51 protein-coding genes and 6 pseudogenes (1 of these 57 only partly in view) are annotated in these 55,776 nt (G+C 69.9%); 28 read left to right on the top strand and 29 right to left on the bottom strand.

The window, feature by feature from the left end; genetic code table 11:
* A protein-coding gene (locus FB465_RS00265; RefSeq protein ID WP_425461106.1) for an FAD-binding oxidoreductase crosses the window boundary here: on the bottom strand, nt 1-1,375 show its 5' portion. 254 nt of this gene lie to the left of the window's left edge; 1,375 of the gene's 1,629 nt are visible here — the first part of the coding sequence; its start codon is at nt 1,373-1,375; its stop codon lies off the left edge, out of view.
* Between the two features lie 20 nt (nt 1,376-1,395).
* Between FB465_RS00265 and FB465_RS00260 the strand changes: the two genes are divergently transcribed.
* From FB465_RS00260 to FB465_RS00240, 5 genes are all read left to right on the top strand, one after another.
* Nucleotides 1,396-1,974 carry a TetR/AcrR family transcriptional regulator gene (locus FB465_RS00260; protein ID WP_145786561.1) on the top strand — a complete coding sequence of 193 codons (579 nt, stop codon included), beginning with the start codon at nt 1,396-1,398 and terminating at the stop codon, nt 1,972-1,974.
* Nucleotides 1,971-3,521: a glycerol-3-phosphate dehydrogenase/oxidase gene (locus FB465_RS00255; RefSeq protein WP_145786560.1), complete on the top strand. Its 1,551-nt coding sequence runs from the start codon at nt 1,971-1,973 to the stop codon at nt 3,519-3,521. The genes FB465_RS00260 and FB465_RS00255 overlap by 4 nt, the downstream gene beginning before the upstream one ends.
* A gap of 252 nt (nt 3,522-3,773) precedes the next feature.
* On the top strand, nt 3,774-4,652 hold the full coding sequence (locus tag FB465_RS00250) for an acyltransferase domain-containing protein (protein ID WP_145797042.1): 879 nt from the start codon (nt 3,774-3,776) through the stop codon (nt 4,650-4,652).
* Nucleotides 4,653-4,814: 162 nt separating this feature from the next.
* Nucleotides 4,815-6,038 (top strand): DUF4190 domain-containing protein, encoded by a 1,224-nt coding sequence (locus FB465_RS00245; protein WP_145786559.1) that lies wholly within the window; start codon nt 4,815-4,817, stop codon nt 6,036-6,038.
* A 92-nt stretch (nt 6,039-6,130) separates the two neighbouring features.
* Entirely contained in the window at nt 6,131-7,306 is a 1,176-nt protein-coding gene (locus FB465_RS00240; RefSeq protein WP_211786040.1) for a GMC family oxidoreductase N-terminal domain-containing protein, read from the top strand.
* A gap of 342 nt (nt 7,307-7,648) precedes the next feature.
* On the opposite strand, the gene sigJ is transcribed toward FB465_RS00240, so the two are convergent.
* Nucleotides 7,649-8,593, bottom strand: a complete 945-nt coding sequence (sigJ, locus tag FB465_RS00235) for an RNA polymerase sigma factor SigJ (RefSeq protein WP_145786557.1) — start codon at nt 8,591-8,593, stop codon at nt 7,649-7,651.
* A gap of 190 nt (nt 8,594-8,783) precedes the next feature.
* Between sigJ and FB465_RS00230 the strand changes: the two genes are divergently transcribed.
* Nucleotides 8,784-9,194 (top strand): hypothetical protein, encoded by a 411-nt coding sequence (locus tag FB465_RS00230; RefSeq protein WP_145786556.1) that lies wholly within the window; start codon nt 8,784-8,786, stop codon nt 9,192-9,194.
* Nucleotides 9,195-9,242: 48 nt separating this feature from the next.
* On the opposite strand, the gene pip is transcribed toward FB465_RS00230, so the two are convergent.
* A complete protein-coding gene (pip, locus tag FB465_RS00225) occupies nt 9,243-10,202 on the bottom strand; it encodes a prolyl aminopeptidase (protein ID WP_145786555.1) in 960 nt (319 codons plus the stop codon).
* A 145-nt stretch (nt 10,203-10,347) separates the two neighbouring features.
* Nucleotides 10,348-10,560 carry a helix-turn-helix domain-containing protein gene (locus FB465_RS00220; protein ID WP_425461105.1) on the bottom strand — a complete coding sequence of 71 codons (213 nt, stop codon included), beginning with the start codon at nt 10,558-10,560 and terminating at the stop codon, nt 10,348-10,350.
* On the opposite strand from FB465_RS00220, the pseudogene FB465_RS36460 reads away from it, so the two are divergent.
* Nucleotides 10,540-10,758, top strand: a pseudogene (locus tag FB465_RS36460) (alpha/beta hydrolase); the annotation flags it as partial. The gene FB465_RS00220 and the pseudogene FB465_RS36460 sit on opposite strands and share 21 nt — an antisense overlap.
* A gap of 63 nt (nt 10,759-10,821) precedes the next feature.
* Here FB465_RS36460 and FB465_RS35455 read toward each other — a convergent pair.
* The gene (locus tag FB465_RS35455; RefSeq protein WP_170290446.1) at nt 10,822-10,974 is read right to left on the bottom strand and encodes a hypothetical protein; all 153 of its coding nucleotides are present in this window, start codon (nt 10,972-10,974) and stop codon (nt 10,822-10,824) included.
* A gap of 288 nt (nt 10,975-11,262) precedes the next feature.
* On the opposite strand from FB465_RS35455, the pseudogene FB465_RS00210 reads away from it, so the two are divergent.
* Nucleotides 11,263-11,772, top strand: a pseudogene (locus FB465_RS00210) (UDP-N-acetylglucosamine--N-acetylmuramyl-(pentapeptide) pyrophosphoryl-undecaprenol N-acetylglucosamine transferase); the annotation flags it as partial.
* A gap of 93 nt (nt 11,773-11,865) precedes the next feature.
* Here FB465_RS00210 and FB465_RS00205 read toward each other — a convergent pair.
* The 3 genes from FB465_RS00205 to FB465_RS00195 form a co-directional block, all read right to left on the bottom strand.
* Nucleotides 11,866-12,327: an FAD-dependent oxidoreductase gene (locus FB465_RS00205; RefSeq protein WP_145786552.1), complete on the bottom strand. Its 462-nt coding sequence runs from the start codon at nt 12,325-12,327 to the stop codon at nt 11,866-11,868.
* A gap of 54 nt (nt 12,328-12,381) precedes the next feature.
* Complete coding sequence (locus FB465_RS00200) at nt 12,382-12,753, bottom strand: hypothetical protein (protein ID WP_145786551.1); 372 nt, start codon at nt 12,751-12,753, stop codon at nt 12,382-12,384.
* 441 nt (nt 12,754-13,194) lie between these two features.
* Nucleotides 13,195-14,124 carry an EamA family transporter gene (locus FB465_RS00195; protein WP_246192421.1) on the bottom strand — a complete coding sequence of 310 codons (930 nt, stop codon included), beginning with the start codon at nt 14,122-14,124 and terminating at the stop codon, nt 13,195-13,197.
* 83 nt (nt 14,125-14,207) lie between these two features.
* Between FB465_RS00195 and FB465_RS00190 the strand changes: the two genes are divergently transcribed.
* The 5 genes and pseudogenes from FB465_RS00190 to FB465_RS36455 all read left to right on the top strand — a co-directional run bounded on the left by FB465_RS00190 (nt 14,208) and on the right by FB465_RS36455 (nt 18,593).
* Nucleotides 14,208-15,173 carry a LysR family transcriptional regulator gene (locus FB465_RS00190; RefSeq protein ID WP_145786550.1) on the top strand — a complete coding sequence of 322 codons (966 nt, stop codon included), beginning with the start codon at nt 14,208-14,210 and terminating at the stop codon, nt 15,171-15,173.
* A gap of 443 nt (nt 15,174-15,616) precedes the next feature.
* Nucleotides 15,617-15,961 (top strand): hypothetical protein, encoded by a 345-nt coding sequence (locus FB465_RS00185; protein WP_145786549.1) that lies wholly within the window; start codon nt 15,617-15,619, stop codon nt 15,959-15,961.
* A gap of 609 nt (nt 15,962-16,570) precedes the next feature.
* The gene (locus FB465_RS37795; RefSeq protein WP_425461103.1) at nt 16,571-16,888 is read left to right on the top strand and encodes an effector-associated constant component EACC1; all 318 of its coding nucleotides are present in this window, start codon (nt 16,571-16,573) and stop codon (nt 16,886-16,888) included.
* Nucleotides 16,869-17,531: pseudogene (locus FB465_RS37790) on the top strand (caspase family protein); the annotation flags it as partial. The gene FB465_RS37795 and the pseudogene FB465_RS37790, both read left to right, overlap by 20 nt.
* A gap of 156 nt (nt 17,532-17,687) precedes the next feature.
* Entirely contained in the window at nt 17,688-18,593 is a 906-nt protein-coding gene (locus tag FB465_RS36455) for a WD40 repeat domain-containing protein (protein ID WP_246192420.1), read from the top strand.
* Between the two features lie 7 nt (nt 18,594-18,600).
* Here the strand turns inward: FB465_RS36455 and FB465_RS00175 are convergent, their stop codons facing one another.
* Nucleotides 18,601-18,912 carry a hypothetical protein gene (locus FB465_RS00175; RefSeq protein ID WP_145786547.1) on the bottom strand — a complete coding sequence of 104 codons (312 nt, stop codon included), beginning with the start codon at nt 18,910-18,912 and terminating at the stop codon, nt 18,601-18,603.
* 343 nt (nt 18,913-19,255) lie between these two features.
* Between FB465_RS00175 and FB465_RS00170 the strand changes: the two genes are divergently transcribed.
* The gene (locus FB465_RS00170; RefSeq protein ID WP_145786546.1) at nt 19,256-21,280 is read left to right on the top strand and encodes a hypothetical protein; all 2,025 of its coding nucleotides are present in this window, start codon (nt 19,256-19,258) and stop codon (nt 21,278-21,280) included.
* A 194-nt stretch (nt 21,281-21,474) separates the two neighbouring features.
* On the opposite strand, the pseudogene FB465_RS36450 reads toward FB465_RS00170, so the two are convergent.
* Nucleotides 21,475-22,310, bottom strand: a pseudogene (locus FB465_RS36450) (IS5 family transposase); the annotation flags it as partial.
* Between the two features lie 124 nt (nt 22,311-22,434).
* Between FB465_RS36450 and FB465_RS00155 the strand changes: the two are divergent.
* Nucleotides 22,435-22,854, top strand: coding sequence for a hypothetical protein (locus FB465_RS00155; protein WP_145786544.1), 420 nt, complete (start codon nt 22,435-22,437; stop codon nt 22,852-22,854).
* A gap of 144 nt (nt 22,855-22,998) precedes the next feature.
* Nucleotides 22,999-23,961 (top strand): hypothetical protein, encoded by a 963-nt coding sequence (locus FB465_RS00150; RefSeq protein ID WP_145786543.1) that lies wholly within the window; start codon nt 22,999-23,001, stop codon nt 23,959-23,961.
* A 127-nt stretch (nt 23,962-24,088) separates the two neighbouring features.
* Here FB465_RS00150 and FB465_RS00145 read toward each other — a convergent pair whose 3' ends face one another.
* The gene (locus tag FB465_RS00145) at nt 24,089-24,274 is read right to left on the bottom strand and encodes a hypothetical protein (RefSeq protein ID WP_145786542.1); all 186 of its coding nucleotides are present in this window, start codon (nt 24,272-24,274) and stop codon (nt 24,089-24,091) included.
* Between the two features lie 166 nt (nt 24,275-24,440).
* Here FB465_RS00145 and FB465_RS00140 point away from each other — a divergent pair, with 166 nt between their 5' ends.
* Complete coding sequence (locus FB465_RS00140; RefSeq protein ID WP_145786541.1) at nt 24,441-25,142, top strand: MBL fold metallo-hydrolase; 702 nt, start codon at nt 24,441-24,443, stop codon at nt 25,140-25,142.
* A gap of 279 nt (nt 25,143-25,421) precedes the next feature.
* On the opposite strand, the gene FB465_RS00135 is transcribed toward FB465_RS00140, so the two are convergent.
* Nucleotides 25,422-26,153 (bottom strand): dienelactone hydrolase family protein, encoded by a 732-nt coding sequence (locus FB465_RS00135; RefSeq protein ID WP_145786540.1) that lies wholly within the window; start codon nt 26,151-26,153, stop codon nt 25,422-25,424.
* A gap of 1,101 nt (nt 26,154-27,254) precedes the next feature.
* Nucleotides 27,255-27,989 carry an RICIN domain-containing protein gene (locus FB465_RS00130; RefSeq protein ID WP_145786539.1) on the bottom strand — a complete coding sequence of 245 codons (735 nt, stop codon included), beginning with the start codon at nt 27,987-27,989 and terminating at the stop codon, nt 27,255-27,257.
* 251 nt (nt 27,990-28,240) lie between these two features.
* Between FB465_RS00130 and FB465_RS35450 the strand changes: the two genes are divergently transcribed.
* Nucleotides 28,241-30,019 carry a tRNA 2-selenouridine(34) synthase MnmH gene (locus FB465_RS35450; protein ID WP_170290428.1) on the top strand — a complete coding sequence of 593 codons (1,779 nt, stop codon included), beginning with the start codon at nt 28,241-28,243 and terminating at the stop codon, nt 30,017-30,019.
* A 223-nt stretch (nt 30,020-30,242) separates the two neighbouring features.
* Here the strand turns inward: FB465_RS35450 and FB465_RS00125 are convergent, their stop codons facing one another.
* Nucleotides 30,243-30,860 (bottom strand): TOPRIM nucleotidyl transferase/hydrolase domain-containing protein, encoded by a 618-nt coding sequence (locus FB465_RS00125; RefSeq protein ID WP_145797039.1) that lies wholly within the window; start codon nt 30,858-30,860, stop codon nt 30,243-30,245.
* Between the two features lie 369 nt (nt 30,861-31,229).
* Here FB465_RS00125 and FB465_RS00120 point away from each other — a divergent pair, with 369 nt between their 5' ends.
* Nucleotides 31,230-31,448, top strand: a complete 219-nt coding sequence (locus FB465_RS00120) for a hypothetical protein (protein WP_145786538.1) — start codon at nt 31,230-31,232, stop codon at nt 31,446-31,448.
* Between the two features lie 222 nt (nt 31,449-31,670).
* Here the strand turns inward: FB465_RS00120 and FB465_RS00110 are convergent, their stop codons facing one another.
* On the bottom strand, nt 31,671-31,862 hold the full coding sequence (locus tag FB465_RS00110) for a hypothetical protein (protein WP_145786537.1): 192 nt from the start codon (nt 31,860-31,862) through the stop codon (nt 31,671-31,673).
* Nucleotides 31,863-31,882: 20 nt separating this feature from the next.
* Entirely contained in the window at nt 31,883-32,317 is a 435-nt protein-coding gene (locus FB465_RS00105) for a VOC family protein (protein ID WP_145786536.1), read from the bottom strand.
* A 516-nt stretch (nt 32,318-32,833) separates the two neighbouring features.
* Between FB465_RS00105 and FB465_RS00100 the strand changes: the two genes are divergently transcribed.
* Complete coding sequence (locus tag FB465_RS00100) at nt 32,834-33,385, top strand: hypothetical protein (protein ID WP_145786535.1); 552 nt, start codon at nt 32,834-32,836, stop codon at nt 33,383-33,385.
* A gap of 632 nt (nt 33,386-34,017) precedes the next feature.
* Here the strand turns inward: FB465_RS00100 and FB465_RS35445 are convergent.
* The 3 genes from FB465_RS35445 to FB465_RS00090 form a co-directional block, all read right to left on the bottom strand.
* Nucleotides 34,018-34,161 (bottom strand): hypothetical protein, encoded by a 144-nt coding sequence (locus FB465_RS35445; RefSeq protein ID WP_170290442.1) that lies wholly within the window; start codon nt 34,159-34,161, stop codon nt 34,018-34,020.
* A 369-nt stretch (nt 34,162-34,530) separates the two neighbouring features.
* Nucleotides 34,531-35,535 carry an NAD-dependent epimerase/dehydratase family protein gene (locus FB465_RS00095; protein WP_145786534.1) on the bottom strand — a complete coding sequence of 335 codons (1,005 nt, stop codon included), beginning with the start codon at nt 35,533-35,535 and terminating at the stop codon, nt 34,531-34,533.
* 596 nt (nt 35,536-36,131) lie between these two features.
* Nucleotides 36,132-36,839 carry an SDR family oxidoreductase gene (locus tag FB465_RS00090; protein WP_145797038.1) on the bottom strand — a complete coding sequence of 236 codons (708 nt, stop codon included), beginning with the start codon at nt 36,837-36,839 and terminating at the stop codon, nt 36,132-36,134.
* An 850-nt stretch (nt 36,840-37,689) separates the two neighbouring features.
* On the opposite strand from FB465_RS00090, the gene FB465_RS00085 reads away from it, so the two are divergent.
* The 3 genes and pseudogenes from FB465_RS00085 to FB465_RS00075 all read left to right on the top strand — a co-directional run bounded on the left by FB465_RS00085 (nt 37,690) and on the right by FB465_RS00075 (nt 40,880).
* Nucleotides 37,690-38,430: a class I SAM-dependent methyltransferase gene (locus FB465_RS00085; protein WP_145786533.1), complete on the top strand. Its 741-nt coding sequence runs from the start codon at nt 37,690-37,692 to the stop codon at nt 38,428-38,430.
* A gap of 636 nt (nt 38,431-39,066) precedes the next feature.
* A complete protein-coding gene (locus FB465_RS00080) occupies nt 39,067-39,369 on the top strand; it encodes a putative quinol monooxygenase (protein WP_145786532.1) in 303 nt (100 codons plus the stop codon).
* 354 nt (nt 39,370-39,723) lie between these two features.
* Nucleotides 39,724-40,880 (top strand): annotated as a pseudogene (locus FB465_RS00075) (winged helix DNA-binding domain-containing protein).
* Here FB465_RS00075 and FB465_RS00070 read toward each other — a convergent pair.
* Nucleotides 40,865-41,446 (bottom strand): CGNR zinc finger domain-containing protein, encoded by a 582-nt coding sequence (locus FB465_RS00070; protein ID WP_246192419.1) that lies wholly within the window; start codon nt 41,444-41,446, stop codon nt 40,865-40,867. The pseudogene FB465_RS00075 and the gene FB465_RS00070 sit on opposite strands and share 16 nt — an antisense overlap.
* Before the next feature lie 85 nt (nt 41,447-41,531).
* On the opposite strand from FB465_RS00070, the gene FB465_RS00065 reads away from it, so the two are divergent.
* Nucleotides 41,532-42,416, top strand: coding sequence for an alpha/beta fold hydrolase (locus tag FB465_RS00065; protein ID WP_145786531.1), 885 nt, complete (start codon nt 41,532-41,534; stop codon nt 42,414-42,416).
* Between the two features lie 732 nt (nt 42,417-43,148).
* Here the strand turns inward: FB465_RS00065 and FB465_RS00060 are convergent.
* On the bottom strand, nt 43,149-43,331 hold the full coding sequence (locus FB465_RS00060; RefSeq protein WP_145786530.1) for a hypothetical protein: 183 nt from the start codon (nt 43,329-43,331) through the stop codon (nt 43,149-43,151).
* A gap of 226 nt (nt 43,332-43,557) precedes the next feature.
* Nucleotides 43,558-44,178, bottom strand: coding sequence for an L-threonylcarbamoyladenylate synthase (locus FB465_RS00055; protein WP_145786529.1), 621 nt, complete (start codon nt 44,176-44,178; stop codon nt 43,558-43,560).
* Between the two features lie 485 nt (nt 44,179-44,663).
* On the opposite strand from FB465_RS00055, the gene FB465_RS00050 reads away from it, so the two are divergent.
* On the top strand, nt 44,664-44,852 hold the full coding sequence (locus tag FB465_RS00050) for a hypothetical protein (RefSeq protein WP_145786528.1): 189 nt from the start codon (nt 44,664-44,666) through the stop codon (nt 44,850-44,852).
* Between the two features lie 380 nt (nt 44,853-45,232).
* Here FB465_RS00050 and FB465_RS00045 read toward each other — a convergent pair whose 3' ends face one another.
* Together FB465_RS00045 and FB465_RS00040 are read right to left on the bottom strand one after the other, a co-directional pair.
* Nucleotides 45,233-45,877: a dihydrofolate reductase family protein gene (locus tag FB465_RS00045; protein ID WP_145786527.1), complete on the bottom strand. Its 645-nt coding sequence runs from the start codon at nt 45,875-45,877 to the stop codon at nt 45,233-45,235.
* 1,695 nt (nt 45,878-47,572) lie between these two features.
* A complete protein-coding gene (locus tag FB465_RS00040; RefSeq protein ID WP_145786526.1) occupies nt 47,573-47,773 on the bottom strand; it encodes a hypothetical protein in 201 nt (66 codons plus the stop codon).
* 299 nt (nt 47,774-48,072) lie between these two features.
* Here FB465_RS00040 and FB465_RS00035 point away from each other — a divergent pair, with 299 nt between their 5' ends.
* Nucleotides 48,073-48,318: a hypothetical protein gene (locus FB465_RS00035; RefSeq protein ID WP_145786525.1), complete on the top strand. Its 246-nt coding sequence runs from the start codon at nt 48,073-48,075 to the stop codon at nt 48,316-48,318.
* A 493-nt stretch (nt 48,319-48,811) separates the two neighbouring features.
* Here the strand turns inward: FB465_RS00035 and FB465_RS00030 are convergent, their stop codons facing one another.
* Nucleotides 48,812-49,450, bottom strand: a complete 639-nt coding sequence (locus FB465_RS00030; RefSeq protein ID WP_145786524.1) for a pYEATS domain-containing protein — start codon at nt 49,448-49,450, stop codon at nt 48,812-48,814.
* A gap of 250 nt (nt 49,451-49,700) precedes the next feature.
* On the opposite strand from FB465_RS00030, the gene FB465_RS36445 reads away from it, so the two are divergent.
* Complete coding sequence (locus FB465_RS36445; RefSeq protein ID WP_246192418.1) at nt 49,701-49,856, top strand: DUF1259 domain-containing protein; 156 nt, start codon at nt 49,701-49,703, stop codon at nt 49,854-49,856.
* 142 nt (nt 49,857-49,998) lie between these two features.
* Here the strand turns inward: FB465_RS36445 and FB465_RS00020 are convergent.
* A pseudogene (locus FB465_RS00020) lies at nt 49,999-51,427 on the bottom strand (IS1182 family transposase).
* 96 nt (nt 51,428-51,523) lie between these two features.
* Nucleotides 51,524-52,102: a GNAT family N-acetyltransferase gene (locus FB465_RS00015; RefSeq protein ID WP_145786522.1), complete on the bottom strand. Its 579-nt coding sequence runs from the start codon at nt 52,100-52,102 to the stop codon at nt 51,524-51,526.
* Nucleotides 52,103-52,396: 294 nt separating this feature from the next.
* Here FB465_RS00015 and FB465_RS37360 point away from each other — a divergent pair, with 294 nt between their 5' ends.
* Nucleotides 52,397-52,522, top strand: a complete 126-nt coding sequence (locus FB465_RS37360) for a hypothetical protein (protein WP_281292310.1) — start codon at nt 52,397-52,399, stop codon at nt 52,520-52,522.
* Between the two features lie 141 nt (nt 52,523-52,663).
* Here the strand turns inward: FB465_RS37360 and FB465_RS00010 are convergent, their stop codons facing one another.
* Both FB465_RS00010 and FB465_RS00005 read right to left on the bottom strand, forming a co-directional pair.
* Nucleotides 52,664-53,077: a hypothetical protein gene (locus FB465_RS00010; protein WP_145786521.1), complete on the bottom strand. Its 414-nt coding sequence runs from the start codon at nt 53,075-53,077 to the stop codon at nt 52,664-52,666.
* Between the two features lie 20 nt (nt 53,078-53,097).
* Nucleotides 53,098-55,776: DUF4365 domain-containing protein (locus FB465_RS00005; RefSeq protein ID WP_145786520.1), on the bottom strand; the 2,679-nt coding region annotated here is incomplete at its 5' end.

Raw genomic sequence — 55,776 nt, 5'->3', positions numbered from 1 at the left:
CGGTCGGGTAGACGTGCGAGATGTGGCACATCACCAGCGAGGCGCTGCCGCTCTCCTGGAGCGCGGCCGTCAGCGTCTGCGTGACCGCCGTCTTGAGTTCCTCGAGCTGCGCCCAGCCGGTCGCCGTCTCCAGCGTCTCGCACAGCGCTCCGGCGGCCAGCAGCGAGTCACGCAGGTACGGCGCGTCGAACCGGCCGTGCTCCCACGCCCGCGCCGGCTCCTCGCCGAGCGACGTGCCGCCGGCGGCCAGCAGCGCCACGCGGGTCAGCTCGTGCCGGGCGGCGACCTGCTCGGCCGTGCCCTCGAACACCGTGACGGCCAGGCAGCCGCCGGTGACCTGGGCGCCGCCGATCTTGTCCGTCATGGCGAGGTTGACGGCGGTCTCGGTCTCGTCGGACAGCCGCATCACGGTCGGTCCGGTGCCCTGCTGCTCCACCGCGCGCAGTGCGGCCGCGCCGGTGGCGAAGTCGGGGAAGCTCCACGCCTCGTAGGCCCGTACGGCGGGCAGCGGGTGGACCCGCAGCCGTACCGCAGTGATCACGCCGAACACGCCCTCGGAGCCGAGGAACAGCTCGCGCAGGTCGGGACCTGCCGCCGAGGCGGGAGCGCGGCCGAGGTCCAGGGTGCCGACGGGGGTGACCACGCGCAGCCCGCGGACCATCTCGTCGAACCGGCCGTACCCGGCGGAGTCCTGGCCGGAGGAGCGGGTGGCGGCGAAGCCGCCGATGGTCGCGTACCGGAAGCTCTGGGGGTAGTGCCCGAGCTCGTAGCCGCGGGCGGCCAGCAGCTCCTCGGCCTGAGGCCCGGTCAGGCCGGCGCCCAGCACCGCCTCGCCGGAGACCTCGTCCAGGGTGTGCAGCCGGTCGAAGCGGCGAAGGTCGAGCGAGATCACCGCGGTGAAGCCGGCGCGGATCGGGTCGACGCCGCCGACCACGCTGGTGCCGCCGCCGAACGGGACCACGGCGATCCGCCGCTCCGCGCACAGCGCGAGGACGGCCGCGACCTCCTCCTCGCCGGCCGGCAGCACGACGGCGTCCGGCGCGTCCTGCGGCTCGCGGCTCTTGCGGCGCAGCAGGTCCGGGGTCGACTTGCCGCCGGCCCGGGGGAGCCGGTCCGCGTCCGCCGTGCTCACCTGCGAGGGGCCGACGATCGCGGCGAGGGCCTTGAGGTCCTCGTCCGGCAGCGCGGAGGGGCGGAGCACCACCTGATCGGCGGTCAGCTGGGACGCGTCATCGCCCGTGACGCCGAGCGCGGCGGCCAGCAGCCCCTTGATGTCCTCGGACAGCGGCTTGGCGCGTGCCGGGTCGCCCCAGGCGTCCCACTTCATCGGCGGCAGCGGGAGGGTCGGCCGACCCGATTGCGTCTCAGGTTCCATGCGTTACAGTATTACGCATCATGTCAAGTAGTAACGATGAACCGCGAAGCGTCGACGACGCGATCCTGGACGCCGCCGCCGACCTGATCGTCCACCTCGGCGTCCAGCGCACCCAGCTGGCCGAGATCGCCCGCCGCGCCGGGGTCAGCCGACCCACGGTGTACCGGCGCTGGCCCGACGTGCGCGCGGTCATCGGAGCGCTGCTCACCCGGGAGATCGTCGCGACCCGGGAGCAGGTCGCGCCCGCCGGGGACGACCGCGAGTCCTTCGTGGCCTGGGTCGTCGAGGTCGCCGTCCGGCTGCGCGACCACCCGGTGCTCGGCGCGCTCCTGCACTCCGATTCGGACACCCTGTTCGAGTACGTGGTCGACCGGCTCGGCACCAGCCAGCGGGGGATGCTCGACGCGTTGCGCGCCGCGATCGAACGCGGACAGCGGCACGGCTCGATCCGGCCCGGCGAACCCGCGGAGCTCGCCGCCATGGTGCTGCTCATCGCCCAGTCCACCGTCCAGTCGCACCGCATGGTCGCGCAACTCCTGCCGGAGCAGGCCTGGCGCCGCGAACTGGCCACCGCACTGAACGGATACCTCGCCCCATGACCACGCACGCCGGTACGACCACGCTCGACGCGCGACGCCGTGCCGAGGAACTCGACGCGCTCGCCGACCGCGCCACCGACGTCGACGTGCTCGTCATCGGCGGCGGCGTGACGGGCGCGGGCGTCGCGCTGGACGCGGCCTCCCGGGGCCTGCGGACGGTGCTGGTCGAGTCCCGTGACCTGGCGTTCGGAACGAGCCGGTGGAGTTCCAAGCTCGTCCACGGCGGCCTGCGCTACCTCGCCTCCGGCCGGATCGGCGTGGCCCGGGAGAGCGCCGTCGAGCGCGGCATCCTGATGACCCGCACCGCCCCGCACCTGATCCGCCCGCTGCCCCAACTCGTCCCGCTGCTGCCCTCGATGGGGCGGGGGCAGACGGCGCTGGTGCACGTCGGCTTCCTGGCCGGAGACCTGCTGCGCGCCAGTGCCAGGACGCCGGCCGCCCTGCTGCCCAGAGTGCGCAGGGTCGGCGCGGCCGAGACCGTGGAGCTCGTCCCGGCGGTCCGCACCGACGGCCTCGGTGGCGCGCTGGTCGCCCACGACGGGCAGCTGGTCGACGACGCCCGCCTGGTGCTGGCCATCGCCCGTACGGCCGCCCAGCACGGGGCCGCCGTCCTCACCCGGGTCCGCGCCGAGAACGTCACCGGGACCTCCGCCCGGCTGACCGACACACTCACCGGGGAGTCCCTCACGGTGTCCGCCCGGGCCGTCGTCAATGCGACCGGCGTCTGGGCCGGCGAGGTGGACGACTCGATCCGGCTGCGGCCCAGCCGGGGCACCCACCTGGTCTTCGACGCGGCGGACTTCGGCCACCCGCGCGCCGCGCTCACCGTCCCGGTGCCCGGCTCCACCAGTCGCTTCGTCTTCGCGCTCCCGCAGCAGCTCGGGCGGGTCGTGCTCGGCCTCACCGACGAGGACGCGCCCGGCCCCGTTCCGGAGGAGCCCGTCCCCACGGACACAGAGATCGACTTCCTGCTGGCGACGGTCAACACCGCCCTGAGGACCGCCCTGACCCGGGCCGACGTGCGCGGAGCCTTCGCCGGGCTCCGGCCGCTCATCGACACCGGCGGCGGCAGCACCGCCGACCTGTCCCGCCGCCACGCCGTGCTCGCGTCGCCCTCAGGGGTGATCACCGTGGTGGGCGGCAAGCTCACCACCTACCGGCGGATGGCCGAGGACGCGGTCGACGCCGCGGTGCGCGCCCGCGGTCTCACCGCCGGGCCGTGCCGCACCGGCGTCCTGCCGCTGGTGGGTGCCCCCGGGCACCGTGACAGCGCGTCACCGTCGACCGGCCTTCCCGCCTCGCTGATCGCCCGGCACGGCGGCGCGGCGCGGGCCGTCCTCGACACGGCGACGGTCGCGCGCCCGCTCGAGCCGATCGGCGAGGGCATCGATGTCACCCGCGCGGAGGTGGAGTACGCCGTGACCCACGAGGGCGCACTCGACCCCTCGGACGTCCTCGACCGCCGCACCCGGATCGGCCTGGTCAGCGACGACGCGGACCGGGCCCGCCCGGCAGTCACGGAGATCCTCGCGGCGCACGGCCGCTGACGCCGGCCGCCCGGCCGAGGGCCCGCAGCGCACCCGGGTCACGGGCCGGGTACGTGGTGGTCCGTCGGCCGTTGGTGGGTAAGGCTGTTGGCGATGGCGATGGCGATGGCGATGGCGATGGCGATGGCGGACGCCGGAGTGCGGGGGAGGCGGTAGTGGGTGGGTGAGCTGCTGGCACTGCTGCGCAAGGACGAGGGGCTCGCCGGGTGGCTCGACGGCCTGGCTGCTCTTGACACCTCCGAGACCGACACGGTGCTTCCCTCACGGGATGAGCTCCCGGACGTGCTGCTGGATCTGGCGGTTCCGCACGAGGACGTGAACGGGCTGGTCGCGTTGCGGGAGGTGGTGCTGGACGACCCTGAGTGGCGGTGGCTGCTCGGGCACTGTACGGCCGGGATTTTCAGGCACCCGGAGTCGGTCGGCGCCGGCGGGCCGCGTATGCCCCGGCTCCCGCGGGAGCTGGGTGCGATGGCACGGTGTTTTGCCGTCTTCGTGTTCGTCGCGGCGCTGCCGCGCGCATGGGCGCTGCACCGCGAGCGCGGTGTCCCGGGGGAGGTGTCCCGGCGGACGTTCGCCGACCTGGGCCGGCAGATCGCCGTTCACCGCCTGCGGCGGGGCACGGCCGGGGTGGAGACGCCGTCCTGGCTGAGTCTGCATCTTCGCGGGGAGCTGTTTCAACTGGGTCGTCTGCAGTTCCAGCGTTCGAGGCTGGCCACTGCGTGGCTGCCGCTGGCCGGCGCGGCACCGAGTCTGTCTCTCCACATCCCTGACTTCTGCGGGCCGTTGACCCCCGCCGCCTGTGACATGTCCCTCGCTGCGGCGCGCGAGTTCTTCCCCCGCCACTTCCCCGAGGAGCGGTGCACGCTCGCCCACTGCGAGTCCTGGCTGCTCGACCAGCAGTTGGGGGACTACCTCCCGGCGACGTCCAACATCATCCGCTTCCAGTCCCGGTTCCATCTGACAGACCGGCCGGGCGGGCCGAACGACAGCGCCCCGGTCCGCTACGTCTTCGGCGACCCCGACCTCTCACCGGCCGACCTGCCCCGGCGCACTTCGCTCGAACGCGCGGTGGGAGACCATCTCCGGGCGGGGCTCCACTGGTACGGCGGCCGCGGCTGGTTCGCCCTCTGAGTCGGGCCGACAGGGTCGAAGCTGCATGGGACGTGAGCGTACGGCCCGTCATCGACAACCCGGGAGACGGGCCGAATCCCAGTGGGAGGCCGGTCGGATGATCAGCTATATTCACGCGACCGTCGAGCCCGGCGGCACCGCACCACCCGGGGGAGTCCCACCGTGTCGTCCGAGCCCGACCAGTCCAGCCCTGCCCGGGCCGACTGGATCTCCCCGTCCGCCACCAACGACCCCGCGCCCGTCCCAGACCCGTATGCGCCACCGGCCGACACCAGCCCGTACGCCCCGCCGACCAACCCGTACGCCCCGCCGACCAACGCAGCCCTGTACGCCTCGCCCTACGGTCCGTCAGGCGGCCCGTACGGCCGGCCCTCCTGGCCCGGCGCGCCCCAGCCGCCGACCGAGAGCGTGAACGGTCTCGCGATCGCCTCGCTCATCCTGGGCATCTTCGGTTTCGCCTGCATCGCCTGGGCCGTCGGCCTCGGCCTGGGTATCGCCGCCTTGGTGCAGCTCCGCCGCCGTCCCCGGCGCGGCAAGGGTCTGGCCGTCACCGGCATCGTGCTCTCCTGTCTCTGGGCCGTGCTGCTGGCCGTCTCCGTTCCGCTGGCGCACAAGGGCATGAAGGAGGCGGCGCAGAGCGAGCGGACCGTCAAGCTGCTGCCGAAGGACTGCTTCAAAGAGGGCACCGGCGCTGACGGTCGTATCCCGCGCCGGGTGACGGTCGTGCCGTGCGGCGAACCGCACCGCGGGGAGGTCTTCGGCGTCGTCCGGATCCCGGGCGGCCCCGTCTACCCCGGCGAGCAGAAGGCCGCGGAGGCCACTGTGAAGGGCTGCCGGCAGCAGCACGAGCTCTTCCTGCTCGACCCGGCGGCGATGCCCGACACCGTCGAGGTCGTCCCGTACCGCCCGAGCCAGGCCGAGTGGGCGTACATGGCCGGGTGGGGCTACTGCCTGTACCTGTCTGACGCGCCCCGTACCGGGGCCCTCCGCCGGGACATGGACTCCTACACTGCCGAGCAGGCCGCCTACCTGCGCGCCACCAAGGATCTCCGGAAGGCCATCAAGAAGAAGCCTCAGCGGTCGCTGGCGGACGCCCCCACCGACTACCAGAGTTGGGCCGGGGATCTCTCCACTGCCGCCTTCATGGCCGGGATCGGTCTCAAGAACGGCCCATGGACCGGTTCCGCCAAGGAGCTGACCGCCGCCCTCCAAGCCGATCTCGACCAGCTCGTCAAGCAGGCCTGGGCCGCGAAGAAGACCGCCGACCCGGCCCAGCTGGCGGCACCGGTCGGCGCCATCCAGGAGATTCTCGACCGCCTGCCGGACGCCAAGATCCGTGCCGCCCTTGGCCTGCCCCCGGTGGCGAAGGCCCTCGCCCCGGTGTGAGCCCGCGCTCGGCCGTAGCCGCTCACCGACAGTGTGGGCGGTGCCGTCCCATGGGCAGGCGGACGGCGACGTGCGAGGACCCCCGAAGTCGCATGAGAGCCAAGCCGAATTCCGGTTGTACCGGCTGCGGCCACCAGGACCACGCCGACGTGAACGCGGCGAAGAACATCCTCGAACGCACCCTGCAGGTCGCCACCCAAACCCTCGACGTCCTCGGCGAAAACGGCCACCTCACCCTGCGCGGCGCCAAGGCGCTCAACTGGCGGGCACAACCCCTGCGACGCAACGCCCCCGGCTGTCTGGGCTCCTGCCAGTGCGTCGTCGGCTGCCCCACGGGCGCCAAACAGAGTGTCCAGCTGTCCGTCCTCCCCGACGCCTGTACGGCCGGCGCCCGCATCATCACCGACGCCCACGTCCAGCACATCCTCACCGACCCCGACCGGCCCGGCGGCCCACGCGCCGCCGGCATCGCCGCGCGCCGACCCGACCACACCACGTTCGAGATCCTCGCCCCGCTCGTTGTCGCCGCAGCCGGTGCCCTGCAGACCCCACCACTGCTGCGCCGCTCCGGACTCGGCCGGCACCCACGACTGGGCCGCAACCTCGCCATCCACCCGGCCACCAGCGTCGCCGGACGCTTCCCCGCACCCGTTGCCCGCGGAGCCGCCGTGCTGCAGAGCGCCGGTGTCGAGGAACTGCACAGTGACGGCATCCTCATCGAGGCCACCGCCCCGCCACCCGGCATGAGCTCCTTCATCCCGCCCGGCGTCGGCCGCGAACTGCGCACCGAACTGGAGAACGCCGCCCACCTCGCCACCCTCGGCGCGATGATCGCCGACCGGCCCGGCGGCCTCGTCCTGGGCAGCCGGCACACCCTTGTGCGCTACACCCTCGGCCGGCGCGACGGCCACCGCCTGATGCGCGCCGTCAAAGCCATGGGCGAGCTGCTCCTCGCCGCAGGCGCCGAGGAGGTGCTGACCGGGATCGCCGCCGCCCCACGTGCCCGAACCGCCGCCGAACTCGCCGATCTGCTGCAGAACATCACACCCCGACAGCTCCACCTCTCCGCGTTCCACCCGACCGGGACCGCGGCGATGGGGGCCGACCCGCAGACCGCCCCCGTAGACCCGCACGGGCGCCTGCGCGGAGTACAGGGCGTCCTGGTCGCGGACGCCTCCGTCCTGCCCAGCTGCCCCGAGGTGAACCCCCAACTCACCATCATGGCAACCGCCCTGGCGATCACCGAAGCTGCCACGGCGAGTACCTGACCCGGCCGGAATCCGGGGCACCGGGATAGGCCTCGGTCCGGGGCAGGCGGCTTTCAACTCCGTCGTCGCGCGCGGTGGTCAGGTCACGGTCACCCGAGACGGCAAGCCGGCCATCATCGACGAGGTCGCGTCCCTTGAGTCCTGCCAGTCGCAGGCGTCCACACGCGGGGCTTCGGCGTAGTCGGGTGGCGTCCGATTTGTGCTCAAGCGAGGCCGACCCTCGCGTGCAACGCCGAAGGCCTCACCCTTGGACAGGCGCGGCCTTCGGCGTTGCACGGCGTGAGTGTGGCGGCTCGGTCGGTTGGTGTCGGGTCGGTCGGTCGGGCCCGCTCCAGGGTCGTGCTACACGGTCCACGGCCGGAGCTTCTCGGGGTTGCGCACCGCCCAGATGTGCGTGATCCGGTCGTCTGCGAGGCTGAACGCGGCCACCGTCACGGTGACGCCGCCGTGCTGGGCCACCAGACCGGGCCGGCCGTTGACCGAACGCTCAAGGAGCGTCAGGCCGGGTGCCCTGTCGCCGATCTCGATGATGTAGCGGGCAATCCGCTTGCCGCCTTCGATCGGCCGGAGCACCGCACCGACCCGGCCGCCGCCGTCGGCGATCATCGTGGCGTCGGGGTTGAGCAGGCCGACGAGGGCGGCGATGTCCTTGGCCTCCCATGCCTGCTTGAAGTCCCTGATCACGCCGGCCTGTCGGGTTGTCGGAGCCACGGGAGCCCGTGCCGCACGGATACGACGGCGGGCCGACGAGGCCAGCTGCCGGCACGCCGCCGGCGTGCGGCCGACGATCGCGGCCACTTCGGTGAAGGGGTACCGGAAGACGTCGTGCAGGATGAACGCGACCCGTTCGGCCGGGGTCATCGATTCGAGCACGACGAGGAAGGCCATGTCGACCGACTCGTCCAGGGTGACCCGGTCGGCCGGGTCACCCCTGCCGTCACCCGGCCGCCCGTGCATCCACTCGGTACGGTCGGGCAGCGGCTCCGGGATCCACTCGCCCACGTAGCTCTCGCGCCGCGCCCGCGCTGAGCCGAGCAGGTCGAGGCAGATGCGACTGGCCACCTTCGTCAGCCAGGCGCCGGGGGACTGGATGGCCTCCTGCTGCTGCCGGGACATGGCGTACCAGCGGGCGTAGGTTTCCTGCACGGCATCCTCGGCCTCGGCCAGGGAGCCGAGGAGCCGGTAGGCGAGATTGATCAGCTGCCGGCGCTCGCTCATGATCGCGCTCAGGCTCGGATCGGGTCGGCCGTGTCCGGGCTCTGGCTCGGGCTCGGATCGGGTGGTCATGGTGTCGACGACTCCCTTGTTCGGATCTGCGCTCACCATGTTCGACGAGGCACCACAGCGAAATGTGAGGCCGGTGCACCGTCTCACATTCCCGGTGGCTGCGTCGTCGGACTGGTGGGACGTCGGGGCGCAAGCCACGAGGAACCACTGTCGGGAAGCAGAGTTGAGCAACAGAAGGGAAGGGCTCACCATGCCCATACGGACGACGGCACAGCAGCGCAGCCTCAAGTTCTTGATGTTCCTGCGAGCCGCGATCGCCCTGCAGACCGCGGCCATCTTCTTCCAGGCGGTCACCGCCGGACTGTTGTTGTCCTCGCAGCACGGAGAGGCGCTGCACAGTGCCGGGGCGCGCGGGATGTACGCCGCGGCGATGTTGTACGTGCTCACCGCGATCCTGGCGTGGCGGCCGGGCGGCGGCTCGCCCCTGCCCATCCTGTACGCGGTCGGGTTCCTGGTCCTCGCCTCGGTGCAGGTGGTCCTGGGCATCGCGCATGTGGCGACCCTGCACGTCCCCTTGGGCGTCCTGATGTTCGGCCTGAGCGTCCTTCAGCTGGGCCAGGTGCTGGCCGGCCGCCGCACTCGCGCGGATGCCGCGGTGTGACGGCCGTGCCCGAAGGCCACGTTCGACTTCCTCCACGTGCCCTGAGGATCAGCGGTACTTGAACTCCTCGATGGCCGCCCGGACCGTCTCCCGCATCGCGTCGCTGCCGACGTGTCCTGAGTCCTCGAAAATGTGGAGCCGCGCGTCAGGCCACATCTTCGCCAGCTCCCACGCCGTCTGTACCGAGCTGCCCATATCGTGCCGGCCGTGGACCAGCACCGCCGGGATCCCGGCCAGCTTGTGGGCGTTGCGCAGCAGTTGGTCCTCCTCCAGCCACGCGCCGTTGCTGAAGAAGTGGGCGCAGATCCGTACGAACGCGATCTGCGCGTCGACCTCCCGATCGCTGTACATGCCGGGCAGGCCGTTGGGCTCGTTCGAGATGACCGCGTCCTCCCAGGCGAGCCAGTCGGCAGCGGCCTTCTCCCGGATCGCGCGGTCAGGGTTCTCCATCAGCCGCGCGTAGGCCGCGAGCAGGTCGCCGTCCCGCTCGTCCTCGGGGACGCCGTCGCGGAACCGGTCCCACGCTTCGGGGTAGAACCGCCCGGAGCCCCGGTAGAGCCAGTCGATCTCGGTACGGCGGGTCATCGTCACCGCCTGAATGACGATCTCGCTGACCCGCTCGGGGTGCTGCTGCGCATAGGCCAGGATGAGCGTCGAGCCCCAGGAAGCGCCGTCCAGCAACCACCGCTCGATGCCGAGGTGTTCGCGCAGCCGCTCCATGTCGTCGATCAGGTGCTGCGTGGTGTTCAGACTCATGTCCGCCGCCGGGTCGCTGGCGTGCGGGGTGCTGCGACCGCAGTTGCGCTGGTCGTAGCGGACGACGCGGTAGCGCTCGGGGTCCCAGGCCCTCGTCGGCCGCTGCGGCGCGCCCGCTCCTGGGCCGCCGTGGACGTACAGGACGGGCTTGCCTTCAGGGTTGCCGAGCTGTTCGTAGTAGACGCGGTTGCCGTCTCCGGTGTCGAGCATTCCACTGTCGTAGGGACTGGTCGGAGGGTAGAGATCAACCATAACCGTCGATCCTAAGGCGTGATCGTGGTTGAGCTCCGTTATTTTCTCCCAACCTGCCGCATGGACATGGGCGTTGAGCCGAGGCCCGGGGCTGGTTCCTCCGTCTCGTCCTGCTCGGGCGACCGGTCGGCGCGCCGACGGGAGGTCAGGCCCAGCCACGGCGGGCGGCCTGCCAGCCGAGTTGGATGCGGGTGTCGACGCCGGCCTTGGCCATGAGGTCGGTGAGGCGCCGTTGGACCGTGCGGTGGGAGATGCCGAGCTGGCCGGCGGCCGCCTGGTCGGTCAGGCCGGCCAGGAACAGGGAGAGGATGCGGGCGTCGAGTTCGTCGATCCGGCCGACCGGCCGCGCACGGCGCACGACGAGCAGGAGATCGCCGCGCTGTACCGGGCGAGCGCGGAGGGCGAGCCGGAAGGCCCGATCGTCGTCCGCTACAACGCCCACCTGGCGGAGCGCGCCGTGCCGGAGTGGCAGGCGACCCTGGACGCCCTCCAGGAACTTCCGGAGATCGGCGCCGGTGGGCCGGTCGGCTACTTCGGTCTGAACATGGGAACTTCGACGTGGGAAGCGGGACGGGCCGTCACCGGTGTTGTTGGTGACGGCCCGTTGTGTTCGGGGTGTTCATGCGGCCAGGTTGGTGAGGGCCTGGCGTGCGCGCTGGGTGGTGCGCTCGGCGCGGTTCTTGAGGCGGAGCGCGCGGACGAGTCGGTCCTTCTCCGCTTCCCGAAGGCGCTCGTCGATCGTCGCGCGGACCACGTCGAAGTGGTAGGTCATGGTGATTTCCCCCTGGTGGTGGGTGCCTTCGGCATCACCGTGATGCCGGTCCCGAGGTCGCCCTTGTACTTCAGATTCTACACCAAGATGCCGCGCTGCACCTTTCATTATAAGCCTTACGTGGAAAATGCCCTACTGATCGAAGGTGTCGTGCGCCGAACGCCTGGGCGGTCACTTGCGGCAGGTCTATGTGTCCCGGCTCTGGGAGTTCACGCGTGCAGGTAGAGCGTGACGTCACGGCGGGCTTCGCCGATCCGTTCGAGGATGGAGAAGTCGGCTGGGGCCATCTCGGTGCAGATCAACACCCGGGTGGCGGGGATCCTGCCGTGGCTGCTGGCCGAGGCGAACGTGATCCACCAGTGCGGCCCGGCGAACGAGGCGCGCCTGCGCGCGCAGGCGGCCTCCCTGCCACCTCACCTGACCGGGCGTTACCTGCTGACCGGGTTCGTCGGACCCGAACAGCCGGACGTGCTTGCGCTCGCGGAGCTGGTCATCTCCCGCAGCGGCGCGGGCACGATCGCCGAGCTGACCGCGCTGGGGATGGCCGCGGTGTTCATCCCGCTCGCGTCCTCCGCAGGCAACGAGCAGGCCCACAACGCCTCCCACCTGCAGCAGGCCGGCGCCGCCGTCGCTCTGTTCGGCGAGGTCACCCCGACCGCCTTGCAGCAGGCTCTCGCCCCGCTGCTCACCGACCCGGCGCGCCGCTCGGCGATGGCCGCCAAGGCCCGCGAGCAGGGCCGGCCGGACGCCGTCGAGCGCCTGGTCGACCTCCTGCTCTCGGTGGCCGACGGCCGCTGACCGGTCCGGGATGCAGGTCGGCCCCGTTCTCGCTTCTCGCGATGACGGGTCCGCGAGCCGCAGCTGACGCTGCCCGCGGCCGGGTCGGACCCGTCACCGCTCGCTGAAGCCCGGCGAGGGCCCCGGCGCGCGACCGGGGCCCTCGCGTTGTCGATCCGGGAGGGGCACCTGCTGGGCGGGCCGGGGCACGGGCGGGCCGGGCCGCTGGACGCCGCCGCGAGCGTCGTTACTGTCCCATCTGCTCGTGGCGGGTGAGCAGTTCGTCGAACTGCTGGGCGCCGTTCGGGCGATGAGGAGATCGAGGTTCTCCGCCGACACCTGGGCCATCTCGGTGGAGCGCGGGACCAGGGCCTTCTCGTACGTCGTGAGGGCGGAGGCGCAGTCCCCCTCAGCGTCGGCGACGGCGTTGGCGAGTTCGGCGGCGTCGCGCAGGGCGAGGTCGGCCCCGACAGCGACGAACGAGGATACGAGGTGGGTGGCGTCGCCGAGCAGGGTGACGCCCGGGTTGAGCAGCCAGGTCAGGCCGATGTACGAACGCCAAGGTCCACGCCGCACACAGCCAGCCCCGCTACAGGACCAGTTGACCGGCCTTGAGTACTGACCGACCGGTCAGTACTTGCAGTCCTTCCCCGCCGTCACCACCCGGTGCTCCACGGCGTCCACCACCACCCGGCCGTCCTTCTCCCGCACCGCGGACCGGTACGACCACGACGCCGGCACGCAAAGCCAGTGGACGTGGATGACGGACCGCCAGGCACCGTCCCCGTACGACTCCGTCGGCAGCGACTTCGACACCTGCTCCACCGGCTGCCCGTCATCCGGGACCACTTCCACCGTCAGCGTCCGCGCCGGCCCGCCCTTGCATGTCGCCGTCACGTCCACCGTCGTGTACCAGCCCTTTCTCGGAACGACCCCACCACCGAACCACGCCTGCCGAACCGACTCCTCCACCCGGCACAACCCGCCGCTGCGCGTGCTCACCGGCACATCAACCGCACACCCGGCAGCAGCAACCACCATGAGCAGCAGTACACGGGACAACCGGATAAGGGTCATGCCCGCCAGACTGGCACCACCAGCCCGCCGCGCCCAGAGCCCCCGCACACAGCGGCACATGCCGCAGGCCAACCCCGGCCGGCTCGCCATGCCTGTCGACTGACCCGGCCTCGAGTACGGAACCACCCGCGACGTGCGAGCGGCCTCCCGCCTGTCGGCTCTGACCGCCCGTGAGAGTGACGCCCGTTGACCTCCGCCGGTCCGCACCGCCTACGCTGTGCAGCGCGGACCGGCTGCCCGTCTTGAGTGGGTCGATCGGGGCTCGGGCCGGGGGAGGGATAACCATCCCGCAGGCGATCCTGCTGCCCCTGGACCCGGTGTCCCGGCATCAGGTGACGACAGAACCGCCAAGTGCAAAAATCTCTCTCAGCCGCGTTGCTCCCTGCGGGCTGCGCCGATGCCGGCGGCGACCACCAGGACGGTGCCGCCGGCCTGGACGGCGGTCGGGGTCTGGGAGATGAGGATGAGCCCGGCCAGCAGGCTGATGGCCGGTTCGAGGCCGACCAGGGTGCCGTAGGTGGTCTTGCCGATCCGCTGAAGGGCCGTCATCTCCAGCAGGAAGGGCAGCAGCGGCATCAGTACCGCGATGCCCGCCGCTGCGGCGACCACGCCCCAGTCGAAGTTGGCGGCGACCGCGGGCGCGCCGAACGGTGCGCTGACCAGGGCGGCGACGGTGAGCGAGATGGCCAGGCCGTGCTGGGCGGTGAAGCGGCTGCCGACGTGTGCGGTGCCGATCACGTACAGCGCCCAGCAGGCGGCCGAGGCCAGTCCGAACAGGACGCCGGCGCCGCTGATCGCGCCGGTCCACGGTGAGGTGAGCAGCAGGACGCCGGCAGCGGCGAGTGCGAGCCAGCCGAGTTCGGAGCGGCGCTTGGAGGCGGCGACGGCGACGGCGAGCGGGCCGAGGAACTCGAGCGCGGTGGCGGTGCCGAGCGGCACTCGCGCGGTCGCCTCGGAGAACAGCAGCATCAGTGCGGCGCTGACGGCGCCGAGCAGAGCGGTGGCGATCAGGTCGCGCCGGGACGCGGCGCGCAGCGCGGGCCCGAGCGAGCGGCCGGTCCAGGCGAGCAGGATGACGGCGGCGAACGCGATCCGCAGCCAGGTGGTGCCGGCCGGGCCGATGGAGTCGAAGAGTTCGGTGGCGAGCGCGCTGCCGGTGTGCAGTACGGCCATCGCGGCGAGCACGAGCACGGCGCCGGGCACCCGCCGCCGGGTGTCCGTCCGGAAGGACTTCTCAGCCGTCTGCTGGCCGCCGTCGACAGCGGTGGAGGTGGAGGTGGAGGTTGATGCGGTCACCCAGTCATTTGATCGCCAGCAGGCCGTTTCCGTCCACGGTCCATTGGTGGACCGATCGTCCACCATTGGTGGACAATATCCTCATGGAACCATTCGGCCGGCTGCCCGACCTCACCCGGTTGCGCCTGCTGGTCGAGCTGGACCGGCTCGGCACGATGGCGGCCGTGGCCGACCACACGGGGTACGGGACGTCGGCGATCTCCAAGCACCTGGCGGTGCTGGAGCAGGAGGTCGGCGTGCCGCTGCTGCGGCCGGTCGGCCGCCGGGTGCGGCTGACGCCTGCAGGTGCGCGGCTGGTGGAGCACGCGGTGGGGATCCTGGCGGCGGTGGAGGAGGCGACGGCCGAGCTGCGCGGCGGCGCGGAGCCGGCCGGCCGAGTGCGGCTGACCAGCTTCTACACGGCGGTGGAGCCGGTGGTGCTGCCGATGGCGGCCCGGCTGCGGCAGCTCCATCCGCGGGTGGAAGTGGAGATGTCCGAGCATGAGCCGGAGCGCACCGTGGAGCTGCTGCGGTCGGGCGAGGTCGATCTCGGGGTGGTGTACGACTACAGCCTGGTGCCGCATCCGTGGCCGTCGGAGCTGAGCGTCCGGAGGTTCGAGGTGCAGCCGCTGTACCTGGCCGTACCGGCCGGCCACCCGGATGCGCAGCGGCCGGTCGCGCTGTCGGAGCTCGCCGCCTTCGCAGAGAGCGGCTGGATCACCAACTCCCGTGGCACGGACGACGACGAGCTGGTGCACCGGGTGTGCGCGATGGCCGGTTTCGTCCCCCGGATCCCGCACCGGATGGACAGCCTGCACCTGGTGAACAGCCTGGTCGGCGCGGGCCTGGGGGTGGCGGTTCTGGCCGAGTCCGGCATCGAGCGCGACCGTACGGACGTAGCCTTCCGCCGCCTCGACCCGCTGGCCGGCACCCGCCGCAGCTTCCTGCTCGCCCGTGCCGGCCAGTGGACCTGGCCCCCGATCGCCGCCGTCGCCGCCCTGATCTGCACCGGCTTCGCTCAGGACAGCTGGGCCGACCACCTCGCGGCCTCCCAGGAGACCTGCGGCTGAGCATTCCGGCTGGCCCCGTCCGGCCAGGTGGGTGCTCAGTGAGGGGCCGATCAGTTCGGTGAAGCCGGCAGCCGTGGCATCCCGGGCCGACGCGCTGACTAACGAAATTGGGGACCTCGGGGCCGCCGGGAACGGTGCCGCACGCGGCTTCGCCGGGCCCGCAGCCGCGATCCGGCAGCAGTTCGCGACCCCGGGGTCGACCGCCTCCGGACAGGCGCTCACGCGCCCGTCCACACCCTCGGCAAACATGGCATGACCTGGTGTTTTCCAGAAATTCGCCTACGCTGGGGCGTTCTGCTGGCCAGCGTTGGAGGGGACATCGTGAGTGAGGAAGCCATCAGGTACGACGCAAGCCACCGTCAACACCGCACAGCGGCGATCCCCGCGTAGCTGGTCCTCACCCCGCCGCCCACCCCGAACCGGGGACGACCGGCCTGCCCGCGATGACCCAGACCGAACAGCTGCAGGCCGAACTGGAGGCAATCGGCATGGACGCCTCCCGCCACCTCATGGAGCCCTACCATCCGCTGCTTGCCGAACGCGGCGTCACCCCCGCCCACCGACTGAGGGACCATCAGACGGGCGAGACTGTGTTGGTCGCCGGTGCGAAGGTCGCGATCCAGACCCCGCCGATGAGGAGCGGCCGCCGGACGATCCTCGTGTCGTTGGACGACGGCTCCCGCGGCGACCGGGGCCAAGTCGACCTGACCTACTTCGACGACACCCACGAGCTGGTCGTTATCTATAGCTGTCAAGCCTTCCCCAGATCAGAGGCCTACGTGTCGTGATGGCACGTAGGTCACGTAGGACCCCTCTCGACGTGTGACAACGTCCTCCGAGGAGCTGGCAGGACGAGATCGCCAAACGATGCCTCAAGAAGAGAAAGGGTCATGTGTCGAGGCGACCGTGAAGATCAACACGATGTCAGATCCCCTGGTACGGCAGTTGACTCGTGGAGCGATTGGACGGCCGGCTACGGCGTCACCGCCAGGACGGCGCCGGGTAGTCGCGCGCCGGTGCTCCGGACTTGCTCCGACAGATCCGTCGTTGACGATGACACACGCCTGGCTGCACTCCTAGAATCCTCAGGGCATCAAGAGAGCCGTCACGTACGGGCGCAGTACTTGGGGACGGCAGAATTGACTGACAGGGGCGACAGGGGAGGGTTGAGGTGAGATTTCGGACCAGAGACATCCTGCACTCTGCTCCGATCAATAAGTGATCTTCGCGTCATGTTGTGCATGGAAACCTCGGGGGTCCGATGAGAGCTTCAGGGATCCCATACGGGTCAGCGCACCTCGTGCCGCTTGCCGCGAAGGGCAAGGTTGGGACGATGGCTGGTCCAGCTAGGATCAGGGATTTCGAACGTCGCCGAAAATATCAGCTGGGAGAATTGTGTGAGCGCTGACGTAATCATTCAAATCGCATCCAGCCCGGGCAGTGAAGAACTCGCGTCCCTGCGAACCTGGCTTTCACGCGATCCTGCAGTCCGCCGCGCGCGAGTGCAGGCTGCGTCAATTAATCCCGACGATCAAGGCGGCATCTTTGAGCTAATTAGCATTATACTGAGCGATATAGGAACGATCGCTGCTCTCGCCGGTACGATCCGAGCCTGGATGAGCAGTCGAAGGACTCCACCTCAGCGCGTTAATATCACGCTTCCCGACGGGTCCGTTGTCTCTGTGGATCTGGATAATGACCAGCCGGGCGAGTAGCCCTCGGCACTGGGAGCCAACGGGAGTCCGGGTTGTCCTGATTGGATTTTCAGAGTACAGCCACTATCACCCTCTGCCGGCAATAAAAAGAAATCTTGAGGACCTTGCGGAGCTTCTCGTTGACCCGATGAGCTTTGGGATCCCGAGGGAGAATATTGAAATCTTGGACGATCGGGAGGCAACTGCCGCTGATGTAATATTGGCAGTTGAGGCAGCGGCGCTATCGGCCGGGGAAACGCTGATTGTCTACTATGCGGGGCATGGCGTGATCGATGACGCCTCGTCGGGGTTCCACCTGGCACTACCCGGAACAAGGCCAGGCCTGGAGGACGTCTCCGCACTACGCTATGACTCTCTGAGAATCCGAATTCGCGAAGGCCCCATACGGCGTGTCGTGATTCTTGACTGCTGTATGAGTGGGATGGCAGTAGCCGATTTTCAGGGCGGGCGAATAGGAGACGCAACGAGGATCGAAGGCACGGGGGTCCTTACGGCTTGCCATGAGAACGAGAATGCCAAGGCCCCCTTGGGGGCAACTCATACGGCATTCACCGGAGAAATGCTAAGGATACTGCGAACTGGCATAGTCGGGGTAGGCGAGTACGTCTCACTCTCGGACCTTTACACGGCGCTCCGCAGAAACCTAGCAGAGAGTGGCTTGCCATCCCCGCAACTCGGGGGGAGGAACCAGGCTGGCGACATTATAATCGGGCGCAATCGAGCAATAAAAAAACCAAGGCCTGAGGTTAAAGCGCCGCGCGTCCTCTCTATTGCCGCATATAGGGCGCCGGTGACTCCGATGACATTCAGTCAGGATGGAAGCACTTTCGCCGGTGCTGTTCACGCCGGATTTGTGGACACCTACCGCATTGGCGGCGATCGGATATCGCGTGTACTGCACCATGCCTCCTTGAGCCGACGACTGCGTCGAGTGAGCTCGCTGGCGCTGAGTCCGGATGGTGAACTTCTGGCCACGGCTGGCAATGACGGATTAATTCGGATATGGGAATCGAAAAGCGGTCACAATATGCGCGTGATCCAGCATTCGAAGGGTGCGGAGCGGCGGGAAAGTGTTGCTGAAATCGATTTCAGCACGGATGGAAAATGGCTGGCCAGCCTTGGCGGCGACAAGGTCCGCATCTGGAAGGTTGAGACTGGCGAACCGAATCCGCAATGGGGTGTAGCCGACCACATTTCCGCCGAGGGTATTTCTTTCATTTCAAACGGAGAGCTTGTTGCCTACTATGGCGATACGGTGGAGTACTGGGAGGTAGAGTCTGGTCGGCGTGAGCGCCGTCTATCGACCCCCGGGAAGGTGCTTGCTGTTGGCCGAAGCGGAATTGCTGCCCTTTCGGGGATCCAGGATTCGGGCGGCGGTTCGCTGAAATTGTGGGATTTGAGCGGACACGAAATGGTCCAGCGCATAGAGTACTCGCTCGATCCCGGTCGGGTGGCGGCACTGAGTCCCGAGGGGCGCTATGTTGCGACTGTCCGGACAACGTCAACGGACATTACGTATGATGTTGAGGGGCTTCCAATCTATAATGAGTGGAGCGACCTCTATGTCTGGGACATCCAGTCCGGTGAAAAGGTGTTCTCGAAGTCCAGTCGCCTTGGAGATGGCGATGCCGAGTTTGGCCCTGGAGGACTTCTCTCGTTTGGTGTCGACAAGGGAATGGCCAGCATTTGGAGACTCCCGCTTTAGAAAACAGTCACTGATTTGTACTCGGCGCGGTGCTTGCGGCCCGTACCATTCTGCGAAGGCTCGCACGCGCCGCCTCTAGATCCTCTACAGCCTCGGACAGCTTCGTCTCCAAGTCCTGCTTCTCGCGCTTCCAGGCCTCTCGTGCAGCTCTGAACTCATCTAACTGGACGGTGAGTTCGTTGATGCGGGTCACGAGTTCGCCGACACCGACCTGATCGAGCTGCTGTCCCAGGTTCCGCCGCACGACATTCTTGAGGTTGTCCCGCTCCAGCCGCAGAGGCGCGATCTCATGACGAGCCATCTCCAGGTCGGTTCGCAACGAGGCCGGGCTCGGCGGGCGCCCGGAACCGGGTTGCGGCGGGTGCGCGGCTTGACGAGTGCGGGCGGCCTCGATGTGCTCGCGGACCCCCTCTGCGACGAGACGCCCAGTCAGACCAGTGCTCGCCAAGGCGAGGCGGCATCTCTTGCAGCGTCCGTTCGCGGTACGGTTCATGAAGCGACAACTCGCTGTCATACAGGGATAGATGACAGTACGACGGTTGTCCCGATCGCCGGTGAAGAGCATGGTGGCGGCGTCCCACCCGCTCGGTTCTCCGGGCTGAGCCCTCTCATGTGCGAGGTGGAGCGAATTTCGAGCGACAGGGCGGCGGGTTTCCTGGACGATGACGGCCGGTGACAAGCAGGACGACGTGGCGGTGGACGGGATGACGATGACGGGAATGTCGCTGGAAGCACTGGACGCGGTGGTGTGGGACGGGCTTGAGACGGGGCGCCCGATCGATCCGGTCGAGGACGTGCCGCGGACGCTCCGTCGGCTCGCTCTTGCGGGTGCGGAGGCGACGGAGGAGGACTGCTACCCGCTCTACTCCCTCGTCACGAGGGACGGGTGTGAGACGCCGTCCGCGATGCCGGTTGCCCTGCCGTTCGTCGTCGCGCTCGCCGCCGACCCCGGCATGGGCGCGCGGGTCTTCCTGGTCGAGCTGCTGGTGGCCATGAACGAACCGGGCCAGGCGGAGGAGGACTGGGCCAGGGCACGGGACCTGCTCGCGGATCCGGAGCCGGCGGTGCGGCGGGCGGCGATCCCGCTCGCGCGCAGCGTCGCCCGGTTGCTGGATCGGTGGCGGGTGGAGACGGATCCGGCAGTTCGGCTGCCGGTGCTGATCGCCCTCGGCGAAGCCGCGGCCGAGCCGGAGGCGGACCAGGACGCCGTCGACGCGGCACGGGCAGCGCTGGCGGACGTGCTGGGCGGGGACGATCCGGTGATGTGGGTCGCTGCCGTCTACGCCTCGGCCGGCCTGGACCGGGAGCTGGCGGTCCGTCAGCTGGACCGTCTGGTGGAGGTGTTCTCCGACCTCGGGGTGCGGCCACGGTTCGAGGACGTATGGTTCGTGCCGAACGTCGAGGGCCCCTGTGATCGCGAGACCCTGGTCTGGTGGGTCGCTCGGCGGTTGGAGCACGATCCCGAAGCGAAACTGTCCTTCACCGCCCGACTGATCGAGGCGTCGAGGTGGACCGGGGATGCCCTGCTGTGCCGGGAGGCCCTGGACGTGGCGTGGCAGCTCCTCATCCAACGGCGTTCCGTGGCACCCACGTTGCTGCCGCTGGCGGGCGGTCTGCTGGATGACCCGGACGGGGCCGTCCGGCTCAGGGCCGCGAACATCCTCGCGGCACTCGGCCCTGCGGCGGCCCCGTACGCCGACCGGCTCGCCGAACTGCTCGACGACGACGGGGCCGACGAGTACCTCGACGGAACGGTCGGCGAGATCGCCCATTGGGCGCTGGCCCGGATTGGTGACCCGCGCGCCCTGCCGGGCCTGATCGAGCAGCTCCGAGCGCAGGAGGAGGAGCACGGCCGCGGCTACGGCACGGCGGAACCGAGGCGGCCGGACATCACGGACGTGCTGATCCCGCTGCGAGCGCACGCGGACGTCCTGCTGCCCGCGGTGCGGGAGGCTATCCGCCGCGGCGGGGCCCGAGGCGGTGCGACCCGCGGGTTCCTTGCGGTGTTGGAGGCATGGGGCGCGGACGCGGTGCCGGCACTGCCGGATCTCCTGCCGCTACTGGCCGACACCTGGACCTCGATCTCTGTGGTCGGTGTACTGCGAGCGATGGGCCCGGCAGCCGCCTCGGCCGAACCGGCCCTACGCACCTGCCAGGTGCTGGACTACCCAGGGAACCACTGGTCGGTGACCTGGACCGCCGCGTGCATCAGTGGAGACCGTGCGGCGGCGCTCCGGCTCCTCGGCGACGCGGTCATGGCGGCCGAGGAGCCCGAGTTCGGGCCGTTCGGCGCGCTGGCCGAGTTCGGCCACGACGCCGCGCCGTATGCCGACCGGGTCCGGTCCATCATGGAGAACGGCACGCAGTGGTCACGGCTCAGCGCGGCGATCACGCTCATGTCGATCACCTGCGATTCAGGGCCGGCCATGAAGGTCCTGGAGGAGTTCGTGCTGCCGATCGCCGCTGGTGGCGACCAGTTCGGGGCCTTCCGCGACGCACTCCAGCCCCTGATCCGGATCGGCGAAATCAGTCCGGCGATCCAGACCGCACTGCTGGCCCTGCAACAGTCGGAGCGCCGCCTGTCCCAGCTCGAGGGCTACCAGAGGATCTTCCAGGATGAGGAACTGCGTGGGCTGATCGAGCAGGCCCTCGTGTGCGCCCAGGTCTCACCGGCCGAGGCATGCTGAAAAGTCTGGTGAACTCGGGTTCTCCAGGCCGAGCTGTGTCTCATGAGACGACGGCAGGGTGCTGGCTCCCATCTGTAGGCACAAGGTGATGGCAACCCCGACGCTCTGACATGCGTTCAGACGTCGCCGAGAGCCAGGAGGAGATCCCCCCGTGAAGAGCGGCGTCGGCGTAACTCGTCAGGTGTGGGTGATCTCGCGTGGTGGGAGACCGGCCGCCCGCCCGTGCTGCCGCGCTACTTCGGTTCGGGGCCTGGTCGACCTTCTCCGGGATCACCGCCTTGACCTTGCGTTTGCGCAGGTAGGCGCGGTTGATCCAGGAGGAGTACGCCTCTTCGGCGGCGACCGCGTCCGGCCGGGTGCGCGGACGGCAGACCGGCCCGCCCACCCTGACCTCCTCCAGCACCGCGACGAACCGAGGGCTGTCAGCGGCCTGCCTGGGGGTGAGCACGAACGCCGACGGGCGGCAGCGGCGGTCGGCCGCAAGGTGGACCTTGCTGGTCAACCCGCCGTGCGAAGGTCCCAGCGCGGCCGCCTCGAGCCGGGCGCGGCGGCGCCGCAGCAACCGCAGGCGCTCCGCGCGGTCCTGCCTCCCGCGCTTGCGACTCGGCCGTCACTGGGGCGGGTTGCCCGGTTTCTGTCGCCCCTTTTCCTCCGCTGCGGCCTTCTCCAGCGCCGCCAGGACCTCCGGGTCCACCGCCATCCCGGCCGCGTCGTGGTGCGCACGGGCCACCGTGGAGTCCACGCTGACCGGGGGCAGGTCCGTCTGGCCGCGCCGGGCGGCCTCGGCGATCATCCCCTCCATCAGCGCGGTGAACACGCCGGCGTCGCGCCACTGGGCGAAGCGGTCGTAGACCGTCTGCCAGGCCCCGAACTCCTCAGGCATCTCCCGCCACTGACTTCCGCTGCGGAACCGCCAGATGACGCCCTCGAACTGATCGCGCAGGCGCTGCGGGTAGGGGCCGTACCGCCCGATCGGCAGGAACGGCTCGATCAACGCCCACTCGCTGTCGCTCAGTTCACGTCGCGTCACATGAGCGTTATACCAGCTGGCATGGTCCCGGGGCCCGAATCGGGCGATGTTGATCACAACTCCAGACAGGCCCTAGCATGGGTCCCACGACGCCGGAGTTGCCGGCGTCAGGAAAGGGACCACAATGCGCATCCGAAAGCTACTCGCCGCCGCCACCGTGGCCGGCACCGTTCTGACCGCGGGCGTGGCGACCACCGGCACGGCCTCGGCCTCCAACCTGGCCGACTGCCAGGGTGGCCAATACGTCTGCCTGTACTACAACTCCAGCAGCAGCGGCTACGGGGCCGTCTTCGTCCAGGGGTCGGACATATCGGACTACTCGGGCTACCACTTCGGCGAGAGCGCCTACGGCACCAGGGGCGCCGGCGTCTCGGTCAAGAACAACGCCGCGTCGGTCGACAGCTGGTACGCCGGCTCCTTCACCGTCTACTACAACAGCGGCTACCGCAACTGCAGCTACGCCTGCCAGACCATCCCGGACTACGGATTCAGGGACCTCAACTCGACGATGAAGAACAACAACGCGGCCGGCTTCTTCGGCTGAGTCGGAGCTCACCCCGTCCGAGAAGTGACAGCTGAGAGCTGACAGCGGTCTCCGACCATGGGCACTGGCCGGAGACCGCTGCAGCCCAACCTACTTCAGCCGTCCACGCCCGCCCGTCTCGCCGAACCGAGAGAGATCACGCCTGTGTTCAGCCGCCCGCGTCGCTCCACCGCCCTCCTGATCGCCCTGCCGCTGCTGCTGGCCGGCTGCACGAGCGCCGTCGCGGACCCGAAGCGCGGCACCGACGCACCGTCCCGCGTAGTGGTTCCGCCCCTGGTGTCCGCCACGCCCGTGCTCGACTCGGCAAACAACCAGCCGCTGCCCCTGGACGCCTATCTGTTCGATCCGGAGCAGATGTTCACGGTCGAGAAGGCTCAGGCGCAGCTCGGCACGAGCTGCATGGCACGCTTCGGATTCAGTTACACGCACCCGGCACCGCTCCAGCCGAGGCGCGGCAGCGATGCCCCCACCACCCGCAGGGACGGCCGTTACGGGCCGCAGAATGCCGCCGTGATGGCGAAGTGGGGCTATCACCCGGAGGGCGACGACGTCGGCACGGGCTCGGCGCCCCCCAGGCCGCAGCTGAGCCAGCAGATGACGGCCGCACTGCGGGGTTCGTCCGACATGAAGCAGAAGTACGGTCCCGGTGGGCAGGTCATCAATGGCCAGACGGTGCCGGACCACGGCTGCGTCGGGGAGACCGTCAAGAAGCTGACCGGCGCCGTGGACGGCAGAGTGGGCGATGCGCAGCTCGCGGAGGACCTCAAGTTCCGTACGCTGCAGGACTCCCAGCAGGATGCCCGGACCCGGGCGGTGTTCGCCCAGTGGTCGCAGTGCATGAAGGAGAGCGGCTTCAGCTACCCGGACCCGGTGGCCGCGATGGGCGACAAGACGTGGTCGGACAGCCCCGTGCCCACGCCCCACGAGATCCTGGTGGCGACGGCCGACGCGGCCTGCCGGCACAGGACGAACCTGGTCGGCGTCTGGTACGCCGTCGACTTCGCCTATCAGCAGCAGGCGATCGCCGAGAACGCCGCCGCCATGGCGCAGATCAAGACCGCCCTGCAGGCCCAGGTGAAGGCCGCCACCGCGGCGCTGAACGGCTGAGCCTCGCTTGGGGGCGCTCGGACACCGGCGCTAGGACACCGGCGCCAGGGCGGGCCGGCCGTGCGCCCCGATCCCCACCACCGTCACCAGGTGAGTGGTCGTCAGTGGGCTGGTCAAAGGGGTCTCCTCACAGGTCCGGGCAGGTGCACCGGGGCAGCCCACCGGGCCGTAACCGGCGACCCGCCGAGGCGTACCAGTCCACCAACGCGGCGGAGATCGCGTGGAGCGTGCCGTCCGGGTAGGCCGCACCGATCAGGCCGTCGCAGAACCGCGCACAGCGGAGATCCGCGCCGCCGAAGCCGCCCTGCGCCACCCGGTGATGCCGCAGCCCTCATCGACCGCTGCTACCGGCAGACCAGCCTCGTCTTCCCGGCAGCCCGCCTGGTGATCGACAAGCTGCGCGGCGCTTACTTCGAACTGCGATCAGCTACGGGTGAACCGGGGGTTCCGGCTGGGCAGTGCTGGTTACGTTCCCGGGTATGGAGATAGTCGAGGTTCTGCCTGAGTTGCACCTGCTCGCGTTCGAAGTCGGACACGCCTACCTCTGGCGCGACCCGGGGGCGTTGACGCTGATCGACACCGGCGTGGTCGGATCCGGCCCGGCCATCGCGGAGGCGGTGCTCAGTCTTGGGTTCGCGCCGGGTGGCCTGCGGCGGATCGTCCTGACGCACTGTCATGAGGATCACGTCGGATCGGCGGCCGAGGTCGCCGCCTGGTCCGGTGCGGAGGTGCTGGCGCACGCGCTCGACGCGCCCGTTATCCGGGGGGAGCGAGCCGCAGCGGAGCCGGTCTTCACCGACGCCCCCGTGTGGGAGCGCGAACTCTACGAGAACATGTCCCGCCCTCCGGCGGCCCCGCCCGTGCACGTCGACGTCGAGCTCAACGACGGTGACGTGCTCGACTTCGGCGGCGGCGCGCGGGTGGTCGCCGTCCCGGGGCACACGGACGGGAGTGTCGCGCTGTATCTGCCGGGGCCCCGGGTGCTGTTCACCGGTGATGCGGTGGCGAACGTGGGCGGCCGGACCATCCTCGGGGTCTTCAACACCGACCGGAAGCGGGCCATCGACTCGTTCCACCGGCTTTCTGAACTGGACGTCCAGACCGCGGTCTTCGGGCACGGCGACCCGCTCACGGCCGACGCCTGGGCCGTCCTGCGGGCAGCTGCGGCATCGACCGTCTGAGCTTCTTCTTTGACCTTTGCCCCCCCGGTCGGCTCGTTGAGCCGGCCGGGGGTTTTGGCGTTCGGCGGACAGCGGAACGGCCTCGAGGTGATCACGGGCGCTGTCGAGACGGCATTGATCAACCACGAGGCCGTGAAGGTGAGTCTGCTGGACGAAACCGCCCGCGCCGGCCCGGTCGGAGCGGATGACCGGCAGCCCGCCGGCCTGGCCAGCGGGCGTGACCGGGCCGGACGTCTCCAGCTCGCGGGCGGGCGGTGCCCCCGGTGCAGGGGCGGCGTGCTACAGGTGGGCCGCCAGAGCCTCGTGGACGCGACGCCAGGCGTCCGCGCCGGCTTCCGGGTCGTAGTCGGCCGGGCGGTCGGCGCAGGCGAAGCCGTGGCGGGCGCCCGGGTAGCTGACCAGTTCGTGGGGGACCTTGGCGTCGGTGAGGCGCTGCTCGGCCTGCTCCCACTCCTCGGCGAGAATGATGTGGTCCTCCTCGCCCCTGAAGCCCAGCAGGAAGACGCCGTTGGCGGCGATCCGCTCGCTGTTCTCCAACGGCGGCACCGGGCCGACCAGCGGAAAGCCGCTGTTGAGCAGCCAGCCCGGGTAGAAGACCGCAGCCAGCTCGAAGCGCAGCTCGGTCGCCGCGCGCACCGCGATGTGCCCGCCCATGCTCAGCCCCAGGAAGGCCACCCCCCGCCCGCCGGCCTCGCTGCGCGCGAACGCCAGCGCGTCCGCGGCATCCGCGACCAGTTCGTCGCGATCCAGCGCACGCATCAGTGTCAGGCCCGTCTCGCGCTCCTCGGGCGTGTAGCCGAGCTCGGTGCGCCGTGCGCTGCGCCAGTAGTAGTCGGGCGCCAGCGCCACGAACCCGGCCTGCGCCAACTCCGCGCAGGTGGCCCGGGCGTAGGTGTTCACCCCGTACAGCTCCGAGCAGACCACCACCGCGCCACGCACCTGGCCCTCCGGGCGGTGCACGTACGCCTCCACGCCGTCGGCCTCGCCGAGCGTCTGCCACTGACCTGCCATCACAAATCCCCCGTGATCGTCTATCAAGAGATGCCGGACCGCATCCTAGGCCCGGCTGTCGCGCCGGAGCGCACCAGCCCTGTCAGGATGCCATAGTGACTGATCGTCACATCATTCCCATGCGCGGCCGGGCTGCCTGGTGGCCGGCTGGGCGGCCCGAGCCCCCTCGGGGGCGGCACCCGCCCTCACGATCGCTGCGCGGTGCCCACGGGCGCGCGCGTCTCTCGTCGGCGCATCGTCGGGATCGCCCCGCTGCGCCTTCGGCAGCCCTGGGACGGACTTCGTCATACGGGCGGACGGCGTCCAGGCAGCGGCGTTGCTCGGCGGTCAGGCGAGAGAGATCGGCAGGTAGTGGGCTGGCGAGCGGGACATACGGGCCTTCGTAGAGGCAGGTGGCGACCGGACGGTCCTTGAGGTCCCGCTCCCTCGGGGGCACGATTGCAAACTCGACATTGGCCGGGAGAGCCCAGAAAACCGGGTTGTAGTCCGCGTAGTGTTCCCGGCAGGCCGCGTGTGAGGCGCCGGGCAGATCGTTGTAGGGATTCGGCCGGGGTCGATGGCGGCCTGGGCGACCACCTCCGCACGGTGCGGCACGGCGCACGCTTCGGGTACCACCTCGCGTGGGAACCCGTCGAAGGCATCGGAATGTGTCGGGAGGTAGGTCTTTGACGGGAGCCGGAAGCAGCTGCCGGGCGTGAGCGAGGTGAGCGCCACCGGGTGCTCGCTGTCGGTCGCCCGGAAGGCGAGCGGGACAAGCAACGCGGCGGCCAGGGCCACGCCGCCCTGATCCCGAGCCACACCCGGGCAGTTGGGCCATCCACGGCACGCCACCGCGGCCGGCCCGCACGCGGCACGACGTCCGAGACCTGGGAGGACACATCGGATGGAGAGGTTCGACGCGCAGCACCGACGAGGACTCTTCCCGCCGGGGCGCCAGGGGCACTGCCCGCAGAACCGTCTCCGTCCGTTTGCTGTCCATGCTCGGCATCGAGCTCGACGGCCTGGAGCAGCTCACCTCGCTCTACGTCGCCCTGCCGGCCCACGACGCGGGGCACAGCCCCTGACGGGTGGTCAGGGGCCGTGCTCACGGGCGTACAGGGGTCAGAGGCCGATGGCGGTGCCGCGCCACTGCTGGTAGGGGCGCGCCGAGGAGCAGTCCCAGATGACGAGGCGGTTGAAGATCCAGTAGTAGTTCACGTCCAGGCACTTGCCGGACTGCACACCGCGCAGCTTGCCGCCGGGCAGCAGCTCCCACTTCTGGTTGGTGCCGTCGTGGCAGGTGTTCAGGCCGAGGACCGAGCCGTTGTCGGTCTTGGCGTACTGGACGTCCATGCAGCGGCCCATGGAGCGGACGGTGCCGTCGGCCTCGAGCTTCCAGAGCTGGTTGGCGCCGCCGTTGCAGCTGTACAGCTGGATCGGGGCGCCGTCGCTCTTGCTGCCGTCCTTGACGTCCACGCACTTGCCGTTGGCCACACTGATGATCTGACCGGAGCCCTCGGGCGGCGGCGGGGTGCAGGAGATCTTCACCAGTACCTGGTAGTAGTCGCCGCTGCCGATCTGGATGTAGGCCGGGCCGAGGGTGTGGCGGCAGAGGTAGGACGGGTATCCCTCTGCCGCGGCCTGGGCGTAGGCCGAGTCCCATGCCGCCGGCTCGGCGATGTTGGCGGGCCCGTAGCCCTCGCCGGTGAAGTCCTTGGGGACGGTGGGCACTGCGGTGAGGGCGGCCTGAGCAGTTCCGGACTGCGGGAGGGTGGCAGCCGTGGCCCCGGAGGGCAGCACGAGCACCATCGCGAACACGGCCATGAGGGCAGCCGCGAGCGTACGGGCCAACTTCATCGTTGGTTCCTTTCGTGGTGGGCAAGGCCGAAGAGTGAGGTGCACCTGACACTGCACCCGCCGGAGGGAGCGGTCCCCGTCCGGCTTTCGGCGGGGACGACGTTACCGACGAGACGGGCTGCGGCAGTCTCACGAGAGTCTCAACCCACTTGGCATGTACGGACTCTGAGCGATCGCCGGACGCCCTGGCAGTCGGCTCGGTATCGTCCTGCCGCTGCCGAGGTGAAGGTCACGAGGGGTTCAGGTGTCGGATGAGTGAAAGCATCGGGTCGCGGTCGGCCGTCCTGGAGGAGTTGCGGGCGGCCGTGGCCGCCCACCCGCTGGTCAACCTGACGGGCCCGCTGGGTGTCGGGAAGTCGCGGCTCGCGGCGGCGCTCCACCCGGCGCTGACGGTCGATCTGGACCGGCCACAGGCGATCGGCACCCTGCGGCGGGCACAGGCGTCTCCCGTCGACGCTCTGCTGGTGGTCGACAGCGCCGACGGCCCCCGCAGGCTGGTGGCGGTTCGCGAGGCGCTGGGTGCGGCCGCGAACCTGCTGGTGGTCAGCCGCCGTCCGGTGCTCGCCGACCCCGGTTGGGCGCACTCGGGAGCCGTCACCGTGACCGTGCCGCCGCTGCCGGACGATGAGCTCGCGGCCGGGATCGAGGATGCCGAGGGCCGCGACCTCACCGTGCGGCTGGCGGGCGGCCTACCGCTGCTCGCGCAGGCCGTGGGCCGGGCGCTGCGGGCCGGGGCGGCGCCGACCGCGCCGGGCGCGGTGGCGGACCAGGTCGCCACCGAGATCCTTCAGCGGCTCGGGAAGGAGCTCCCGGGCCGACGCCGGCAGCACATGCTCCGGCTGCTCGCCACCGTCGGGAACGCCGACGAGAAGCTGCTGGCCGGCGGCCCCGAGCTCTTCACGGCGCTGGCCGAACTCAGCATCGTCACCCGGAGGCCGCTGGGGCTGGCGCTCGCCGAGCCGTACCGCCATGTGATCGAACTGGCCTACCGGTGGCGGCAGCCGCAGGCCCACGAGGCCGTCCGCACGCGCGCCGCCGGGTACCGGCTCACCCTGCTGGAGCGCGCCGAGGACCCCGCCGAACGGAGCGAACTCGTCGAGCAGGGGATCTTCCTGACCGGCGATCCGCTGCTGCGGCAGGAGCTCTTCCCCGCGGCGGAGCGCTCATCGCTGTTCCGTACGGCCGAGGCCGCGGACGCCGGCGACATCGGTCGGCTGATGCGCGAGTGGGCCCTGCGCAGCGGCTTCGACCCCCGCCGAGCAGACCGCCTGGCCGAGCGCTGGGCCGCCGACGACATCTCCGCCTTCCACCTGGCCCGGGACGAGGACGGCAGGCCGGTCGGCCTGGCGAGCCTGCTGCCGATCAGCGAGCGCACGGCGGGCTCGACCGAACCGCTGCTCCAGCAGCACAGCGACCAGCTCGCCGCCGGCGGGCTCTTCCTCGGCGCGGCGTACTGCCCGGACCCCGCCGTGCACGCCCTGTTGCTGCGCCACATCCTCCGACAGGGCGTCAGCACCGGGCGCCTGGTCATCTCCACCGCGAGCCCCGGCTACCAGAGCCTGCTCCACGGCCTGGAGTTCCGGACGCACGGCAGCATCAGTGAGGACGTCTACCGCTGCGGCCGCCAGCCCGAGGTCTTCAGCCACGACTTCGCCCCCACTGCCCTGCCCCGCTGGCTCGCGCGGATCACCGGCGGCCCCGTCCGGGACGTCACCGCGCACATCGCCAAGGCCCTGGCCCGGATCCGGGACCCGCAGGCCCTGGCGGCCAGCCCCCTGCTCGCCCTGCCCCGGACCCCGACGGCGGCGAGCCTGCGCGGCTGGCTGTACGACGCGGTGCACGGCCTGGCGCTCAGCGAGGACGACGCCGAGGCCGAGGCCGGCCGGATCCTTCAGGCCTACTACTTCGGCCGCGCCAGCACCCACCACCAGGTGGCCCGCGGGCTGCACCTCAGCCGCGCCACCTACTTCCGCCGGCTGCGGCACGGGCTCGGCACGCTCGGGGCCCTGCTCCAGACCCCCGTTCAGTAGGACGGGGGTCCGGGGCGGTGCGACCCGTCCTGATGCCGCGTCGGCTCTCTGTGCGTCCCGTCAGTCCGCCGCGACGGCTCGCAGGATGTCGAGTTGTCCGGCCCGCCGGGCCGGACGGAGACCGGCCACCGCGCCGCTCGTCACGCTCGCCCCTGGCTGCCACACCGCGATCTACTGGCAGCCCGGCTGCAGCCGCTGCTGCTGACCTCGATCAGCGCTTCGGTCACAGGTTCGCGAGCAGATTGTGGAGGGGAGCAGGTACCCGCGCGGAGTCGAGGGCCTCGACCAGGAGGCGGCCGTAGCGGATCTTGCGGCCCTTCTTCGTGCCGAGGAAGCGCCGCATCTGCTGCTGCGGGGGCCGGCCTTGGTGTGCAGGTTGGCGCACGAAGGTCTGCCAGGCTTGGAGGTCGCCCTCAGCCTGGACGATCTCCTCAACCTGCGCCACGCCCAGCGCGCGGATGAGTTCGTCCTCCAGGTCCGTCACACACACGAAGAACCCTTCGCGCGGCGCGCGGGCCCTCTCAAGACCGCGGTCGTAGAAGCGCTGCTCGCCCTCATCGCACAGTCCGGCAAGGCGCAGACCCAACCCCGGCGGCCCGAGGAGGCCGGCGTAGCGGCCGACGCTCATCGCTCCGCCCATGGGTATGACGCACACCCCTTCGGCGGGCAGGTCCCGGCCGTAGCGCGCGGCCAGCGTCTCAACGGCCGCGAGGTCGCTCGGCCCTTCCAACAGCACCGCAGTCCGCACGCGCAGTCGCACGGCCAGCTCACTCGCCGGCCCACCGGGGCTGCCCGCCGCCCAGCCGGTGACCGCATCCCGGAACGCTCGCATATCCGCCATGGCGCGATTTTGCTCCTGCTCGGACAGGCGTGGCACGGGATTTTTCGTCGGCCGCGCTCCGGGGGGCTTCACATGGACGTACCGTCGGCGCCGCGCCGGCGCCGCCAGTTCCGTACGCCATCGGCACGCTGCGCCCCAACGGGCCGCCGCCGACGGCGGGGAGCCGGACCGGCACTGGCCAAGGACCCCGTCGGCCAGGAAGCGGCTGTCCTCCGCCGCGCAGGCCCTGTGCACCCTTACCGGGCAGATGTAGCAGCTCGCCGACAACGCCCGCACTGCCGCCGGCGGTGCCCGCTCGCAGCGGGCTCCCGCGATGTCCGCGCGAGACCGGTGAAGGCGCGGGCCGGGCCGGCTGCGACACTGGCCGTTATGACGCCCGATCGCCGTACCCTCGCGTTGCCGGCATTCTCCGAGCCCGCCACCCAGGTCCCCCATCCCGCCCCGGCCGGCGCCCGACGCCCGCTCGCGGTCGAGCAGGGCGCCGACTTCCGGCAGCCGCCCGGCGACCACGTCCCCGAACCGGGCCCGGCCCGCCGCCCCCTCGGCACCGGCGACATCTCCTTCTCCGCCCCCGACCGGACGATCTGACCGGACCGCACCCGCCGGCCGGGCGTGGCGCGGGGTGCAGAGGGCGGCGGGTGGCCCGGCGGGGTGTCTGTCACATCCCGGCCCTGGCGTCCGGCACATGTCCCGTCACACCCCTTCCCGCCCGGTGAGGGTGGAGAGCCTCTTCCCCGAGCTGCTCCCCTTCCGCCGTCAGGCCCTCCGGCTGCATCCGCGTGCGGGCTCGTCGACCTGCCACGACAGCTGTCAGGCGCCAACGACCGGCGGCTCGGCCCCTTCGGGCCGGGGCTCCAGCGTGGCCTGGACGATCTGCTGGGCCAGGTCCTCCGCGCGGTTTGCATCCCGCTCGAACCACGGGCCGATGTCCAGGGCCGTCAGCCGGATCGGCTGCTCCTGGTCGTCGTCGCTTGGAGAGGCCCGAGGGAGACGGCTCCCCACCTCGCCGTCTCGGAGGATGCTCAGTCGAGACAGAACTCGTTGCCCTCGATGTCCTGCATCACGATGCACGACTCGTTGTCGTCATCGGCAAGCAGTGTTCGCACGTGTACCGCGCCGAGCGCGACCAGTCGTGCGCATTCGGCCTCAAGTGTGGCCAGGCGCTCTTCACCCACGAGTCCGGTGCCGACCCGCACGTCAAGATGCAGCCGATTCTTGACGGCCTTGCCTTCGGGAACGCGCTGGAAGAACAGTCGCGGGCCCACACCTGAGGGATCGATGCATGCGAACCATGAACCCTGATTTTCAGGCGGCAGCGAGCGATCGAAATCGTCCCAAGTCGCAAACCCCTCCGGTGGCGGCGGTACGACGTACCCCAACACCTCGCACCAGAAACGAGCGACGCGCTCAGGTTCTGCGCAGTCGAAGGTGACTTGGAACTGTTTGACCGATGCCATCGGTCAAACATAGCAGGGGGACTCTGTTGCCCAATGCCCGGTGGGGATCTGCATGTTGACGAGCGGATGGCCCTTGCGGGCCGCTGCTGTGTCGTGCGGTCGCAGGGGGGTGAACCGATGTCGATGCCCCCAAGGGGTTGCCCGCCGTTTCCGGACCGGACCCGCGGCCACGGCCCTCGCCACGTTTCCCGACGGCAGCCTGCCGATCCGGGTCCGCACCTACGGAGAAGACGCCTCCCGAGTGAGGACCGGAAGCACACCCCGAGCCATGGCCGCCCTCAGGGACCTGGCCATCGGCCCCCTCCAGCGCACTGGCCGCACAGACATCACCTCCGTCCTCCGCCACCACGCCCGCAACCCGCCCGGCCCTTGGCCACCTTGGACATCAGGTGATCAGACCTGACACCCCGCGAGAGCGACGCGGCCCTGGCGGCGTCGCCCACCGGCGGGACCTAATCCCGACCAACCACCCTCATGCCAAAGATCGGTTACGGGGACAGCCTTTAGGGTGTCGTCATGACGTCGATGATCACTGCTATTCGGGAGCACGAGCCTGCGGCCGATTTCCTCCTGTGGCCCGGGGACTTCGACTTGGATCGGACCGATCACGTGGAGGACGTGCGGCTCGCTTCCGGTGAGCCGTTGGAGGGCCTTGCCGGGGACGGCAGCGGCGGCACGTACTTCTTCTGCGGCAAGGGCGGTGAGGAACGCCCGATCCTGTATGCCGACTCCGAGGGCGGGGCGGCACTCGTGGCCATCGGCCTGCCGGAGCTGGTGCGACTGCTGCTGACGGTGCCTTGGTGGCGCGACTGCCCACGCTTCACCGCGCAGGAGAGCCAGGAAGCCGCTGAGGAGTACATGGAGGACGAGCCTGACCTCCTGGCAGAGCGGGACGCGGCGGCCACCGCGCTCGGCATCGCGTTGCCGACCGAGGAGGAAGCGCTGGCCCGACTGCGCGAGGTCGCCACCGGCCCCGGGCGCGAGTACATCCTCCTCAACGCGGTGGAAGGCACGTCCTACAGCTCATTGATCACCGCGCCCCGAGCGGGAGCGGAGACAGAGGGGTGACAGGGATGGGAAGTTCCCGGCCAATCGCTACCTTGAGTACGTCATGCGACCGCGTCGGCCGCAAAAAAAATGCCGAGGCTTCTCGCCGCCCCGTCATTCGCGGAGACAGAGACCAACATCGCCCTGATCAGTCTGGACGTTATCAACGGTTCGAACTTTGCTGCGCGGTGCTGTCCGGGCTCATGAGGCGACTGACGAGGCGTCTGCTGCTGTCGCAGCCACCTCATATGCGGTGCGCCTGGCGGAGTTCCCCGCGCTCGGCCACCTCATGGTGAGTGGTGATGGCCTCGTTGCGACCTGGATCCGATGGGCCGCGGTTGCTGGACGGATGAGCACAAAACCGGCCAGGGGACGGGCATTTGTCACGCACGCAGGACCAGCTCGCCGGGTATACAGCTGGTAGGCCCGGTCGGCACTCCCCCCACGGAGCGGCAACCGGGCCTCAGCTGGGTAGCAGGTTCCGGCCGGCGCTCCCCCTACGGGGCGGCGACCGGACCCGCGTGTTGCTCCAATGCCAGCGACACGCAGCGTACATGACACATCTACGCATGGCTACGGCACAGCCGACCGAACGTTCGAGCGCCAGCCGCTGCCACCCCACCAGACAATGCCAGCGTTCGACCATCCGCCCCTCAACGCGCAGCGCGGGCGCGGCAAGGCACAGTGGCCTTCCAGGTCACCCCGGGCGCCTCGAGCTGCTCGATCTGCTGCGCGGTGAGCTTGGCGTTCCTTGCGCTGGTGTCGTTGATCCAAACGCCGAGCGTGTGCTGCTCCACGGTGCTGTCCGGACCCTGTGGCCTCGGCGGGCTCGATGTTCTCCTCCATGCCGTCACCGCCGGCAGTAGCTCCTGCTGTTCCGCGTCCGGCTGCGCCCGCTCGGTACGGGCGCGGTGGACGAACCGGCCGAGCTGTTCGCCCCGGGGTCGCGCGGTCCGCTCTGGTGTCGGTGGCTTGTCAGGTACCCGAGACCAGTAGGGGAGAGGCTCGTGTGTGGTTTCCAGCAGCGCCCGACGGGCCTTCGCAAGGGTGAACCGTGCGCGGTATCGGGGCGGCGTCGTCCGCCGGGCGGGCGGGTGATTGTGCGGGGTGGGGTGGGTGGTGGTGCCGTGCGGGGTGGGTGGTGGCCTGTCCGGCGTTCGTGGGTGTCAGCCGGCCAGGATCCGTTGCTCCTTTTCGGGCTGGATGCCGATGGGGATTCCGGTGAGTCCTTGGGTGTAGGTGACGTTGGCGCAGCCGCCGTTGCGTAGCCAGGTCCAGGTGTCTTTGGCGGTTTCGGTGACCGGTCGGCAGTGCAGTCCCGCGGCAGCCGCCTTGGAGCTGTCGGCACGCCAGGTTCCCTGCCAGTCCGGGGTGTTGGGGGCCCAGAGGGGCAGTTCGGTCCAGGGCTGGACGTCGGCGGCGAGCAGGGTGGCGTCGTCGGTCCAGACCAGTTCGGCGTCCGATCCGGTGGCCTGGATGCAGGCGTCCAGGAACTGGCCGTAGGTGGTGTGGCCGGTCGGTGCGGTGGTGACGAAGCGTCCGGCCAGGCCGTGGTCGATGAGGTCGAGGCCGAAGGCGGCGAAGTCCCTGGCGTCGATCAGTTGCATCGGCCGGTCCGGGTCGCCGGGGGCGAGCACGCGGCCGCCCCGGGCGATCCGTTCCAGCCACCAGGGCAGTCGTCCGATCGGTTCGTGCGGGCCATAGAGGAGCCCGCAGTTGAGGACGGACGAGCGTTCGCCGAACTGTTCGAGCAGGGCGCGTTCGCAGCCTGCCTTGAGTGCGTTGGCGAAGGGCTGGTCCGGCGGGGTGTCGGCCGGGCAGTGAAGGGTCTTGGAGGTCTCGTCGACGGGTTTGGCGGGCCAGTCGGTGAAGGCGTGGACGGAGGAGACGAAGCTGTAGTGGTCGGCGCGGCCCCGGAGCAGCCGGGCGGTCTGGGCGACGTCGTAGGGCTGCTGGCCCGAGGTGTCGATGACGGCGTCCCAGCGTCGTCCGTCGACCAGGCGTTCCAGGTCTTCGAGGCGGGTCCGGTCGCCGTGCACGGCCTCGGTGCCGTCGAGGTCGCCGCCGCTGATCCCGCGGTTGAAGGTGGTGACCTCATGGCCACGCGAGAGGGCTTCTGCGACGTAGGCGCGCCCGAGGAACTTCGAGCCGCCGAGCATGAGGATCTTCATACCGGACAGCCTGTCCGTGGCTCCTCGCCCGTACACGGCCGTTCACTGCGGGCTGATCCCGGTATGCCTCCCGCCGGGCACCCCGACTCGGCCCCTCCCGTAGCGGAATGTCCGGATGATTCCTCTCTGGGTGCGTGCGGCCCGGCCGCGGTGGACGCGGCGGCTTTTGAGCGAGGCCCGGAGCCCGCCGGCCACCCGCACGTTCACCGCCGCCGAACTGCGCGAGGGCGGCTTTCCCGGCGGCCTGCCCGAGGGCGACTCGCTGAACCCTCCGTACCCGACATCCCTGATTCCGACGGCCTACGTGCCTTGTGACCGCCGGTGGGGCCCCACCCGCTCGGACCTGGCGATTGGGAAGGAGGCCCGGCGCTCCCTCGTCGAGCCGGGACACCTGCCGAAGCTGGAGGGCTCGTATGGGCAGCGCGCCGCTCAGGCCGGCTATGGGCAGAAGGTCCGGTCGCTCCTCCGCTTGGGCTGCTCGGCCATGGTGGCGCTGTTGACAGCGGCGAGGGTTGGTCGGCTTTCTCGGGTGGTTTCCGGCAGGCGAAGCTGGGTGTGGATGTTGTCGTTGTCGCTTTGGGGGCTGGGGTGGGTGGTTACAGCTGTTCGAAGTGGAAGGAGCGGATGAAGCAGTCCCGTGGCTGGCCGAGTGCGAACAGGACGCAGTCGAGGACGGATTGGGCCGTCAGCGGGTCGCCGGCGGTGCGTGGAGCGCGGTCCCATGCGGGGTGGCGCGGGTCGCCGTCGGTGAAGTCCGGGGGGTAGAGGGAGATGACGCGGATGCCCTCGGGGCGTAGCCGGTGGGAGAGGATGTCGGCGAAGCCGGCCTGGGCGGCTTTGGCGGCGTAGAAGGCGGGGTGCGCCTGGGATCGGTGATCGCGGGGTCCGGCTGCGGCGGAGACGAGGTTGACGACGTCTGCGTGGGCGGAGGCGCGGAGCAGTGGCAGGAAGTGTTTGACCGTCAGCAGGGTGCCGGTGGCTCCGGAGGCGATGGTGTCGGTGATCGCGTTGTCGTCGGCATCCAGTAGATCGGGTCCCTCGAGGTAGCGGGCGCCGTTGTTGACCAGTATGTCCACGCGGTCGGTGTGGGCGGTGACCCCTTCGGCGAAGGCCCGGACGGTGGCCGGGTCGGCGAGGTCGCAGGCGAACGCGTCGGCGCTCGCGCCGCTGTCGGCGGCTATCTCGTCGGCTACCTTCTGGGCTGCGTTCAGGGAGCGTGCGGACACGAGCACTTCTGCGCCCAGCCGGCCCGCGTGCAAGGCCAGCGCGCGGCCGAACCCGCGCCCGGCTCCGGTGATCACCATCGTGCGCCCGGTGAGATCCACGCAGCACTCACTTCCATCGATCCGGCATGATCACCGCGAGACTAGTCCGTGCGATCTCGCCTGCCAAACTCGTGGGGGCGAAGGCGGCCTTGGGGGATTGACCGAGCACGTCCGGCCACGGCATGAGCACCGTCCGGCCGGTTTTCGCAGAGCGCCATCCGCACGCCGATCCCCGGCCCCGGCCCCCGGCGGCCCGGCCCCCGCCCCCCGGTTGCCCGGCGTGGTGCCCCCCGGGGGGCCGGGCGTGCACACATTGGCGTCTCGCTGCGCCCGGCCCCGGTGTTGCGGTGCCGATGCTTGCGGTGTCCGGTGTCGGGTGTTGCGTCCGCGACGGGCATCCGTTGTCGGGGCCGTTGTCGGGGCCGTTGTCGGGGCCGGGGCCGGGGAGGGTGGATCTGTGGCTGATGCATTGACCGTCACCCGGCTGGCTGCGTTGGTGAGGACCGGGAGTGTTTGTCGGTGGTTTCCGGGAGCGGCTGGTGATCCGGTATCGGAAGAGGGTTGCTGTGACCTGCCGGCACTGGCGGGTCGTCGGACGGGTTCACCGCCCCCTTTTGTCGGTCTGCTGGCTTGGGAGGACGCCCCGAGTGGAGACAACTGGGCTCCGCGGGAAGTTCCTTGATCGGTGCTCACGTCTTCGACGCATCCGGCAGCAGGCTGACGGTCGCACCGGTGATCCGATACGAACACGAAGTCCGCGCGGCCGGCGACCACGGCATGTTTGTGGCTTCCGCCAGTACGGTGCCCGGGCCGACGGGAGGGAGACTTCCCGCCAGGGGCTGCGGCCTGTTCCGAGGGCCGACGCCAAGGACAGAGGGGGAACAGCACGATGAGTGGTCAGCTGTACGACGGGATCGGCGAGGCGTTCGAGGGTTTCAAGACTCTGCCTCTCGCGCGCTACGCGGAGGTGCCCGGCTTCCTCGCGCTCGTCGGTGACGTGAACGGCAGGTCGATCCTCGATCTGGCCTCGGGAACCGGCTTTTACAGCCGGGAGTTCAAGCGCCGCGGCGCATCCCACGTCCTCGGCGTCGACATTTCCTCGGCGATGGTCGACGCGGCCCGGGCCCTGGAGGTCAGCGACCCGCTGGGCGTGCAGTACGAGGTCGGCGACGTCGCCGAGCTGCGTACCTTCGAGCAGCGCTTCGACATCGCGGTTGCGGTCCAGTTGTTCAACTATGCCGAGGATGTCGCCACGATCGAGCGGATGTGTCGCAACATCCACCGCAGTATCGCGGACGGGGCCGAGTTCTTCGCGTTCGTGCAGGACCCGGACTTCCGTTTCGACGGGCCGTCCCTGGCCAAGTACGGCTTCTTGTGCGAATCGCTCGGTGAGGAGACCGAGATCGGGCCGCGTGTGAGGATCACCGCGCTCCTCGACCCGCCGATCTCGTTCGTCGCGAACCCGCCCAGCCGTGAGGTCTACGAGAAATGCCTGCGGGCGGCCGGATTCAACGAGGTCACCTGGGTTCCCCTGGAGGTCTCCGCCGCCGGCGTGCGTGAGTACGGCCAGGCCTTCTGGGACGACTTTGCCGCGAACCCCCCGCTGGCGATGCTGCGCTGCCGGGCCTGACCTTGGGCGGCCCGTCCCGGGTTCGGCCGGGGACGGGCCGCTGTCCGGCACCGGGCCGGCCACCTCGAGTGCGGGCGGCGTCTGATCGGCCGGCGTGCGCGTCACGGCGGATCGCCGTGTACAGATCGACCTCGGTTTTCGGCCGGACCGGGAGTCCCCTCGTCGTGCAGCGCACAACTGTGGTCCTGAAGCAAGCACCTGGGTGCTCTCGAGACGCGGTGACATCGCTCTTCCGTGTCACGTGGTGCTCTCGCGGCTGAGCGACGGGTGCTCTCGCTATTCACGCCTAAAGCCGCCTGGCTGTGCGGTGGTTTCGCGGGCATGGTGGCCCGTCTACGGTCGTGGGCATCCTGGCTGCGGGTCATGTGCCGACAGGTGGGTGCGCTGATCGAGTGGTAGGGCGAGGAGGCCGTGGGCCGGCTGGTCGGCGGGGTGGAGATGCCCACGGTGCGGCTCGGCGAGGATGGGCGGTGGCGGGCGGGGTCACCGGCCTGCCGGTACCGGGTGGTGGGGGAGGAGTGATGGCCGGTGCCGCTGCGCGGCGCGCCCGGCCGGCGGGGCTGCGGTCCGGGTGCGGGCGGACCACGATCTGAAACGGGCAGTTCCCGGCCGCTGGGCACTTGCTAGGTTCGTCGCATGTCCAACATCCTGCGGGCCGTTGTCCTCATCACCACGCAGCCCGGGCGAGGAGCCGAACAGGTTGCCGCTTTCGCTGCGCTGGCACCGGTGGTTCGCGCCGAGCCCGGTTGCTTGCGTTACGACCTGCACTCCGTCGACGGTGATCCGGACCGCTTCGTGCTGCTCGAGGAGTGGGCGTCGGCAAGGGCGCTGCAGGAGCACGACGCCTCGGAGCACATGCGCGCGGCTGATGCTGCGAACAAGGCGTTCCGGGCCGGTCCGGCCGAAGTGATTCTTCTCGGCCCGGCGCCTGTGGCCTGACGCGCTCGGCGTTGGACGACACTTCGGCGTTGCCGCTGAGGCTCTGGCCGGGGGTTGTCGACGGCGGGTCTCGCGCCGGGGGTTCTGCCGCCGATGAAGCCTGCGAGAACGGCCGGCCCTGCTCCGGGATCTCAGATGGTTGTGCGTTGAGTGATCTGTCGAAGTCGCCTGTCCTCGAAGGGGGCGGGCAGGCCGCGGTGGTCAAGGGTGCCTTCGGTGTCGCTCTGTGGCGGGTTTCGCCTGTCCTGGAGCCGCCCTTGGAGGCGGTACGGCGGTTGTCCGCTCGCATGGCATGACGGCCGATACGGAGGGCGCCGGGTTCTGCGTGATCTGACGGGGCGAGAGATTCTCTGCATGGTGATCACTGCGCGTGCGCTCAACCGTGCCACGCTCGCCCGGCAGTTGCTGCTCGGGCGCGAGTCGCTCGACGTCGTCGATGCGGTACGACGCGTGGTGGCCCTTCAGGCACAGCAGCCCGCCTCGCCGTACCTTGCGCTGTGGAACCGGCTGGGCGACTTTGACCCCGCCGGCCTCGACGCGGCCCGGGCCGGCCTGCGGACGCTGATGCGGATCACGCTGCACACGGTCCACGCCGAGGACTACCGTGCCTTCCGTGAGGCCATGGAGCCGACGCTGCGTGCCTCCAGGCTCGGCGACTGCCGTTTCACGGCATCCGGGCTGACGGCCGACCACGCCCACGCACTGGTTTCGGATCTGTTGAAGTGGGCCGACCGGCCGCGGACCAACGTCGGGATCGGGGGCTGGCTGGAGAACCGGCTGGGTGCTCCGCTGGAGCCGGTGGCATGGCGGATGCCGCGGCAGTACGCGCCGCTGTGGCACGCGCCCACTGGAGGGCCCTGGTCGTTCGGCACCCGACCGTCTACGTTGCGGCAAGCACGCGGCCGGCGCCGGCAGATCCTGACGTTGCCGCCGGGAGTCTCAAGACCTTGATCCGCCGCTACCTGGAGGGCTTCGGGCCGGCGTCGGTGGCGGACATGGCGTAGTTCGCGCTGGTCAAACGGGCTCGGGTCAGAGCGGCGGTGCAGGCGCTCACCGACGAGCTTGAACAACTGGAAGGACTCGACGGCACGGTGCTGTTCGACGTCCCCGGCGCGCCACGGCCGGTCGAGGACACTCCCGCTCCCCCCAGACTGATGGCGATGTGGGACAGCATCCTGCTCGCCTACGACGACCGCAGTCGCGTCATCCGGCGCCCTACCGCAAGCACGTGACCCGCAGGAACGGCGACGTGCTACCCACTGTGCTTGTCGACGGCGACGGCGACGTCGCCGGCGTCCGGCGTCCCGTCGACGGAGGAATCGAGGCGACTGCCTTCCACCCCTCTGCCCGACCATGCCTGGAAGGGCCTGGCCGCAGAGGCCGGGTCGCTCGTGGCGTTCCTCGCCGACCGCGACCCCGGGGTCTACCGCCGCTACGGCCACTGGTGGGCCAAGAACCTGCCGGCCGCCGAAACACGACTGCTTCCCGGCGGCGGTCAGGCCCCCTTGTGACGCTGGTAGTAGCGGGCGACCCGGGCGCGGTTGCCGCAGATGGCGGGCGTGCACCAGCGTCGGCGCGGGTGGGCGGGCAGGAACAGCATGACGCAGCCCGGCCCTTCGCAGCGGCGGACCTTGAGGATCGAGGGGTCGAGCAGCAGGTCGGCGGTGGCCTCGGCCAGGCGGGCGGCCAGGCGTGTGCCGAACGTGCCGGTGCGGTGGGTGGTGGCGGTGACCGCCTTGCCGTCCCAGGCGAGTTCGCGGGTGGCGGGCGCCGCCCGTTGGGCGTGGTTGAGCCCTCGCAGGGCGGTGGCGGGTGGGCGATCGCCCCGTCTGGCGCGGTCGATCGCCGTGGCGGCGTGCTCGCGTACGCCGTGGACGGTGGCGAGGTCGGCTTCGGTGAGCGGCGTCGAGTCGTCCGTGGTGAACTCGGGGAGCCGGTCAGCCTGAAGGGCCAGCCAGGCCCGCAGCCCGGTCGGCGTGGCCAGCAGGTCGACCGGGCCGTTCGCGGTGACAGGGCGGGTGTTGATCAGGTCGAGAGCCAACGGTTCGCCGGTCAGCGGGAAGGCGAAGTCATTCACAGCACTAATGGTACACAGGCAGGTTGACACATTAGGTCTCACGGGGATAGAACTAATGCAAGAGAGAGCAAAGGAGGCATGTGACATGGCTTCGAACATCGCCCGTCCGGCATACCGCGCCGTCGAGGTCGACGGCGTGCGGATCTTCTACCGTGAGGCCGGCCCCGTCGACGCGCCGACGCTGCTGCTCCTGCATGGATTCCCGTCCGCCTCGCACCAGTACCGGCGGCTCATCGACGCGCTCGGCACCCGCTACCGGCTCATCGCCCCCGACTACCCGGGCTTCGGCCACAGCGACGCCCCCGAGCCGGTCACCACCGGGGGAGCGTTCGCCTACACCTTTGATCACCTCGCCGACATCATCGAGGGCTTCTGTGAGCAGCTGGGCCTGACTCGGTTCGCCCTGTACGCCTTCGACTACGGCGCCCCGGTCGGCTTCCGGCTGGCGGCCAGGCACCCGGAGTGGATTGCCGGGCTGGTCATACAGAACGGCAACGCCTACGAGGAAGGCCTCTCGCCGATGGCGCAGGGCTTCGTCGCGTTGCGGCCCGACATCGAGGGCGACGAGGAGAAGATCCTCGGGATGCTCGCACTCCCCGGCACCCGAGGGCTGTACGAAGCCGGCACCTCCGCCACGGAGCTGATCGCCCCCGACGGCTGGGCGCTCGACCAGTACCTTCTGGAGCTGCCGGGACGCAAGCGGATCCAGATCGACCTCGCCTTCGACTACCACAGCAACGTCGCCCTCTACCCGAGCTGGCAGGCGTGGCTGCGCAAGTACACCCCGCCCACGCTCGTCATTTGGGGCCGCGGCGACCCCATCTTCGTGGAGGCGGGCGCCCGCGCCTATCTGCGGGACGTACCCGAGGCCGAGCTCCACCTGCTCGACACCGGCCACTTCGCCCTGGAGGAGAACCTCCCGGAGCTCGCCCCGCTGATCGCCGACTTCCTCGACCGCACCTGGAGGTGATCTCGGAGTCGCGGCAGAAGCCCGGGTGGCGGCCGCGACGAACACGGTCGAGGCGTTCAGCGGCGTCTCGGACTGGGGCCGGGCTTCCGTGTCCCGGCATCTACTCATGCGGGCATGCCGGCCAGGTCGGCCCGGATTGGGCCGACAGGCTCGGTGTCAATCCGTACTCACACTGTTGGGCGTGTCGCGCAGCCTGGTTGGCGAGGAACGCGGAGTGCATCAAGGCCAGGGCCGCCGGTGCCCAAGGCTGCCAGGCTCATGGCAGAAGGTACTCGATTCCGTGAGCGTGGCCTACGGCTGATGCCTTCTGTTGCGGTCGCTGTGCGGTGAATTGAGCCAGGCGCCGGCGAAGTTCCGGGTTCTCGCCCTACGTTCTCGCCCTACGCGATTTCGAGTGCTATCCGTAGCTGTGCGACCTCGTCCCGGTGGGCATGCTGTTGCTGCGAAAGGCGTGCGCTGAGGGCGCGTACCGCCGCCGAGGTCGATGACGGTTTGCCCGCATCGGGACGGGTCTCGGGAGCCTGGCCTCGCTTCGCGCGATGCCGCTCGGTCGCGGCACTCTGTTTCTGGTGCCTGTACAGGAAATCGGTGCTCACCGCCGCTTCACGGGCCACGGCCGTGAAACTGATGGACGTTCCTGACTTGACCGAACGGGAGAGGGCCGCTCGGGCACGTTCCGCGGCGTCCTCACTCGGGCTCTTGTGGCTGCTTGCAGATGTTGCGGCAGCGGGCTCATGAAATGGATTCCTTTGACTGTCCAAGGGTTGGCCCGGGTCGGTCGGTGGCGCCTGCTCCGCGGACGGCGCGGGGTCGGCCGTTGTCGTGGACGACGATCTGGTCGAGGGCGACGAGGACCTTGGTGAGGGCGCTGGTCTCGGCGAGCCGGCCGGCGAGCCGGATGTTGTCCTCGCCCATGCCGGCCGTTGGTGTAGGTGTCGGTGCATCGGTCGTGGGTCTGTCAGGTCGCCGCGCCGCGCTGGGCGGGGTGGGTGGTGGCGGGGGGTCTTGTGCTGGGGGTTGTGGGCTGGGGTGAGGGCGTTGGTGGGTGCCGGTATGTGGGGGTGCGGTCGGTGGTGTTCTGGGCGGGTGCCGGGTGCCGGGTGCCGGGTGCCGGGTGCGGGGTGCGGGTGTGCCCGGCCCGTCACTCGAAGCGCGTGGGGTTGCCGGCCCCGTGGCGGATGATGTCCGCTCTGCCGCTGGAGAAGTCGACGACCGTTGTCGGTTCCGTGCCGCAGTCGCCGGAATCCACGACGGCGTCCAGTACGTGGTCGAGTCGCTCCTTGATCTCCCACCCCTGGGTCATCGGTTCGTCCTCGCCGGGGAGGAGCAGGGTGCTGGAGACGAGGGGCTCGCCGAGTTCGGCGAGCAGGGCCTTGGTGACGGTGTGGTCGGGGATCCTGACTCCTACTGTCTTCTTCTTGGGGTGCATCAGGCGGCGTGGGACCTCTTTGGTGGCGGGGAGGATGAAGGTGTAGCTGCCCGGCGTCGCGGCCTTGATGGCGCGGAAGACGTTGTTGTCGATGTGGACGAACTGCCCCAGCTGGGCGAAGTTCTCGCACATCAGGGTGAAGTGGTGGCGGTCGTCGAGACGCCGGATCGACCGGATCCGTTCGAGGCCGTCGTGGTTGCCCATGCGGCAGCCCAGGGCGAAACAGGAGTCGGTCGGGTACGCGATGAGGGCCCCGGAGCGGAGGCTGTCGGCCACGGTGCTGATGGTGCGCGGCTGGGGGGTCTGCGGGTGCACGTCGAAGTACTTCGCCATTGGCCGACCCTACGGGATTCGCGCGACGATGGGCGCGGCGGCGGCGTCCCGCTCCCGGTGCAGTCCTGGAGGAGGGAAGTTGGTCCAAGAGGTGTGTCATGCGTTGTGCGGGGTTGGCGCCGGCGATCCGCTCGCGTCTTGGCGGGCGAGCTGTGCTGTTGGCCGGGCTGCGGCCCGGCTGGCGCGCCCGCCGGATGTCCGCGACGGGGTGTTCGGGCAGCTGTGGGAGGCTGTGCGGGACCGTGAGGTCGGGGCGGTGCGCACCTGGCCGGCACGCGCCGACACGCAGGCCACCCGGGAGCGGGACCGGGCGGAGCACGTCATCGCCACGTGCGCGGAGGAGTTCCTCGAGCACCAGCGGCTCAGGGCTTCATGGGACCGCGAGGCCGAGAGGGCTTATGAGGCCGACGCGAGGAAAGCGCGTCAACTGCGCCACGACCCGCGCACCGAAGGTCTCCGATCCGCCGGGGGTCGCGCATCGGCGGATGCGGGACATCATCGGTGCTCTGCGGCGGCTGGGGAACGAGCTGCCGACCCGCGGCGTGCGGGGCCTGGTGGAATCGCTGTCCATGACGGTGAAGTCCGCAGGCCAGCGGGTGACCCCGGCGCAGCGCGAGGAGGCCGATGAGTGGCTCGCGCGCGGGCGGGGGGCTGCGCGGCGGGGTCGCGAGTGAGGCCGTACCGCAGAGGGCGGCCGACGTCCGTGTTCCCGCCTCCCGGCGCGGTCCGTGGCCGGCGCCCGCCCGGCCGCCCCGCAGGACCGGCCCTGCGACCGCTCACCCGTCGTGGCTGCCTTCAACCTGTGGAGCGAGGCTGCCGATGACGCGCCGCCGGGCACCCTCCGGGTTGCGTGGGGCGTCGGCCTCCAGGACGGGGATACGGATCCGCTCGGCCGCCTGCGACATGCCGGCGGGATCTCGCGGACCATTGCATGACGGCGGTGACCTCTCTGGCGTCGCGGCGTTGGCTCCTCGAACTGCCGACGCCGCGACGGGAATACCGGCCTGGCGGATGCGCTGGCGGCGATACGGATCCGTCTGGCGTGGGGGCGGGTTCAGTCGTTGCGCCCGGTACCGCGATCGGGTGCGCTCATGTCGCCGGTCCGGGGTGTGCCGTCGGCGAGCCCGTAGCGCAGGTACACGGTGCCCTTGGGGCTGGCTGCCGGCGGTTCGAGGAGTGTGACGTTCGTGGGTACCGCGCCAGTGTCGAACACCTTCTTTCCGACGCCGAGCACGATCGGGTGCACCCAGAGGTCGAGACGGTCGAAGAGCTTCTCGCGCAGGAGGGTCTGCACCAGGTTCAGGCTCCCGACGACCTTCACGTGCTCGTGCCGGTCACGGATCTCGCGCACCGCGCCGGCCAGATCCGGGCCGAGCTGCACGGATGGGGCCCAGGAGAGGTCGGGCCTGCCGCGGGAGGCCACGTACTTCGGGACGCTGTTGAAGAGCGTGGCGATCCGGTTGTCCTGGCCGCCCTCCTGGTGCGGCCAGTAGGCGGCGAAGATGTCATATGTGCGCCGGCCGAGCAGGAGGGCGTCGGTGCCCTCGTACGCGGCGCCGATCTGCGCCCCGGCGACATCGTCCAGCAGGGGTGCCTGCCAGCCGCCGAACGGGAACCCCACCGGGTCCTCGTCGGGGCCGCCGGGCGCCTGCCCGACGAGGTCGAGGGTTGCGAACAGCTCGATGTGGATGAGGCCCATGCCTTGCTCCCGATGATTGGTTGGCTCGGTCGGAGGGTTGGACGTGCGGGAACCCGCAAACTCATCGCTGCGACGCCACCGGGTTTCGCCCGGTGCACCGGCGGCGATCCCGTCCCGCGGTCAAGGTCCTTCCGACTCCTTGCAGTAGGGCTCGGCAGGTACGCCGTGCGCCTTGACCCCGGCCCGCATGTCAGATTCGTGGTGGGCCTCGCTGCCGGTAACCGTCAGCATCTTTGGAGGCCACGTCCCGCTCGTCCTCCGGGCCCATTCGGCTGGTGGTTGATCAGTTCCCCGGCTGCTGCCGCCCCGTTCTCCCGCCGGGCACGCCCGGGCCGATGCCGAGCATGCACCCCGGACCGGCGTACCGGTACGGGTGGGTGCGGCTGAAGCATGGCGCTGCCGGGGAAGGGCGGGCCGGGAGTCAGGCCGCTCTACCCAGCCAAGCTCCCCGAAAGCGCCCCCGCACTACCCAACACCACCAACACGCCCACCGAATGATCGGCTACACCACCAAGCGGGACACGACCCACCGGCGGCGAGGCGGACCCGGCGTTCAGGCCCGGTGCGTGGCTGCGCAAGCAGGATAAGGCGCGCACCGACGGCAAGCTGACAGTCCAGCAGACCGCCCTCCTGGACACCCTGCAGACCATCACCACCGACGCCACCGGCAGCTGACCAGCAACGGACCACCACCGGGTCCGGGCCACCGCGCGTCCTGGACCCGCGAGGACCTGGCCGACGAGGAGTACTACGAAGGACGCCCGCGCCTGGGCCAACCTTCCGGCCGGCACCAAGGGCGTCGTCACGCTGGTGCGCCGCTGCCCGACCCCGTGCCCGTACGTCGTCGCGTTCGACTGCGGCCCCGAGTGCGGAGTGCGCGACCTCCAGGTCCAGCGGATCGCCGACACCGCCTGACCTGCACCGCTGTCCACCAGTTGGAATGGCATGAGCGACAGCGAGATGACGCGGCGGAGCCGGTACGTCGACCAGGAGATCTCCGCCGCACGGCCGAGCTGGTTGCCACCGTGACCGCATGACCCGCCGTCATGGCGCCGAAACGGCACGATCGATCGGGCGCCTCCGCCGGTGTCGGCTCCGCCCGGCGCGGTACCGGTCCGACGGAGATCAGCGGGCGGGATGGTCACCCAACCCAAGGCGAAAATGTCGTGCGTCATACCCACCTTTGCGGCCGGTATGCACCCATCGGGGGACCACTTTGGCCGGAGTCGGGCTTCTTCCGCTCGGATGGCCTAACGTTCTTCTCGTCGCTCCTGCGGCAGGCTCCACCACTTCCACACCAGGCCGGAAGGTCCGGCCGAACCGAGTGGGGAGGGGCCCGCTTTATGGGGCGCAACAATCCGAACTGGTACCAGATGCTAGGCCGGTGGCTCCGCCGCAATATGGGGGTCATCAGCGGCGTGGCGACGGTGGTGGGGGTGATCATCGGGATCGTCCGCTGACGGTGCCACCGGCGTCGGGCGGCCCCGAGAGGGACAGGGCGGGAGACCGCTGAGCAGAGATCCCGACACGAAGAAGGCCCCGACCAACTCCCAATTGGTCGGGGCACTTCGTCTTTTGGCGGCCTCCGCGGTCTCACCGTTGGTGAGCACCGCCCGTCGACCCGGCTAGGCTGGGTGCCGCTGACGGTTCAACCGTAGCAGCGGGGGCTCTTGCTGGCCGACGATGGCCCGAACCTCACCCCGGTGCCGTTCGGACGGGCGGCTCCCCGTCGGGCGCCTGGCCCTCGTCGACGTATGCGCCGCGCCCGTACCGGGCCGCCAGGTCGAGTGCCTCCAGCAGCGCCGGCTCCCACCCGGCGGCTGGCAGGTGCCGCACCTCCAATCCGCCTTTGGCGAGCGCGCCGAGCAGCACCTGGTGCCGTACGCCCTCGCCCACGCGGCGGCCTGCAGCTCGCGTACGGCCGGCCTGGCCTTGAGGGTGCGCGAACGCTGCTACTCGAGACTCTTCGCGGCCCGGGCGTCCAACTGTGCCAGCTTGCGCCGGGCTGGGCCTTACCGCGCTGCGGCTTTCGCCTGCTCGCGTGCCGTCCGGGCGGTGGCCGCAGCGGCTTCGAAGTCGGCTTCGGCCGTCTCGAGGGCCGCGCGGGCGCGTTTGACGACGGCCTTGGCCTCCACTGTTATCTGGGGTTGTCAACCTGATCTCGCAGGTCAGCGCAGAATCAGACGTTCTGTCACATGAGGCACGTTCAGGTCTCGCTTACCGACGTCCTTCAGGGTGGTGTCATCTCCCGGGTACCGCTACCCAGAAAGGACCTGACCGTCGTATCGCAGGGCGTCACGATCAAGCCCGGCCTGTCCGTGGGCGGGTACGCCGCTTTCGCCCTGGGCCGCCCGGCCAAGGCGGCGGGCCCGGTGGCCGGGGCGAAGAAGCCCGCGGCGGTGGCGTACACGGGGCGGCTGGACGGCATCGGCGGCAGCTGACCGACCCTGCTGGGCCGGTCCGGGGAGAGGGGGAGGGTGGGCGTTCACCGCGTTGTACGCCGGACGTGGACGGCTGGACGACCTCGGGTGCGGCTGGGCCTGGTCGGCGGTTCACCGTGCGCGCCCGCGGAGAGCATGGAGCACCACCTGTTGAAGCTTCAGTTTACTGACCACCAATGACGCAACCTGATGGTTCATCAGGGCGAATGTAAGGCTCCTCCCGGCAGCTTTGGCCGACTGCCCGGGATCATCTGGCAAGTACGTTGGATGGTTTGCGGGAGGCGGGATGGTGCTGGAGGACCTGCGGGTCCAGAAGTCCCCGCCGGCCCGCGAAATCTCCTGCGACTACCGGCTACGCCTCCGTGTTGCGGTATGTCGTCATGCGACGGGTACCGGCGCTCCCCAACCCAGAACTCAGCCACGCGATCAGCTCTCCCGTTCGCCCAGATCTCGGCCTCTGGCTGTGAGAGAGCAGACGCTAATGCCCGACTCATCACGATCGAGGACGTTCTCCAGGTGCGATCTGATCGTTCGTCTCAAACACGGACGCCATCTCGAAGTCGAGGAATCTGCTCAGGACCACGTCGCTCCCGTCTTTGAACACGACCCGGCAGGCGCACAGCGGGGATCCGTACGCGGCTGTGGAGAAGCCGATCCGCCCGCCCTCGTTCAGCACATCGAAGACACGGTTCCCCCAGCGCCTCCCAAGGAAGAACTGCGCTCGTTCCACCTCGTCAAGGCTGCCAGTCCGGGATGTAACGAGATAGACGAACACGTCGAAGCGCTGCCTCGGCACCTTTGACGGACTGATGACGTGAGCGAGCTGGATCCCGCGCGATTTCTCATTCAACTGGAGGCGGTACTGCTCCCACACAGCCGAAGCCCCAGGGGATTCGGGATCAGGAAGGCCCTCGATATTATGGTTGACCTCGGGTACAGGAACGGGTGCCGCCTCACGGGCCATTTCTGACTGGTAGTGAGGAAGTTCATCGCGCAGCTCGGCCAGCTTGACCGACAACACACCGACTCCGAACTCGAAGCCGCCGCCCTTTTGCAGACGCCGCGCAATCTCGTGAGCGACGACCGTGAGCTGCTTACGGAACGCGACCATGACACCGACGATGAGCAGCACCCACGCGAGAGTCTGCATCAACGGTACGTATGCATTCACGCGCCAACCTTAGCTCCCGCTCCTTCTTGGGGCAGTTACAGCCTCTCCACTCGCGCGCCTCGCCAACATCACTCGGCCCCTGATGCGCACCCGCGCGAACACGGAGACCCGGGCCAGCTCGCCGGGTGGGACCGCAGATGAAGGAGCTGATCACCCACAGCGACCACACCATCCTGCCCCGCCCGATCTACATGCTGCCCATCGGCCTGTCATGGGTGACCTCGTGGTGACCGAGGACGAGCTGCCCGAGGTCACAAACGCGCTGCAGGCTGCCGGCCTGGAGCAGAGCGCGATCCACAAGCACCTGCTCCAGCAGAGCCTGGCGATCTGGTGGACCCACACACATCCACCGGCCACGCTCGCCTAGGAGCGTGTCCCAGTAACCGGAAACTGACCGGGTGATCGTGGTCGCCGAGGTCGGTTGTGGTCGCCCGGCCTGTGCCTGCCGCGCGGGTGGCCGGTCCTGTCTGCCGGGGAAGTGGCCCGAGGGGGTCGGTGGCCCGGGCCGGTCAGGCGGTCGCCGCGGCGAGTCCGGCGGTGCCGACGTGTCGGAAGGCCTTGCGGAAGTTGTGGCAGGCGGCGAGCAAACGCCACTCTCCTCGGGCGCCGTCCTCGCCGCGTAGGAGGAGCTGGCGGCCGTTCTGGCAGGTCATGATCTGCCCGAAGACGGGTTCGACGATGGCCTTGCGGCGGCTGTAGGCCTTCCGTCCGGGCTTGGTCCGCAGCTTGCGGGCCATGCGCTCCTCGGGCGTGGCGTTCTTGGGGATGCGTCCGCGGGGCGCGGGTGGGACCTGCTCGTCGCGGCCGAGCCGGCCGGTGGCCATGAACGTTTCGGTGCCGCAGGCAAGTTGGCGGTCTTTCGCGGCTTCGAGGTTGGTCTCGGAGCAGTATCCGGCGTCGACGAGGGCCTGCTTTGGGGTGGAGGCCGGTGTTGGTGGCGGACTGGTCGAGCATGGCAGTGTAGTTCAGCGCGTCCGAGGCGTTGGTCGTCACGTCGGCGGCGGTGACCACCTGATGCGCCTCGTCCACGACGGCCTGGGCGTTGTAGGCCTGGATGTAGGCACCGTCGCTGTTCTTCATGATCCGCGAGTCGGGGTCGGTGAAGTTGGCCTGGGCCTTCGGCTTCGGGCGGGCCGCCTTGGCGGCCTTCTCGCCGGCGTCGGCGGCGGCCTGCTCGTCGCTGGTGCCGGCACGTGCCTGGCGGCGGCGTTCCTTGGCCTCGGCGTGCTTGCGAGCCTTGTCGGCGGCCTCGGCCTCGATCTGCGCGCGGGCGGCCTGCAGCCGTGCGAGGCGCTTCTCGCGCCGGTCCAGCTCGGCGGGCAGGTCGACCTCCTTGCCGTCGGGGCCGAACCGCTCGTCCTCCGCGGTGTCGGTGGCCTCGGCGTCGGCCAGCAGCGCGGCGGCCTTGGCCTCCAGGTGGGCGATCTCGGCCTCGATACGCTCCTCTTTGTCGACGAGGCGCCCGTAGCTCATGGCCTTGTGCTTGGAGGCGTTGGCCTCCAGTTTCGTGCCGTCCAGGGCGACGCGGCCCATCTTGACCATGCCGGGCCTCTGCGCCAGATGCAGAGACTGGAGGAACAGGTCGGCGAGCGCATCGAGGTGGCGGCGGCGGAACCGGGCGATCGAGCGGAAGTCGGGGGCCTGGTCGGCGGCCAGGAACCGAAACGCAACGTCGTCCACGCAACGGCGCTCGATCGCCCGGGAGGAGCGGACGCCGGTGGTGTAGCCGTAGATCAGCAGGCGCACCATCAGGCGCGGGTCGTAGGGCGGGTAGCCGCGCTTTTCGGTGTAGTCGGCCAGGATCGGCGAGAGGTCGAGCGCCTGGTCGACCAGGTCGGCGACGAACCGGGCCAGGTGGTCCTCGGGCAGCCAGTCGTCCAGCGACGGCGGCAGCAGCAACACCTGGTGCGGGTCGAACGTCCGAAACCGCTTGTCCACCGCCGCCGGACGGGGCTTCGGCCGAGGCGCTACCGGAGTCAGCTTGAACAGACCATCTTCACCAACAGACACAGCTCATCTTCGCGTGCCTGGGAGTCACCGCGCCGGGTGCGGGTGGCCGCGATGCGCGACCCATTCATCGGCGAGGATGGCCATCGTATGCCCGTCGATCCATTCGCCGTTCCAGCACAGTGCGTCACGTCGGGTTCCCTCGTGGATGAACCCGATCTTCTCGTAGACGTGGCGGGCGCGCGGGTTGAAGGCGAAGACCAGCAACTCGATCCGGTGCAGGCCAACGCTTTCGAAGGCGTGGCCGAGGATCAGCCGGCTCGCCTCGGTACCCAGTCCCTGGCCGAAGGACCGGCGGTCGAACAGGCTGATGCGGAATGAACAGGAACGGTTGTGGACATCAAGGTCCGACAGGACGACCTCACCGACGCACACGCCAGTGGTTCGCTCAACCATCGCCAGGTCCAGCCGATCGGGATGCTCGGCGCGGGAGCCGTACCAGCGTTCCAGCGTTTCGAGGCTGAACGTTTCGTGGGTACCGGTCAGCCGATCCGCTTCAGGATCGGCCGCCACTGCGGCCAGCGCGTCGGCCATGCAGACCGGACGCAGAACCACGCGCTCGCCGGTGAGTGTCGGCTTCTCAACGAAGGAAATCTCGGGATGCATGAAAACGATCTTGGCTGGTAGCCGCCCGTCCCCGTCAACACATTTACTGACCCACGCTCCTAGGGCGTGAAGAATGCGCTCGCCACCACCGGCATCCCCCCGGCGACGGCGCCGCCCGCTACGACAGCGCCGTCCACGCCATGCGAGCGGGCAAGAGTTTCGACCGAAACGTTTGCAGGCCACCGTGCCGTACTTGCCTCACGAACCCTCAGATATCCGTAAGGCACGCGGGCAAACTGGCCTTGTCCCTCACATGTCTGAACCCTCTGGGCAACCCCAGATAACGCCCGCGTCATGTTCGGCGACCTCGGCATGACGGTCGAGCTCCTAGGCCTGGTCTTCGGTGGTCCAGGCGTCTTCCTCGGCGTCGGCCGTCTCGTTCCGCAGCCGGTCGGCGTCGAGACGAAGCTGCTCCAGTAGCTCGGACTGCCTTGGGGCCGCCCGGGGCGGCTTCTTCTGGGGGGTGGGGCCGCTCCGGGGCGGCGGCCACGGCCGCCGTGCTAGTTCGGCCGACGGGGGCGGCCGGGAAGATGGGGGAGGAGACGGGGTGAAGCGTAGTGGTCAGCCGCCCGCGGTGAGGTCGCGGGCGGCCTGGTCGTCGGCGAGGGCGGCCTGGAGCGTCTCGGCGAGCTCCTGGTCGGGGCCGTCGCCGATCTGGTGCCCGGCCGCCCGGGTGTCCTCACGGGCCTGGGCCACCAGCGCCGCGACGAGCTGGCGGCGCTGGGCGAGAAGCTCGCGGAGCTGGTCACCGGAGAGCTGCTCCTGGGCCTGGCGCAGGGAGCGGCCGAGGTTGGTGAACGCGGACATCTGCTCGGGGTGCCGGCGGGTGAGCTGGTTGGCCATCCAGGCGGCCGTGGGCGGTTTGCGCAGGGCGCGGGCCTGTAGGGCGAGCCCGCGGTCCCCGGCCTTTCTGGCCCGGGTCCCGACGTTGGTCGGGACCCGGGCCGCCAGGGCATGTTCGCGCAGCAGCTGCATCGCCCGCTCCCCGCAGTCGCTCACGGGCTGGTGGCCGATGACCTGGTCCGTCGACAGGCGAGCCGACGGACTGTCGCGGAAGGGTGATTCTTGACGGTGGCGATGGCGTCCTGGACGTCCTCGTTGAGGATCGTGGTGTCGGCGAGGGCCTGAGCGACCGCCTGGGGGATCACGACGGACGTGTCGCTGGCCGCGCGGCGCAGTCCGGCACGGGCGTCCAGATCGGGTGTCTCTTGTTTGGCGCGGGATGCGATCTCGTAGGCGGCTTCGATCCGCACCCTGTGGTGCGGATCGGACAGCAGGGCGAGAAGGAGCGGGGTGTCCTCGGGCCGGTGCAAAAGGTGAATCAAGAAGACTGCGTCGGCCCGTTGTTGCCAGTTTCCGGTTAGCAGCCGGGCGCGCCAGGCCGCTTGCTGTTCGGGGGTCAGCAGGCCAAGTGCGGTGGCCAGCCACGATTCGGCGCCGCCGACTTCGGTGAATCCGGATGGCGGCCCAGCAGGCGGGGTAGCGCTGTCGACCGCGCGTCGCAGTGCGGTGGCGAGGTCTTCGCGTACCTGATCCGGGATCTGTTCGGTGTTCCGGGAGAGGAGAAGGCAGACCCCTCGTTTGTAGTCGCCAGGTGCCTCGGGATGGCCCACCAGCTCGACGATCTCATCCCAGCGGGCGTGCTGCGGGTACGCGATGTTGAGGACGGCCAGGGCGCGCGCGTCGTCGATCGTGCGCATCCGCCACTGGCCCTGGTCGAGACCGGTCAGCAGTGCGCGGATCTCCTGCGTCAGGCGCGAGATTGCATGCTGGCCGACATCTGCGCCAAGGGTGGTGACCTCTCCCACGGCGGCCAGCGCGGCGAAGTCGCCCGCCTTGATCTGCTCAATCAGCGCTGTTCGCGCCTCGGAGTCGGTGTGGGCGATCCGGCCGAGCATCGCGACGCAGATCCCGTTCAGCTCGCCGGTGTGCCGTAGGGCGGCCTTGCGCCACTCGTCCCGGGCGGAGGGCGCGTGGAAGACGTCGTCGGCAAGGCGGAAGATCAGCTGGACCACAGGCTGGGCCAAGGCGGGCCGGGCCCACGGAGCCCGTGCTACGAGCAGGTCGCGCACCTGCTCGTGGACGGTGGTGGTCGCCGCTTCAAGGACGCCGCCGAGGGCGAGCAGGGCATGGTGCGCGACGTCCGTGTTTGCCGACACGCTCGGCGGGATCTGCACGCCCCCGTTGAACAGGGCCGTGCAGTGGGCCGCTGCGGCGTCGGCAGCCGGAGCCTCAAGAAGGTCGCCTGCGTGCTCCCACAGTTCAAGATGAGCGCGGAATGCCCGCACCGACCATGATTGCGCCACCACCGACCGGACCGTGCGCACCACCGGGGCGACCGGCCCCAGCCGCCGCAGTTGCTGCACCGCCTTGGTCAGCGCCGAGACGTCGCCGCTGATCCGCAACAGGCCCAGGGCGTTACCGCTCTCTTCGTCTCCCTGGCCGTCCTGATCCTGCTCGGCGTCGAGCAGGATTTGTCGGGCTAGCAGACTGGTGCAGGCCCGCCAAGCCCCAACATGGGCAGAAAGGTTGGCGGTCCACCGGGCGGCCTCGAGTTCGTTGTAGACAGGATTGCCTTGGCCGAGACCGATACTGCCGGTTTGGGCCCAGTGGTCGAACGTTCGGTCCATGGCCTGCTCGTAGGCGCTGGCCAGGTTCTGGGTGCGCCACCACGAGGCGGCCGTATCGCTGGCGGTGATGAACGCTTCGAGCTCACCTTCATCCCAAGGCGCGGCTCGGAAGATCGACTCGGCGGCTGCCGCCGCGACGGCTGATGTGGTGGGGTCCTTTGGGGCGAGGAGCACGGTGATGCGCGCCAGCGCGGCATCCTCCCCGGCGCCGTGGTCGTCGGCCAACTCCGTTCGCACGCGGGCGCGCTGGACCAGAAGCCAGGCGAAGTCCGCCGGTTCGGCCTCGTCGCGATCGATCTCGGCGGTAAGCAACTGGAGAGCCTGCGCGTACTTCTCGTCTTCGAGCAGCGCGCACGCCGCGACGACTGTGGCGGCAGTGCGCTCGGCCGGACCGGGAGCGGAGGAGATGAGCCCGGTCACGGCGGTTGTATCGCCATCCAGGAGCACCGCACCGTACGCGGCGACAAGCTGCCACTGCCAGCTCCCTGACCTGCCGGCCTCCTCCAGCGAGGGAACGCTGGAGTGCCTGGAGGCAAAATGGTCCAGATCGGCGATCCGGACCTGAGCCAGCAGCGCCAGCGCTTCCTCCGGGCCGATCGCATGCGCGAAGCCCACGTTGCGATGCGGCGCGACCAACCGCGGAACCAGCAGGGCGTGTCGCAGGCGGTCGCCCGGACTGACGGCGGCTCCACTGCGCAACCACGCCGAGCCCTCCCATGACGCCGGGGCACGTTTGCTGGCCGCGACCTCGAGGAGCGCGGGCAAGTGCTCCTCGTCGATAACCTGGGAGGCGGGAACGCAGATCTTGAAACCCTTGCCGGTGCTGCGGACGTCCTCGGGCGTGACCTGCGCCCAGTACGACGTGCTCGTGTCCAAGTCATGGAGCACCAAGATCACGGCAAGGCCATGGCGGATCCAAGCGTCGAAATGCTTCGATTCCCTCTCCCGGTGCCACCACCCCTCCACAACCCCGTCAGGGTTCTTACAAGGGGACCGGAAGTAGTCGCTCGACCCGCTCGCTGAGCCGGACTTGACCTGGACGCC

The sequence above is a fragment of the Kitasatospora atroaurantiaca genome (assembly GCF_007828955.1).
Taxonomy (GTDB): Bacteria; Actinomycetota; Actinomycetes; order Streptomycetales; family Streptomycetaceae; genus Kitasatospora; species Kitasatospora atroaurantiaca.
The sequence above is the reverse complement of the archived record's forward strand: the minus strand, read 5'-3'. Positions and strand labels throughout refer to the sequence as shown.

Excerpts from the sequence above, each read along its gene's own strand:
- FB465_RS00260 (WP_145786561.1), top strand. The coding sequence starts at position 1,396 with ATGTCAAGTAGTAACGATGAACCGCGAAGCGTCGACGACGCGATCCTG.
- FB465_RS00255 (WP_145786560.1), top strand. The coding sequence starts at position 1,971 with ATGACCACGCACGCCGGTACGACCACGCTCGACGCGCGACGCCGTGCC.
- FB465_RS00240 (WP_211786040.1), top strand. The coding sequence starts at position 6,131 with ATGAGAGCCAAGCCGAATTCCGGTTGTACCGGCTGCGGCCACCAGGAC.
- sigJ (WP_145786557.1), bottom strand. The coding sequence starts at position 8,593 with ATGACCACCCGATCCGAGCCCGAGCCAGAGCCCGGACACGGCCGACCC.
- FB465_RS00230 (WP_145786556.1), top strand. The coding sequence starts at position 8,784 with ATGCCCATACGGACGACGGCACAGCAGCGCAGCCTCAAGTTCTTGATG.
- pip (WP_145786555.1), bottom strand. The coding sequence starts at position 10,202 with ATGGTTGATCTCTACCCTCCGACCAGTCCCTACGACAGTGGAATGCTC.
- FB465_RS35455 (WP_170290446.1), bottom strand. The coding sequence starts at position 10,974 with ATGACCTACCACTTCGACGTGGTCCGCGCGACGATCGACGAGCGCCTT.
- FB465_RS00190 (WP_145786550.1), top strand. The coding sequence starts at position 14,208 with ATGGAACCATTCGGCCGGCTGCCCGACCTCACCCGGTTGCGCCTGCTG.
- FB465_RS00185 (WP_145786549.1), top strand. The coding sequence starts at position 15,617 with ATGACCCAGACCGAACAGCTGCAGGCCGAACTGGAGGCAATCGGCATG.
- FB465_RS36455 (WP_246192420.1), top strand. The coding sequence starts at position 17,688 with ATGACATTCAGTCAGGATGGAAGCACTTTCGCCGGTGCTGTTCACGCC.
- FB465_RS00170 (WP_145786546.1), top strand. The coding sequence starts at position 19,256 with ATGACGGCCGGTGACAAGCAGGACGACGTGGCGGTGGACGGGATGACG.
- FB465_RS00155 (WP_145786544.1), top strand. The coding sequence starts at position 22,435 with ATGCGCATCCGAAAGCTACTCGCCGCCGCCACCGTGGCCGGCACCGTT.
- FB465_RS00140 (WP_145786541.1), top strand. The coding sequence starts at position 24,441 with ATGGAGATAGTCGAGGTTCTGCCTGAGTTGCACCTGCTCGCGTTCGAA.
- FB465_RS00135 (WP_145786540.1), bottom strand. The coding sequence starts at position 26,153 with ATGGCAGGTCAGTGGCAGACGCTCGGCGAGGCCGACGGCGTGGAGGCG.
- FB465_RS00130 (WP_145786539.1), bottom strand. The coding sequence starts at position 27,989 with ATGAAGTTGGCCCGTACGCTCGCGGCTGCCCTCATGGCCGTGTTCGCG.
- FB465_RS35450 (WP_170290428.1), top strand. The coding sequence starts at position 28,241 with ATGAGTGAAAGCATCGGGTCGCGGTCGGCCGTCCTGGAGGAGTTGCGG.
- FB465_RS00125 (WP_145797039.1), bottom strand. The coding sequence starts at position 30,860 with ATGGCGGATATGCGAGCGTTCCGGGATGCGGTCACCGGCTGGGCGGCG.
- FB465_RS00120 (WP_145786538.1), top strand. The coding sequence starts at position 31,230 with ATGACGCCCGATCGCCGTACCCTCGCGTTGCCGGCATTCTCCGAGCCC.
- FB465_RS00105 (WP_145786536.1), bottom strand. The coding sequence starts at position 32,317 with ATGGCATCGGTCAAACAGTTCCAAGTCACCTTCGACTGCGCAGAACCT.
- FB465_RS00100 (WP_145786535.1), top strand. The coding sequence starts at position 32,834 with ATGACGTCGATGATCACTGCTATTCGGGAGCACGAGCCTGCGGCCGAT.
- FB465_RS00095 (WP_145786534.1), bottom strand. The coding sequence starts at position 35,535 with ATGAAGATCCTCATGCTCGGCGGCTCGAAGTTCCTCGGGCGCGCCTAC.
- FB465_RS00090 (WP_145797038.1), bottom strand. The coding sequence starts at position 36,839 with ATGGTGATCACCGGAGCCGGGCGCGGGTTCGGCCGCGCGCTGGCCTTG.
- FB465_RS00085 (WP_145786533.1), top strand. The coding sequence starts at position 37,690 with ATGAGTGGTCAGCTGTACGACGGGATCGGCGAGGCGTTCGAGGGTTTC.
- FB465_RS00080 (WP_145786532.1), top strand. The coding sequence starts at position 39,067 with ATGTCCAACATCCTGCGGGCCGTTGTCCTCATCACCACGCAGCCCGGG.
- FB465_RS00065 (WP_145786531.1), top strand. The coding sequence starts at position 41,532 with ATGGCTTCGAACATCGCCCGTCCGGCATACCGCGCCGTCGAGGTCGAC.
- FB465_RS00060 (WP_145786530.1), bottom strand. The coding sequence starts at position 43,331 with ATGGGCGAGGACAACATCCGGCTCGCCGGCCGGCTCGCCGAGACCAGC.
- FB465_RS00055 (WP_145786529.1), bottom strand. The coding sequence starts at position 44,178 with ATGGCGAAGTACTTCGACGTGCACCCGCAGACCCCCCAGCCGCGCACC.
- FB465_RS00050 (WP_145786528.1), top strand. The coding sequence starts at position 44,664 with ATGCGGGACATCATCGGTGCTCTGCGGCGGCTGGGGAACGAGCTGCCG.
- FB465_RS00045 (WP_145786527.1), bottom strand. The coding sequence starts at position 45,877 with ATGGGCCTCATCCACATCGAGCTGTTCGCAACCCTCGACCTCGTCGGG.
- FB465_RS00035 (WP_145786525.1), top strand. The coding sequence starts at position 48,073 with ATGAGGCACGTTCAGGTCTCGCTTACCGACGTCCTTCAGGGTGGTGTC.
- FB465_RS36445 (WP_246192418.1), top strand. The coding sequence starts at position 49,701 with ATGGGTGACCTCGTGGTGACCGAGGACGAGCTGCCCGAGGTCACAAAC.
- FB465_RS00015 (WP_145786522.1), bottom strand. The coding sequence starts at position 52,102 with ATGCATCCCGAGATTTCCTTCGTTGAGAAGCCGACACTCACCGGCGAG.
- FB465_RS37360 (WP_281292310.1), top strand. The coding sequence starts at position 52,397 with ATGTTCGGCGACCTCGGCATGACGGTCGAGCTCCTAGGCCTGGTCTTC.
- FB465_RS00010 (WP_145786521.1), bottom strand. The coding sequence starts at position 53,077 with ATGCAGCTGCTGCGCGAACATGCCCTGGCGGCCCGGGTCCCGACCAAC.